This is a genomic window from Mesorhizobium sp. LNHC229A00 (assembly GCF_000502415.1).
Taxonomy (GTDB): Bacteria; Pseudomonadota; Alphaproteobacteria; order Rhizobiales; family Rhizobiaceae; genus Mesorhizobium.
Map to the genome: position 1 here is coordinate 221,608 of NZ_AYWQ01000009.1, position 55,720 is coordinate 277,327.

Below are 55,720 nucleotides of genomic sequence, written 5' to 3' on the forward strand. Positions count from 1 at the left end.
GCGGCGGTCAGCGCACCTGGTCGAGCAGGCGCTTGCATTCCAGGAGGTCAAACAGCGCCTCCTGCAGCAGCGCGCGGTTGTCACGCGAGAGCTTCGACGCGTCCGGCGCAACCGGACCTTCCTCGTCGCCCTTGCCCAGGCCGAAAAAGCGGCGGCTGGGCTTGACCCTTGGCTGGCCAACCAGTTCGTCATCTCCGCCGCGCGGCTGGGCTGCCGGCGTCAGCGGCACCTGATCGGCCTGCTTGCGCTGCGAGATCGCCTCGACGGCGGCCATGTCGCCATTGCCGATGGCGACCAGGAAATGATTGCCGTTTTCGCGCAGCAGCTTTTGCACGCCCTTGATGGTGTAGCCCTGGTCATAGAGCATATGGCGGATGCCCTTGATCAGTTCCACATCCTGCGGCCGGTAGTAGCGGCGGCCGCCGCCACGCTTCATCGGCTTGATCTGGTTGAAGCGCGTCTCCCAGAAACGCAGCACATGCTGTGGCAGGTCGAGATCTTCAGCGACCTCGCTGATGGTGCGGAAGGCGTCAGGGCTCTTGTCCATGGGCGAAATCCTCACGCTGGCGTGTAGCCCGGAACGGCGCTCAGACGAGATCCCGCTCAACAATGAGAAGAGCTTGTTCCGCAGGTGCGGAATCGATCATAAGCCAGAACACCCATCCGGCCATGCTGCCGAATCGGGCCTTATTTCAGCGGTTTGTGAAGCAATATTCAAGTCCGCCGTTGTCGCGGAGCCGGTTTTCAACCGTGCAATGGAGGCTATTTGCCGCCCTTGGCCTTGCTGTTCTGGTGAGAACGCAGGATGCGGTTCTTCAGGACGTTGGACGATTTGAAAGTCATCACCCGGCGTGGCAAGATCGGTACTTCTTCGCCGGTCTTGGGATTGCGTCCGATCCGCTCATTCTTGGAACGGACATGGAATGTCGCGAAGGACGACAGCTTCACCGTCTCGCCGCGCACGATCGCTTCGCAGATTTCGTCCAGCACCGCCTCGACGAGTTCGGCGGATTCAGTGCGCGACAGACCGACCTTTCGGTAGACGGCCTCGGCAAGGTCGGCGCGCGTAAGTGTCTTTCCCCCCATGCGACCGCCCCATCAGCTCAAACATAAAATCGGCACAACAACGGCAGAGCCTAAGTAATTGATCCGGCAAGGTCAAGGACCGAAACCGGACCGTTCTGCACTTACCAGCGAACCAGAATGGCGCCCCAGGTGAACCCGCCGCCCATCGCCTCCAGGAGCACCAGGTCTCCCTTCTTGATGCGGCCGTCGGCGACGGCCACCGACAGCGCCAGCGGTACGGAAGCAGCCGAGGTGTTACCGTGCAAATCGACGGTCACCACCACCTTTTGCTCAGCTATCCCGAGCTTTTTGGCTGAAGCGTCAATAATGCGTTTATTGGCCTGATGAGGCACGAACCAGTCGAGATCGTCGGCGGCAATACCGGCGGCCGAGAAGGTCGCCTCGATGACATCGGTGATCATGCCGACCGCGTGTTTGAAGACCTCGCGGCCTTCCATGCGCAGATGACCGACCGTGCCGGTCGTCGATGGTCCGCCGTCGACGAAAAGCTTTTCCTTGTGCGAGCCGTCGGAACGCAGGCTGGCCGCCAGGACGCCACGGTCGGCGATCGTGCCGGCCCCATCACCCGCTTCCAGAACGACCGCACCGGCGCCATCGCCGAACAGCACGCAAGTCGAGCGATCGCTCCAGTCGAGGATGCGCGAGAACGTCTCCGAGCCGATCACCAGCACGCGCTTTGCAAGGCCACCGCGGATGTAGAGATCGGCTGTCGTCATCGCATAGACGAAGCCCGAGCATACCGCCTGCATGTCGAACGCAAAACCGTGCCGCATACCGAGCCGGTTCTGGATCTCGACCGCGGTAGCCGGGAACGTGTTGTTGGGCGTCGAGGTCGCCAGCACAACCAGATCGATATCGTCCGGAGTCAATCCGGCATCGGCAAGGGCGGCACGCGCCGCGGCCTCGCCCAGGGAAGCCGTCGTCTCGTCATCAGCCGCGATATGGCGCTGGCGGATGCCGGTGCGCTGAGCGATCCACTCATCGGAGGTCTCGACCATACCTTCAAAATCGGCATTCTTCATGATGCGGCGGGGCAGCGCGGCGCCCGTGCCGCGCACAACTGATCTGATCAAAATTCTTTCCTATTCCTTTGCGTCGGTAACGACGTCGGATTTCCTTGATGTCAGGGCATGCGGGTTGCGCGCATGAAACAGGTCGAGATCGGCCTCGATGCGATCAAGCAGATTGTTGCGCACCATGTCATAGCCGAGTTCGATCGCCGCGGCGAAACCGTCCGAGTCGGCACCGCCATGGCTTTTGACGACGATGCCGTTCAGCCCAAGGAAGACGCCGCCATTGGAGCGGCCGACATCCATCTTTTCGCGCAGGCGGTCGAAGGCGCCCTTGGCGAAGATATAGCCGATCTTGGCCATCAGGGTGCGGCTCATCGCGGCGCGCAGATAGCCAGCTATCTGGCGCGCGGTGCCTTCCGCCGTCTTGAGAGCAATATTGCCGGCAAAGCCTTCCGTCACCACCACGTCGACCGTGCCCTTGCCAATATCGTCGCCTTCGACAAAGCCATGGTAATTCATCGAGGCCATATTGGCTTCGCGCAACATGCGTCCCGCCTCCTTGACCTCTTCCTGGCCCTTGATCTCCTCCACGCCGACGTTGAGCAGGCCTACCGTGGGTCGGGCGATGCCGAATACGGAACGCGCCATACCGGTGCCAAGAATGGCAAAATCGATGAGCTGGTGCGCGTCGGCGCCGATGGTGGCGCCGACGTCCAAAACCACGCTTTCGCCACGCAATGTCGGCCATAAGGCCGCGATCGCCGGGCGATCGATGGTCGCCATGGTGCGCAGGCAGAATTTAGACATCGCCATCAGCGCGCCGGTATTGCCGGCGGAGATGCATGCATCCGCGGCGCCCGACTTCACCGCCTCGACCGCCTTCCACATCGACGATTTCCAGCGGCCATGGCGCAGCGCCTGGCTCGGCTTGTCATCCATCCTGACCGCGATCTCGCAGTGGAAGAACTCGCTGACCTCGGCCAATTTGGGGAATTTGGTGAGTTCCGGGCGCACCAATTCCTCACGTCCGTAGATGACGAAGCGGATGTCGGGACGGCGGGTCGCGACCGTCATGAGCGCCGGAATGACCACGGCTGGTCCGTGATCGCCGCCCATGGCATCGATGGAAATCCTGATCACGCGGTATTAATCTCACGGTTAGGCGGCAAGTCGTTTCAGTGATCGCAAAGGTTCGGCGAAAATAGCGGTTTTAGGCTGTCGCACAACCGACTTTTCCGTCGCGAGCAAGGTTTTCAGGATTTTCGCAGCAAGGATCGCAGTTTTTGCTGAAATTCATTCTCGGCCGGTCCGGTGTCGTCATCGGTGCCAATCGAGGCGCCGGGCTTGCGCGGATAGGGATCGATGGCCAAGCCGAAGAACTGTTCGGCAAGTGCCCCGACATCAATGGTGTCGCCCGAAAATGTCTCGGGACTGTCGGGTCCGTCGGCATCGAGCAGGATTTCGCCGCCGCCTTCGAATCCCTGCCGTCCGAGTTTGGAGTCCTCGGGCAAGAGCAGCGCCTCGAACGGCTCTTCAACATGCGCTTCGATGGGGTCTAGCGTGACGATGCAGGCCTGCGTAATGTCCGCCTCGACACGGCCACTGACCTTCACGCCGTTGCGCTTCCATGACGCAACCAGCAGTTCGGCGCGATAGGCTTCGACCGACAGCAGCCCATGGGCCTCGGCAAGGGCCGCGCGCTGCGCGGCATCGGCCTCGATCACAACCGGCAGCCCTTTGTGCGGCAGACGCGCGACATTGGCGAAAAAGGATACCGGACTTTGCATACCCGCGTCTTTCATCGATCAGCCTCCGTTGGCTACAGGAAACGCCACAGTGCCGGCAACGATCGATTCGGTCGGCTGCGCACTCAGTTGCCGGCTGGCCTCGGCGACATACCCGGCCAAACGTGACGCTTCCGGCCAGCCGCCGGCGTCGGGACGGACATTGCGGGCAAGTGCCGCGGTCAGACCGTCATGGTCGCTTCGTTCCAGCGCATCATCATAGGCGGCGGTGCGGCCATAGAACATCTTCGCCAGCTTCTTCATGCGTTTTGGCACACCCACGTCACCAATGCCCAGTTCCCGCAGCGAATGATCGACGTCGAGAAAGAATTCGTCGATCAGCACCTGCGCGATCTCTTGCGCCACGCCGTCCTCGCCGCGCAAGCGGTGCTGGACCAGGAACATGTGCAACGAAAGCATCTCGAAACGGCCAAGCGGCGTGTCCGGCACATTCCAGTGGGAATAAAAAACAGTCTGCCGCGCCGCCGCCACGATTTGTGCGTAAAGCGCGTCGGTGATGGCGCGGTTGGCGTGGCGTTCGCGGCCAAAAAGGCGCTGGAACATGGGGATGGTCTCCGGGGACCGTTTGTTGAATGGCCTTGTTGCATCGGCAAGCAAGCTGGTTTACCGGTTTTGCGGCCCAGCGCAAGTTGCGGCGATATAATGGAGAATTGTTGTTGCGCGCGCTGAATTTCAAGTCGAGTTTCAATTCCAGGGCTGCCGGCGTGATCTCGCTGCTGGCTATCGTTGCGGCGCTGTCGGCATGCCACACCAACAAGATGATCGGCGACCTCAATCCGAGCGAGACGTTCACGCAGGGCTATGTCCTCGATCAGCAGGCGATCGATTCGGTGCCGGTCGGTTCCAGCCGCGAGCAGGTGCTCCTGGCGCTCGGCACGCCGTCGACCACGGCGACTTTCGACAATGAGGCGTTTTACTATATTTCGCAGACGCGCAAGCGCTATGTCGCATTCGACAAGCCGAGGCTGGTCGACCAGAAAGTGCTGGCGGTCTATTTCGGCCCGGACAGCCGCGTCACCCAGATCGCCAATTACGGTTTGAAGGACGGCAAGATCTTCGACTTCATTTCGCGCACCACGCCGACCGGCGGCAAGGACCAGAACTTCCTCAGCCAGATCATCAACGGCGCCAGCAAGCTGGCGCCCGGCATTCCCGGCGGCGGCACCCCCTGATCGCTAGAATCCTGCTTCCCTGACTTTGGGGAACAGAAATGTCTCAGGCGACCAAAAGCCCGTGGGAGCGATCCCACGGGTTTTTGTTTAACGGGGCCCGGCTTGCCAGTGATGGGGCAAACCCATATCAAACCGCCAGGCTGGGGAACTTGGACATGAGCAGTGACGACCATGCGATGCCGGATGGCTGGATGGCGACCGGGACACCCGACCGGCAGACGGTGACATCAGACTGGCTTGCCATTGATCCGCCGTCGATCGATGGCGTCACAATCAAGGAAATCAGGCCGGTCGCTACATCCAACGGCTATCTGACCGAGGTTTTTCGGGATGAGTGGGGACTTGATCCATCGCCTGTCGGCCAGGTGTTTCAACGCACGATGTATCCAGGCGCGGTAACCGGCTGGCACGCGCACAAGGTGACGCTGGATCGGCTCTTCTGTTGTGCCGGCAGCGTCCGCATATCGCTCTATGACGGCCGAAAGGCTTCGCCCAGTTTCGGCACGGTGTGGCACAAGATACTCGGCGCGTTGCGGCCGGCGATCGTCATAATCCCGCCAGGCGTGTGGCACGGCGTGACGGCGCTCGGGCCGGAGATCGCCCTGCTGCTCAATCTCGTCGACAAGGCCTATGCCTACGACGCGCCCGACCATTGGCGCCTGCCACCGGACACCGAACAAATCCCTTACAAGCTGGTGTAGCGTGGAAGGATCGCGCCGGTCGGATGCAGCAGGGCAGCGCGTGCCGCTCGTCTCGGTGGTGATTGCCACCCACAATCGTCCCGCGGCCTTGCGGCAAACCCTGTTCAGCGTCTTGCGCCAGACGCTGCAGGATTTTGAAATTCTGGTGATCGGCGACGACTGTCGCCCTGAGACACCGGCGATCATCGCCGAATTCGCCGATCCGCGCATCTTCTATATAGACCTGCCCGTCAATTTCGGCGAGCAATCCGGCCCCAACAATATCGGTTTTGCCAGGGCGCGCGGCCGGCTTGTCGCCGTGCTCAATCACGACGACCTTTGGTTTCCGGATCATCTGGCGGCAACCACGGGATGGATCGATGCGACCGGTGCGGATGTCGTCATCGCTCGCGGCGCCATCATCGAACCGGTGCGGACGAGGGGCGATGCTCTCAAGACCTCGATTTACGGAATGGGCAAAGACGGTTTTTACGATCCCGTCGTCACGGCCGGATACGGATCGGCACAGGTGGTCAGGCGGGCGTCGTTGGACTGGCTCGGCCCCTGGCGGCCTGCCGGCAAATGCTCTTGCGAAAGTTCGCAGGACTGGCTCTTCCGGGCTTGGCGAAAGGGAGCCGTGATCGCGACCATGCCGCATCTGACGGTGCTGAGCATCTTCTCCGGCCAGCGNCCGGGCTTGGCGAAAGGGAGCCGTGATCGCGACCATGCCGCATCTGACGGTGCTGAGCATCTTCTCCGGCCAGCGGAGCGGCAGTTATCTCGAAGACACGGCGATGGAGCAGGAGGAACTCATCGATCGCATGCGCATACCGGACGACCTGCGTGTCAAGGTTCTTGCCGCGGCGGTGGTGCCGTCTCGCCTGAAGAAATCCAGCTATCTGAAACGCAGGGTTTGGGCTGTATGCGGCATTCATCCGAGATCCGTCGAGTTTCGCCGCAAATACCAACGCGGTGCTTTTGTCTCCATGCTGCGAAAGGTACGCGGCCTGCCGCCCATGCCTGAACGGGAGCCGAGCGTGGATGATCTGTTGGCTAAGTACCGCAGAGGCAGCAAGCGGGAAGAAACCGGAGAATAGCGGCGTCGCGCACGCGGCGTCCAAATGCCGGACCAAGCGACCAGTCAGCTGACATGAAAAACCCGCGGGGATCGCTCCCCGCGGGTTTTTTTCAACCGCTTCCGCTCAGCCGTGCGCGAGCACGGCCAGCAACAGGAGCGCCACGATGTTGGTGATCTTGATCGCCGGGTTGACCGCCGGGCCGGCAGTGTCCTTGTAGGGATCGCCGACGGTGTCGCCGGTCACCGAAGCCTTGTGTGCTTCGGAGCCCTTGAGGTGCTTGACGCCGTCCTTGTCGGTGAACCCGTCCTCGAACGACTTCTTGGCGTTGTCCCAGGCGCCGCCGCCCGAGGTCATCGAGATGGCGACGAACAGGCCATTGACGATGACGCCGAGCAGCGAGGCGCCGAGCGCCGCGAAGGCGGACGCCTTCGAGCCCGAGATCAGTAGCACGCCGAAATAGACGACGAGCGGCGCCAGCACAGGCAGCAGCGACGGGATGATCATTTCCCGGATCGCCGCCTTGGTCAGAAGGTCGACCGCACGCGCATAGTTCGGCTTCGAGGTGCCGGCCATGATGCCCGGATCCTCGCGGAACTGCTTGCGCACCTCCTCGACGATGGCGCCCGCGGCGCGGCCGACCGCCGTCATGGCGATGCCGCCGAACAGGTACGGGATCAGGCCACCGAAGATCAGGCCCGCGACGACGTAAGGGTTGGAGAGATCGAAGGAGATTTCGCCCATGCCCTGGAAGTAGGGATATTTGTCGCCATTGGCGGCGAAGAACTTCAGGTCGTTCGAGTAGGCCGCGAACAGCACCAGCGCGCCGAGGCCAGCCGAACCGATGGCGTAGCCCTTGGTCACCGCCTTGGTGGTGTTGCCGACCGCGTCGAGCGCGTCGGTGGAGTGGCGCACTTCCTTGGGAAGGCCCGCCATTTCGGCAATGCCGCCGGCATTGTCGGTGACCGGGCCGAAGGCGTCGAGCGCCACGATCATGCCGGCGAGGCCGAGCATGGTGGTGACGGCGATCGCCGTGCCGAACAAGCCGCCGAGCTGGTAGGTGGCGATGATGCCGCCGACGATGACGATTGCCGGCAGTGCCGTCGATTCCAACGAGACCGCCAGGCCCTGGATGACGTTGGTGCCGTGCCCGGTCACCGACGCCTGGGCGATGGAGTTGACCGGGCGCTTGTTGGTGCCGGTGTAGTACTCGGTTATCACCACGATCAACCCGGTCACCACCAGGCCGATCAGGCCGCAGATGAACAGGTTCTTGCCGGTGATCGTCATGCCGGCGACGGTGCCGACCTCGCCCCAGCCGAGGGTGGCCGAGGTGGCGACGCCGAGGCCGACGATCGACAGCAGGCCGGTCACGATCAGGCCCTTGTAGAGCGCGCCCATGATCGAGCCGTTGGAGCCGAGCTTGACGAAGAAGGTGCCGACGATCGAGGTCAGGATGCAGGCGCCGCAGATGGCGAGCGGGTACAGCATCGCCGCACCGAGGACAGCGGTGCCGCCGAAGAAAATGGCGGCGAGAACCATGGTGGCGACAACCGTCACCGCATAGGTTTCGAACAGGTCGGCGGCCATGCCGGCGCAGTCGCCGACATTATCGCCGACATTGTCGGCGATGGTGGCCGGGTTGCGCGGATCATCCTCCGGGATACCGGCTTCGACCTTGCCGACCAGATCGCCGCCGACATCGGCGCCCTTGGTGAAGATGCCGCCGCCGAGACGGGCGAAGATCGAGATCAGCGAGGCGCCGAAGCCGAGCGAGACCAACGAGTCGATGACGATACGATCGTTGGGCTGAAGACCCATGAAATGGGTCAGGATGAGATAATAGATGGAAACGCCCAGCAGAGCGAGGCCGGCCACCAGCATGCCGGTGATGGCGCCCGACTTGAAAGCGATGTCGAGGCCGGCGGCGAGGCTGTTGGAAGCCGCTTGCGCGGTGCGTACATTGGCCCGCACCGAAACATGCATGCCGATGAAGCCGGCGGCACCCGAGAGAACGGCGCCGATCAGGAAGCCGATGGCGGCGGTGATCGACAGCAGCCACCAGGCGAGCACGAGCACGACCACTCCGACTATGGCGATGGTGGTGTATTGGCGCGCCAGATAGGCCTGGGCGCCTTCGCGGATGGCGGCGGAGATTTCCTGCATGCGTGCATTGCCCTGATCGGCCGCGAGGACCGAACGTGTCGCCCAGATGGCGTATAGGATTGAAAGCAGGCCGCAGGCGATGACGGCGGAAATAATGGTCATTGCCGAATTTTCCTCGATTGTTGGCCCAAAAGAACCCCTCCCTGGGCCGTTGAGACAAAGACCGGATTCCGCGCGCGGAATCCGCCTCTTCGCATCGGTGTATGCGAAACAGGGCCGCGAACGTCAAGATATTGTTCGGTTTTTGCCCGGCTTTCGCCCAAAAGACAAAAACCGGGACGACAGAGCCGACAAGGCCTTCGATTTAGATCGATTGAATCAAGGCAAGGCATCCGGGGCAGACCGCCGGTCTCCCCGAGGGTCATTCCGCTTCGCGGCCCATCCGGCGCGCCGTGTATCGCTCGACCGCCGACAGTCCGTCATAGATCAGCACGGCAAGCGCCGCCACGATCAGGCCCCCCTGCAGGATGAAGGCGAGATTGTTGGATAGCAGGCCGGCGATGATCACTTCGCCGAGCGTCTTGGCGGCCACCGTCGAGCCGATTGTGGCCGTGGCCAGGCTGATCACCACGGAGAGCCTTATGCCGCCAAGGATGATCGGTGCACTGAGCGGCAACTCGACCTTGGTGAGCCTTTGCCAGCCGGTCATGCCGGCGCCACGTGCCGCCTCGACGACATTGGCCGGCAGGGTCGTCAACCCGGTGAGTGCGTTCTCGAAGATTGGCAACAGTCCGTAGAGAAACAGCGCGATCAGCGTCGGCTTCTCGCCGAAGCCGACAGCCGGCACGGCGAGCGCCAGCACCGCCACCGGCGGGAAGGTCTGGCCGATGTTGACCAGGCTGCGCGACAACGGCAGAAATTCGACGCCAGCCGGCCGGGTGACGAGGATGGCGAGCGCCACCGCGACGATGGTGGCGGCGACGGTCGCGATCAACACGGTCCGCAGATGCAGCAGCGTCAGCGTCAGCAGGCTACCCTGGTTGTAGATTACGGGTGCGTTGTTTTCGGTCAGCGGCTTCAACAACGGCTCGAACCAAGCCGGACTGGTGATGAAGGCAACAAGCAACACCACCAAGGCAAGCCTGAGCAGCAGCGGCAGCCAGGCCTTCATGCCGGCCTCGCCGCGCGCTTGACCAGTCCGTCCACGGTGACGCGGCCGATCGGCTTGCCGTCGGCACCCTTCACCGGCAGCGCGGGCTTGCCGGACCAGAGAAGTTCCGCGAGCGCGTCACGCTGGCTGGCGTCGCCGGGGATCGCCTCGCCTTCGGCACCGCCCTGCTCCACCGCATCGCGTACCCGCCCCAGCGACAGCAGCCTGAACGGCCTTTCGCTGGCGCCGACCAGGGTCTCGACAAAGCTGCTAGCCGGGTTCGCCAGGATCTCCGCCGGCCTTGCATATTGCACGAGCTTGCCGGCATCCATCACCGCGATCTTGTCACCCATATGCACGGCCTCCTCCATGTCATGAGTGACGAGGATGATGGTGGTGCCGAAGCGCTTCTGGATTGCCAGCAGATCCTCTTGCGCCTTGGTGCGGATGATCGGGTCGAGTGCGCCGAACGGCTCGTCCATCAACAGCACATTGGGTTCGGCGGCGAGCGCGCGGGCAACGCCGACGCGCTGCTGCTGGCCCCCGGACAGTTCGTGCGGGTAGCGCGGGCCAAATTCCTGCGGGTCGAGCTGGTAGAGCGTCATCAGTTCGTCGACGCGGGACTTGATGCGCGCCTTGTCCCAGCCAAGCAGCACCGGAACGGTGGCGATGTTCTGCGCCACCGTGCGATGCGGAAACAGGCCGTGGCCCTGGATGGCGTAGCCGATGCTGCGGCGCAGTTCGTAACCGGGTACCGATCGATTGTCGGCACCGTCGAGCTTGATGACGCCGGCGGTTGGTTCGACCAGCCGGTTGATCATGCGCAGCAGCGTCGTCTTGCCGGAGCCCGAAGTACCGACAATGACGCAGACCGTGCGCGGCTCGATGACCATCGAGACGTCGTCCACGACAGTGGTCGCGTCATAGCGCTTGGTGATGCCTTCGATTTCGATCATGCCGTTTCAACCCTGCGCTTGGTGGCGGTCATTTCGATCACAGCGTCGAGGATGATGGCGGCGGCAAAAGCGAGTGCCACGGTTGGCACGGCGCCAAGCAGCACCAGGTCCATCGCCGTCTGGCCGACACCCTGGAAGACGAACACGCCGAAACCGCCGCCGCCGATCAGCGCGGCGATGGTGGCAAGACCGATATTCTGCACCAGGACAATGCGAATGCCGGTGAGGATCACCGGAAAGGCCAGCGGAAACTCCACACCGAACAGGCGCTGGCGGTCCGTCATACCCATGCCCCGCGCCGCGTCATTTGCGGCGCGCGGCACGCCGGCAAGGCCGACCACGGTGTTGGCCACCACCGGCAGCAGCGAATAGAGGAACAGGGCGACGAAGGCGGGCGCCGTGCCGATGCCCCTGATGCCTAGCGCGGCGGCCCCCGGGACCTGGGCCGCGACCCAGCCAAGCGGCGCGATGAGCAGCCCGAACAGCGCGATCGAGGGAATGGTCTGGATGATGTTCAAGACGTTGAGGACGCCGGCCCGCAGGCTCTCGACNTGAAGGCGAAGATAAGAATCCAGAAGCCGGATGCCGGCGAGACCCGGGCAAAGGTATTGCCGGCCGGAGTGAGAAATGTGCCGGCGACGCCGATGAGCAGCGCCAGCGCGACAAGCGCCACGACGCTCGCTGCAAGGCGCAAGACGAGCGGCGTTTTGAGGAGCGCGATGATTGCCACCACGACAATGATCGCGAGCAGCAACGGCCCTATCGCCTGCGGCAGCGCCTCGAGGATAGAGCGTGCCTGGCCGGGAACGATGCGGTTGGCGCGGAAGGTGGCGAATGGCGCGAGAAACGCGGCGTAAGCCGCGAGTGCAGCGATGACCACGCCGAGCTTATCGAAACGCGGGGTCATAAGGCGCCTCGCACTGACGTCACTTATCGACGCGTAGCTATTTCAAAAACCCGTTCTTCTTCAAAAAGTCCTCGGCGACGCCCTTGACCGGCTCGCCGCCGACCTGCACGCGGCCGTTCAGTTCCTGGAGCGTGACGAGATCGAGCTTGGCGAAGACCGGCTTCAGCAACGTTTCGATCTCCGGGTGCTCCTTCAGCACGGATTCGCGGATGATCGGCGCCGGCCGATAGACCGGCTGCACGCCCTTGTCGTCAGTCAACACCACGAGGCCCGATGGCGCGATGCCCCCATCGGTGCCATAGACCATGGCAGCATTGGCGCCGCTGGTCTGGTTGGCGGCGGCCGCGATGGTCGCTGCCGTATCGCCGCCCGATAGCGTGATCAGCTGGTCCGGCTTCAACGTGAAGCCATAGGTAGTCTGGAAGGCCGGAAGGGCTGCCGCCGAATTGACGAACTCGGCGGAGGCCGCCAGGACCACCTTGCCGCCGCCGGCAACATATTTGCCGAAGTCCGACAGCGTGACGAGCTTGTTCTCATCCGTCACTTCCTTGCGCAGGGCGATCGCCCAGGTGTTGTTGGCCGGCGCCGGTGACAGCCAGACGATCTTGTTGGCGTCGTAGTCGAGCTTCTTGGCCGTCTCATAGGCCTTGGCGGCATCCTTCCACACGGGGTCATCGGCCTTTTCGAAAAAGAAGGCGGCGTTGCCGGTGTATTCGGGATAGATGTCGATCTCGCCGGCGGTGATCGCCTTGCGCACCACAGGCGTGCCGCCGAGTTGGATGCGGTCCGTGGTCTTGATGTTGTTGGCGTTGAGGACGAGCTGGATAATGTTGCCGAGCACGCCACCCTCGGTGTCGATCTTCGAGGAGACGACGACCTGAGCGCTAGCGGAAGCCGTTGTGATGGCGAACGCCATCGCCGCGCTGGCCAGAACCTTGACTGAAAACATCGTGAAAACCCCTTGCTATGAACCGTAATGCGGTGGCCGCATATGAGCATGGCTTCAACGGCCAGTCGGGGCACACGGTTTCATATGAAGGGGGACCCGCGCAATATTTTTGTTCCGGACGCGCCGATTTGGGCTTCGCCGCAAGAGCGGGCTGGCGATTGGCCGCTATCGGGTGGATAATGCCGTGCGGGTGGCGGCAAACACGGAGAGCGTGTCATGGCCATACACAAGGTCGGTTATCTCATCGGCAGCCTTGCCCAGGCATCCATCAACCGCAAGCTCGCGAAGGCGCTCGTTCAACTTGCCCCTCCCGAGCTCGAAATGACGGAAATCGGCTTCAAGGATCTGCCTCTCTACAGCTACGACTACGACGCCAATTTCCCGCCGGCCGCCCAGGCTTTCAAAAAGGCGATCGCCTCCGTCCAGGCCGTGCTGTTCGTCACCCCGGAGTATAACCGCTCGATTCCCGGCGGACTTAAGAACGCGATCGACTGGGCCAGCCGCCCCTACGGCAAAAATTCATTCGCGCGCAAACCGTCGGCCGTCATTGGAACATCGCCGGGCGCCATCGCGACCGCTGTCGCCCAACAAAGCCTGCGCAGCGTGCTGAGTTTCTGCAACTCACCGCAGATGAATGCACCCGAAGCCTATATCCAGTTCACGCCGGGACTGATCACGGATGACGGCGAGGTGACGGTTGAATCCACTGAGGATTTCCTGCGCAATTACATGGCTGAGTTCCACATGTTCATAGCGCGGGTGCTTCAGGTTCTGCCGCCGGACGCATAGCTTCAAATTCGCGTCAAGCCGGTCGCAAGCTTGTGATCTTAAGCGCGCCGAGTGCCACGAAGCAAAGTGCGGCGACCGGAAAGATCATCCAGTTGAGCATCATCCAGCCCCAGGCATTATAGACCATGCCCGACATCAGCGACGCACAGGCGACGGAGCCGAACAGGACGAAGTCGTGGAAGCCCTGCACCTTACCTTTTTCGGAAGGGTGGTAGCTGGCCGCCACCATGGCGGTGGCGCCGATGAAGCTGAAATTCCAGCCGAGGCCGAGCAGGATCAGCGCCGTCCAGAACTGCCACAGCGCCAGGCCCGACAAGGCAACGACGGCACAGCCGATCAGCAACAACAGGCCGATGGCGACAATGCGCTCGGCACCGAAGCGATGGATCAGCGAGCCAGTGAAGAAACTTGGCCCGAACATCGCCATGACGTGCCAGGAGATGCCCAGCGTCGCATCGTTCTCCGACAGGCCGCAGCCCACCATGGCGAGCGGCGCGCCGGTCATGACGAAACTCATCAGCGCGTAGCTGCCGACGGCGCAGAAGAGCGCCGCGACGAAACGCGGCTTGGTGACGATTTCGGAAAGGGGTCGGGCATCGCCGTCGACAACGTCCACCTTGCTCGCGGTCCTCGACGGCAAACGAAGGAACGACAGGATGACGGCGCCGACAGCCGCCAGCGGCAGGATCGAGGCGAATGAACCGGCAAACATGACGGGTGCGAACAATTCGCGCGTGAAGATGACGATCTGCGGCCCGAGGATGGCGGTGATGATGCCACCGGCGAGCACGAAGGAGATGGCGCGGGCCTTGAACGCCGGCGGCGCGTTGTCGGCCGCGGCAAAACGGAACTGCTGGACGAAGGCCCCGCCGACACCGATGACGAGCAGCGCGAACGCGAACAGCCAGAAGCTGCCGTGGAACAAAGCCAGGGTGGCGACCAGCCCGCCGAGCGCGGTGATCACGGTTCCGGTCATGAAACCGCCACGCTGCCCCAGCCAGCGGATAATGGCGGCCGCGGGCAAGGCGCCGAGCGCCACACCGAGATTGAAGCCGGTGATAGGCGCGGTCGCCAGGGATTTGTCGGCGCCGAGCAGATATTGCCCGGCTAGCGCGCCCATGGAAATCGCGATGGGAGCCGCCGAGCCGATGATCGCCTGCGAGGCGGCGAGGATCAGCGCGGTGCGCCGCGCCTCCTTGCCCGCCTCGACCGCGATGGCGGTCACGAAGCGTCCTTGCCGCGTCCCTCGCCACGCACCCGGCGTGACACGCGGTCGAGCACGGCATTGACCAGCTTCGGCTCGTCTTCCTCGTAGAAGGCCTTGGCGATGTCGACATATTCGGTGACGATGACCGCGACAGGAACGTCCTCGCGCTTCATCAGTTCGTAGACGCCCGCGCGCAGGATGGCACGCAGCGTCGAATCGAGGCGCGACAGCGGCCAGTCGTCGGTCAGCGCCTGGCGAATAATCGGGTCGATGGTCTTCTGGTTCTCGACGACGCCGGCCAGGATGGCGCGAAACCACTGCGCGTCCGCCTCGCGATAGAGCGCGCCGTCGACTTCCTTGCCGAGACGGAACGCCTCGTACTCGGCGGTGATCTCGAACACGCCGCTGCCGGCGACATCCATTTGGTAGAGCGCCTGCACGGCGGCCAGACGGGCAGCGCCGCGCTTGTTGGCGTGGCGCACCGCGGGCTGTCCGGGCGAAGCGGGTTCGCTCACGATTGCGCTCCCAATTGTTCCTTCAGCGCGATCATGGTCAGCGCCGCACGCGCGGCAAAGCCACCCTTGTCGCCTTCGGAGCGCTTGGCCCGCGTCCACGCCTGCGCATCGTTCTCGGTGGTCAGGATACCGTTGCCGATGCAGACCGAGTCCTGCACGGACAGGTCCATGAGCGCACGGCTGGATTCATTAGCGACGATATCGAAATGATAGGTATCGCCACGGATAATCGTGCCGAGGGCGACGAAACCGTCATAGCCCGTCCCGCCTTCAGCCATGCCGTCGAGCGCGAAGGTGATCACCGCGGGAATTTCAAGCGAACCGGGAACAGTGACGACGTCGAAAGTCGCGCCCGCTTCGTCGAGCGCGCTTGTCGCCCCATCGAGCAGTGCGTCGGCGAGATCGTCGTGAAAGCGCGCCTCGATGACGAGAAGGTGAGCCTTCTTCTTGGGACGAATGAACGCCTTGCCGTGTTGGGATGTGCCAGCCATAGATGTCTCCGGGGTCGCCGGTGACTTAGGCCGAAGCCGGTTTGATCGCAAGCGGAAGATTGGCTGGGGGCGAAGTCCGCTTATCGCTCTTCTCGGGTCTGCCACGGACGGAGCAGTGAAATCGTAGTGTTCTCTATCTCGTAGCGGACCTCGCAGTTGCCGACCAAAATGCGGCGGACTTCACGCGGCTCGAACTCTTCCAGCTTCTTCCCGATACGCGGATCTTCGTTTAGCCGTGCTCCAGCGGCAACCAGCGACCGCACCACACTGGCGGCGGCCTGATTGTTTGCTGATGCAAGAAAGTCATGAAGCCCGACCAGGTCGGCCAAAGCCCTACTGGTCCACTTAGCTCCACCAGCGTGGCGCAGGGAGCGGCTTTTCACTACCAAGGCTCTCTGCCCGGGCCTGAACGGCCTGGCGGTCTATAACCCGACCAGCGTCGACATCGGCCAGCGCTTCAAGCGTGAGCCGTGGACGTTCCTCCTCCAAAACAACCCAAGCGGAAAGTGCCTGTTTAACGATCCACCCGCGCGGACGCTCAGTCGAGCAGCCAGTTGGTCCACTTTCCTCGCAAGCGGCAGTGGAACATGAGCAGTGATAACCTTTGTTTCCGTCAGGGCCTCGCAATCAAGTAATAATGCCGATTAAGACCGAGGCTATGCCTGTCCCTCTTTCGCCGCCTCCGCCAGCCGGGCGGCGTAGCGGGCCATGGTATCGATCTCAAGATTGACACGGTCGCCTGCCTTGCGCTCGCCCCAGGTGGTGACGGTCAGCGAATGATGGATCAACAGCACGTCGAAGCGGGTGCCCGTAACGCTGTTGACGGTGAGCGAGGTGCCATCGAGCGCAACGGAGCCTTTCGGCGCAATGAATTTCGCCAGATCGCGCGGCGCTTCCAGTGTGAAGCGCACCGCATCGCCCTCATCCCTGCGTTCAACGATCTCGGCGGTGCCGTCGACATGGCCCGAAACGATGTGGCCGCCAAGCTCGTCGCCGAGCTTCAGCGCCCGTTCCAGATTGATCCTGGTGCCGGCCTTCCAACCCGCCGCCGTGGTCAGCCTGAGCGCCTCCTCCCAGGCCTCGACCTCGAACCAGCGCGCGTTCGAGCCGCTGTCGGGCAAAGCCGTGACCGTCAGGCAGACGCCACCGCAGGAAATCGAGGCGCCGATAGCGATGGTCTCGGGATCATAGGCAGTGTCGATGCGCAGTCCCACCCCTTCCCGCAGCGGCTTGATGGCGGCCACGGTGCCGATATCGGTGACAATCCCGGTAAACATCGATCGCTATCCCTGAAAATCCCTGATCCATTCGGCGTAACCGTCTTCGCCGAACCGCATCTCGCGCAGCTTGCGAAAACCCACCGGGATATGGTCAGCGTCGACAGGCGATGCAATGCCGTCTTGGCCGATCGCTTCCGGTCCCTGGAACAGCACGATGCGGTCGACCAGCCCGTCGGCCAGAAAGGCGCTCGCCACCTTGGCGCCGCCCTCGACCAGCACGCTTGCCATGCCAAGCGCCGCCAAATCCTCGAGCAGCTCCGGCAATGCGACGCCGCCCTCGTGCGTCTCCGTACCGATGAAGCGCACGCCGGCGCGCTCGAGCGCGGCCCGCCGCCGCGGATCGGCCTCAAGGCAAGCCGCCAGATAAAGAGGTACTCGATCGACGCCCGACACCAGCTTCGAGCCCTCCGGCAGCCTGATCTGGCGGTCGAGCACGATGCGTGCCGGCGAGCGGTTCTCCAGTCCGGGCAAACGCACCGTAAGCGCCGGATCATCTTCCAGCGCCGTGCCGATGCCGACCAGGATGGCGTCCGCCTCGGCGCGCATGAGGTAGACTTCGCGGCGCGCCATGTCGCCTGTTATCGCGACCTGGCCGGCGCCTTCCCTGCCAATCTTGCCGTCGCTGGAAAGCGCAAGCTTCAGAATTACTTCCGGGCGCTTTCTCAAAGAGCGAATCAAGTAGCCCGCCATCTGTTCGGCAGCTTCCGTGGCGAGGACCTTTTCGACCACTTCTACACCGGCCTCGCGCAGGATGGCGTAACCCTTGCCAGAGACCCGCGGATCGGGATCGCTGGCCGCACCCACGACACGCGCAATGCCGGCACTGACCAGTGCGTTGGCGCAAGGCGGCGTGCGGCCGTGATGGGCGCAAGGCTCCAAAGTGACATAGGCGGTGGCTCCACGCGCGAGTTCGCCGGCCTCGGCAAGCGCCTCGGTCTCGGCGTGCGGCCGGCCGCCGACGGCGGTGACGCCGGTACCGACGATCATCGGCCCGGTCCCACCATCGCGCACGATCAGCGTGCCGACGGACGGGTTGGTCGAGGTGCGTCCGGCATTCTTGCGCGACAGCCGCAAGGCCGCGGCCACGAAACGGCGGTCAAAGGTCGCTTGTTCTGCCTCGCTGAGTTGCGGTGCTGCCATGCTCAGCCGGCGTCCTCTTCGCTCTTTTCCTCGTCCCCCTTCAGTTCGCCGAGCAACTCGTGGAAATCCTTGGCCTCNGCGTCCTCTTCGCTCTTTTCCTCGTCCCCCTTCAGTTCGCCGAGCAACTCGTGGAAATCCTTGGCCTCACGGAAATTGCGATAGACCGAGGCGAAGCGCACATAGGCGACATCGTCGAGCGATTTCAGCGCATCCATGACCAGCCGGCCGACCTCGCCCGAGGCCACTTCCGTTTCGCCGGAGCTTTCCAGTTGGCGCACGATCCCGGTCACCGCGCGATCGATGCGCTCGGGATCGACATTGCGCTTGCGCACCGCGATCTCGACCGAGCGCAACAGCTTGTCGCGGTCGAACGGCACTTTTCGTCCCGATTTCTTGACCACGACGAGGTCGCGCAACTGCACGCGCTCGAACGTCGTGAAACGGCCGCCGCAATCGGGGCAGACACGCCGCCGGCGGATCGCCGCGCCATCCTCGGCGGGGCGCGAATCCTTCACCTGCGTATCTTCGGACTGGCAATAGGGACAGCGCATGGAGAGCCTTGGGTTCGCGAATCTGGTGGGGTGAAAGGCTTAGAGCCTTTCCGGTGCGGATAGAAGCAGTTCCGCTTTTTCCACTGCCTGCCGCACCTCAGAGATAGCGAGGCGCGAGGAAGATTGCCAGCGCGGCAAGCTTGCTCCGGCCAGGCCGTTAAGGTGCCACGTCCTTGGTTGGGAAGCCACAAGATGTGCCGAGGGTGCGATAGGCCTTCGTGAAACCGTCCATCGGAATGCTGGCGACAGCCTGCTTGCCGAAGGTGACGTCGAGCGATGTGACTTTTCGCATGGCCCGCAGCAGCGCGAGACTTGTCTTGGCCTGATTGTCGATCGTCCAGCTCGGACGGCCATTGACGGCATCGCTGGAGTAAACCGTCGCGGAAACCTTGATGCCGGGATCGCCGAAAATGGCAGAGATCTTCTTGTCGGTCGGCAGGGTCCGGTTGTCGATGGTGAGCATGACGGCCGGATAGGCGTCAGGCGGCAGCGCGTCGCCGGTCGAGATCGACAATGTCAGCGTGCCCGAATTGCCACTCGCATCGAAGAACGCCGTCGAGGCCGCGCAGGTCTTGTGTGCGTCCTGGCCGGTGTCGAGCGTATCGACCATGGTCGTCCACCGGCCGAAAGTGCTGGTGGCAGGCATGTCCGCAGCGGGCTGCGTCTGGGCCAAAACGGGGCCGCAGGCGGCCAGCCAACCTAAAGCGCCGAGAGAAGCAAGACAAAAATTTCGCATCATCAATTCTCCGGGTCGATGCGTCACCCAATCAGGGGTGACGCGATGCCGGTGGATAAAAGATGACGCTTCGCGCCCGGTCAACCGCGATAAGGGATCGCCCGAGATAAGGGATCAACCGAGATAGGGATAGAGGGGGAATCGACCGGTCAATGCGACGACCTTGGCCTTGACCGCCGCCTCGACCGCCGCATTGCCTTCGTCGGAATTGGCAACCTTGAGCCCATCCAGCACCTCGGCGATCAGTTTGCCGATCTCGCGGAACTCGGCCTGGCCGAAACCGCGCGTGGTGCCGGCGGGCGTGCCGAGCCGCACGCCAGAGGTAACGAAGGGCTTTTCCGGGTCGAAGGGGATGCCGTTCTTGTTGCAGGTGATGTTGGCGCGGCCAAGGGCCGCCTCGGCGCGCTTGCCGGTGGCGTTCTTGGGCCTGAGGTCAACCAGCATCAGGTGGTTGTCGGTGCCGCCGGAGACGATGTCGAGGCCTGTTTCCTTGAGGCTGGAGGCAAGCGCCTTGGCGTTCGCGGCGACGCTTTCGGCATAGACCTTGAAGCTCGGCTTCAACGCTTCGCCGAAGGCCACCGCCTTGGCGGCGATGACATGCATCAGCGGTCCGCCCTGCAGGCCAGGGAACACCGCCGAGTTCATCTTCTTGGCAATATCCTCGTCATTGCACAGGATCATGCCGCCGCGCGGGCCGCGCAGCGATTTGTGCGTGGTGGTCGTCACCACATGGGCGTGCGGCAAGGGCGAGGGATGCACACCGCCGGCAACGAGGCCCGCGATGTGGGCCATGTCGACCATCAGATAGGCGCCGACGGCGTCGGCGATCTCGCGAAAACGCTTCCAGTCCCAGATACGCGAATAGGCTGTGCCGCCGGCCAGGATCAGCTTCGGCTTGGTCTCGTGCGCGGTCTTCTCGATGGCGTCCATGTCGAGCAGGTGGTCGTCCTTGCGCACGCCGTAGGAGACAACCTTGAACCACTTGCCGCTCATGTTGACCGGCGAGCCATGGGTGAGATGGCCGCCGGAATTGAGGTCGAGCCCCATGAAAGTGTCGCCGGGCTGCAGCAGCGCCAGGAACACCGCCTGGTTCATCTGGCTGCCGGAATTCGGCTGGACGTTGGCGAAGTTGCATCCGAACAGTTTTTTGGCCCGCTCGATGGCCAGTTCCTCGGCCACGTCGACGAACTGGCAGCCGCCATAGTAGCGCTTGCCCGGATAGCCCTCGGCATATTTGTTTGTCATGATCGACCCCTGGGCCTCGAGCACGGCGCGCGAGACGATGTTTTCGGAGGCGATCAGTTCGATCTCGTGGCGCTGGCGACCGAGCTCGTTGCGGATGGAGCCGAAGATCTCCGGATCGGCATCTTCCAAAGTGGTTTCGAAGAAGGATTCGAATTTGTTGGACGCCGCCGCTGCTGTTGCCATGGCCTGAGTTCCCCTAGGGTTGGAAGGGCAAATTCGTGCACGCCGTCGTCCCGAACCACTCAACGGCCTTGGACGACATGCATTGCGTTCGCCGGGCCATTAACACAGTTGTTTTGGGCTCGCCACGTTTGCAGCGCGAAATTTGCTGGCCGGTTTGCGCCAACGGGTCGCGGCCGTTCGCTATTTCCTGTCCCGCCGCTGCTTCAATAAGGCCTCGGTCAAGGTGATTTCAGAAAACAGCGCGCGCATCGTGTGATCGTTGATCTCCTGGCTGCGGAACATGGCGCGCAGCGCTGCACGCTCCGCCTCGATGCCGGCCGCCCTGAGTTCCAGCTCCAACCTGCCGGCTTCGCGGGCTTCGGCGCGGGCCTCGTCGGCTTCGTCCGAAGCCGCGATGCGTCTACGGTAACCTGCCACGATGCTGTCGGCGACGGCCAGGCGGGCCTGGACCGCCTCGCCCTCGCCCGCCTCGTTGGCGATGCTCTCGATCTTGGCGATCGCCGCATTGGCGGCGCCGACGCGCGCCCGGCGCTCTTCCGCCGCTGCCGGATCCTTGCCCGGCTCGACCAGCCCCCGCGCTATCCTGGGCAAGGCAAGGCTGGCGATCAGAAGCGAGCAGATGATGACGCCAGCGGCAAGGAAGATCACCACATCACGTTCCGGAAAGGGAGAGCCGTCCTGCAAAGCGAGCGGCAATGACAGGATGCCCGCCAATGTGATTGCGCCGCGCACGCCGGCCACGGAGCCGGCAAGCCGGACGCGAAATCCGAACGGCTCGGCCTCGCGTTTGCCGATGCGCGCCGCGATCGCCTGGGCGATGTCCCCGACCCAGATCCACAGGAAGCGCAGCCCGATCAGGCAGAGCGTCAGGATCAGCACCGTCGCCACCGGCTCGATCAGCCAATGACGGCTGGACAGTTCCGGTGGGACCTTGCGGATGATGTCGGGAAGCTGCAGGCCGAGCAGAATGAACAGAGCGCCATTGAAAACGAAGGTGAGCGTCGCCCAAAGCGACAGGGTCTGCATGCGCGCCGACACGCCAAGGAAGCGGTACATGCCGGAAGCCCCGGTCAGCAGGCCGGCGGTGACGGCCGCCAGGATACCCGAGGCACCGACATGCTCGGCGCCGAGATAGGCGACGAAAGGCAGCAGGATCATGACGAGAACCTGCGCTTCGGCGGGCACGCCGCCGATGCGGTTGAGCAGTTGCAGCGCCTTGGCGGCGATGAACAGCGCCGCGATACCGGCCAGGATGCCAGCGGCGACGGCGTAGAGGAAGCTGAGCGAGGCTCCCGCGAAGGAGAAGCTGCCGGTCAATGCCGCCGCCACCGCAAAGCGGAACATGACCAGGCCCGACGCGTCGTTGAGCAGCGACTCGCCCTCCAATATGTGCATCAACCGGGACGGAACCACATTCCTGTCGACGATGGCGGATACAGCCACGGCGTCGGTCGGCGACAGAACGGCGGCCAGCGCGAATGCGACGACGAGCGGAATGCTCGGCACCAGCCAATGCAAGGCATAGCCGAAGCCGACAATGGTGAAGAAGACCAGCCCGATGGCGAGATCGAGTATAGGTCCGCGCAAAGCGACGAGTTCGCGTTTGGGCGCCGCGAAGGCGTCGCCGAACAGAAGCGGCGGGATGAACACCAGCAGGAAAAGTTCCGGATCTATCTCGACATGGAGGCCCTTGGCGGGCCAAGCAAGGGCCGCGCCGATGGCGATCTGCAGCACCGGCAGCGGCACTCGAACCAGGCGGACGAGCGCGCCCGACAGCGCCACGAAGACCAGCACGACGAGAATGAAGATGGCGACGTCCATGGCACGATCCCGGCTGTTTGCCGACCATCGCCAATCGCCTGAGCTTCGTCCAGCCGGTCGAATGAGTGGATCTGACGACATCCGCAACAAAAAAGCCGCCCTGAGAGCGGCTTTTTAAAAAAAATATCAGGTCGTTACAGTGAAGACGTGATCTGCAGCTCGCTGTTGCCGTCGAGCGCATAGACGTCGTCGCGGAACTGGACGACGCCGGGTCCTGTCGACCAGGCAGAGAGATAGAGGAAATGCACCGGCACCGGGTTGGTGACCTGGATCGGCGTGTTCTGGCCGGTCTTGATGGCCGCCTCGAAATGCTGGCGATCCCAGCCGGGCGTGTCGCGCAGGATCCAGGTGACGAGATCGCGCACGTTCTGGACACGCACGCAGCCCGAGGAATCGAAGCGCATCATCTTGCCGAACAGGCTCTGCTGCGGCGTGTCGTGCATGTAGACGCCGTCCGGGCTCGGGAAATTGATTTTGACCGACGCCATGGCGTTTTCCGAACCGGGATCCTGACGAAAACGGTACTTGGCGGCATCGTCGGTCGACCAGTCCACATTCATCGGATCGACTTCGCTGCCATCAGGCGCGAACAGGCGGATATGGCTGTTCTTGAGATAGTCGGGATTCTTCCGCATCAACGGAATGATGTCCTTGCGCACGATCGAGACCGGTGCGTTCCAGTACGGATTGACGATGATCTCGTTGATCTTGGAATTGACGATCGGCGTCTGGCGATCGATCTTGCCGACGATCGCGGTATGGCGAAGCACTACGCGGTCGTTCTCGACCGCTTCGACCTGCGCCGCCGGAATGTCGACCAGAACATAACGGCTGCCCAACGTACCGGCCTTTTCCTTCAGCCGCTGCAGATTGGTCTGCAACTGGCCGAGCCGGATCTGTGCCGAAACGTTCATCGCGGCATAGGTGTATTTGCCCATCGAGCCGTCAGCCGGCAGGCCGTGGCGCAACTGGAAGCGCTTGACCGCCGAGTCGACATAGGAATCGAAAGCCGTCGAAATGCCGGCGCTCTGCGACAGGTCGCCCGCAACCATCAGGCGCTTGCGCAGCGGCACCACGTCCGGATCGTCGACGCCGAGTTGCAGCCTCTTCGTCGCGGGAACGTCTGTCCAACCGCCCTGCCCGACAATGTTCTGATACTGCGCGACCGCCTGCTCGGTGAAGGCGACAGTCTGGGGACTGAAGATGGGCAGCGTCGAGGCCACCTTGCCGCCTTCGCTGGCGCGTGCATCGAACTGATCGTCCCAGTTGCCGCGGGCCGAGGATTTCAGGATATCTCCGATCACGTCCTGCGCATTCGCACGCCCAGCCACCACGGCGGCAGCGAGCGCGGAGGCTCCGGAAAGGAAAAAGCGGCGGCTGGTTCTCATGGACGTTCCAGACATTCTTGTAGCGGTTCGATCACTTGCTGCATCGACCATCGCGCGATCTCGCCCGCACTCTAAAATCGGCAATCTTAACAATTAGCCAACCATGGTCCGTATCACATTGGCGACCAAGGCAAGGGGCGCGACACGGTTGCGGGTGGACGCATGGTCTTCACCACAGCATCACTTCCGCTCTCGGTTCCACTGGAATATGGCGGCAACGTGGCCTTGGCCGGTAATTTGCTTCGGCCGGACGCAAGAAAGAAAAGACCGGTGCTTTTCGGCACCGGCCCTGACTGGAGGTCGCTGTTTCGGCCACGCTTCTGCGGCGCGGCTCCGTTTCCTGGATGGTCTTACATCCGGTAGGCAATCGTGTCGTTCCAGAAGCGGTCGAGCCGCTGCAGAGCGCGGTTCATCTGCTTGAACTCGTCGGTGTTGATGCCGCCGACCTGTTCGATCGAGCCGACATGGCGCTCATAGAGACCGGCAACCACGTCCGCCACTTCATTGCCTTTCGGCGTCAGCGAGACACGGACCGAACGGCGGTCGATGCGCGAGCGCTGGTGGTTGATGAAGCCGAGATCGACCAGCTTCTTCAGATTGTAGGAGACGTTCGAGCCGAGATAATAGCCACGCGAGCGCAGTTCGCCGGCGGTCAGCTCGGAATTGCCGATGTTGAAGAGCAGCAGCGCCTGGATGGCGTTGATGTCGGAGCGGCCGTTGCGGTCAAATTCGTCCTTGATGACATCAAGCAGACGGCGGTGCAAACGCTCGACCAGCTGCAGCGATTCCATGTACAGGGAACGGATAGCCTCGCGGCGATCGTCGGAAACGTTGGCGGTCTTCGCCGCCGGACGCGAATTGATCATTGTCTTTGCCTCTCGTTTGTCGCCTTGGTGATTTTTTGTTTTTCACCTTGATCGCGACACTATCGAATACTCATAAAATTCGACTTAAACGCTAGGGCTAACAAGAGCTTACCGGTAAGAGGTTTCGCAAGACGCTTAACGAACGGTCACCCGGGCAAGGATGATTAACCTAAAGATTTAGGCAATGATCGCCGCGCCGGATTGAGGCAGTCGACAGGTCGTCAATGGGTATAAAGGCTTACAGCACGTCGCCTCTGATTTTATGCATGTCGTTATCCCGGAACCGAGGACACTTCCGGGCGACATGCATTAGTGCCGTGCCGGCCGTTTCTGCAGGTAGATGACGACGCGAAAGACGATATAGAGCAGCGCCACGCAGGCATGCGAGACGATGATCAGGGGACGATGGCCGAAAAGCTCGGGAAAGCCGGCATACATGACCGTCTCCGTGACCGCGCAGATGAACCAGATCACCGGGCCCCAGGACGCCAGCATCCACAACCCTGCCGCGGCGAAGGGAAAGAACACCGCGAGCATCACCGCCGCGACCTGCCAATGCACCGGCATAAGGTCGAACCGCCACAGCGAGCCCGGATAGAAGCCGATCAGCTTGATCCAGTAGAGGATGCCGAACAGCAGGCAGTAGCCCGCGATAACACGCTGGAACCAGGCGAAGATCACCTCGACGGTCGAGGGCTGCAGGACGACGCGTCTCGATGTCACCTCGCTCACAACTCGAGTTCCCGATCGCCGAGCGAGGCAAAATAGGCCTCGACATCCGCCTCGCCGACCGCATCGATCGCTGCCGGCCGCCATTGCGGCTTCGAGCCCTTGTCGATGATGGCGGCGCGGATGCCTTCGTAGAAGTCGTGGCCGGCCAGCATCCGGTTCAGGATGCGGAACTCCATCCTCATGCAGTCGTCCATCGACAAGGTCTGCCCGGCGCTGATCTGTCGCCAGGCGACGCGAAGACTGGTCGGCGAGCGCGTGCGGATCGTTGCCAGCGTCCCGGCGGCGAATTCGTCCATGCCCGCGCGGTCCAGGGTGTCGATGAGATCCGGCAGCGACGGTTGGGCAAAATGGCGGGAGATCGCCTCCAGGATCGGCCTGTCGGTCTCCCGCTTGGCCGGAACAAAGAAACCGCGCAGCACCGATTCCGGATCGCCCGTCAGCGCCAGCCGATCGAGGAAGCTTAGCTGGTCTTCGGCCTTGATGGTGTGGGTGGCCAGCCCCGACCACAGCGCATCGCCATAACGAATGCGGTTCCCGGTCAGCGCCAGGTACATGCCGAAGGAACCGCCAAGGTCGGGCAGCAGATGACTGGCGCCGACATCCGGGAAAAAGCCGATGCCGACCTCCGGCATGGCGAACTGGGCATTCTCGGTCATCACCCGGTGCGAACCGTGGAAGGAAATGCCGACCCCGCCGCCCATGACCATACCGTCGATGAGCGCCACATAGGGCTTCTTGAAACGCGCGATGTAGGCGTTGAGGCGATACTCGTCTGCGAAAAACTCTACCGGTGGGTTTCCAGCCCGACCGGCTTCGTAGATGTGCAGGATATCGCCCCCGGCCGAAAACGCCCTGCCCTCGGCCTTGACCACGACGACATCCACACCCTCGTCGCGCTCCCAAGACCGCAGGGCCTTGCCTAGCGCCTTGATCATGCGATGGGTGACGGCGTTGAGCGCCTGCGGCCGCGTCAGCGTGACGACCCCCGCCCTGCCCAACCTTTCGAAGCGAATTTCGTCGCCTCCACCAAAATCCATCGCCAGAGAATCCTTGTTCCCACGCCTGCGGGACTGAAGTGCTAAAGGCGGCACATGGGTGCGTCAATGGCTGCAGCCTGGCCGCCTCGATCTTGGCGGCTAGCGGTGGCCGATGCTATTGGTGGACGTTACGAGAGGCCGAGAGCAGGATAGTTAGCCATGCCGCCGTTTTTGCGCCTTGCCTTTGTTCTGAGTTGCCTATCGGTGTTGATGGCAACCAATGTCGCCGCGGGGGCAACCGACCTCGGCGACCTTTACCACTCGCAGACCATTGTCACCGGCCAGGGTGAAGAAAACCGTCAACTCGGCTTTAGGACTTGCCTCGACAAGGTGCTCGTCCGTGTTTCGGGCGATCAGCGGCTGCTTGCCAGACGCGAAATGGACGCGCTGCGCGACAAGGCCGGCAGCTTTGTCGACTCGTTCCGCTACCATGACCGGATGGAGGGCATTCCGATCCATGACGAGCAAGGCACGCATGACCGGCCGCATGATCTCACCTGCTTCTACAAACCTGATGTGATCGACAGGCTGCTGGCGTCGCTCGGCAGCAGGCCCTGGCTGGGCGAGCGGCCGACACTCACCGTCTTCCTCACGACCGAACAAGGCGCGCGGCATTTCGTTCTGAGCGCCGAGGAAGGGCGCGGCGAGACGATGCGCGAATCCTTCGTCAATGCCACCGGGCCGATGCTGATGCATGTCGCGTTTCCGAAAGCCGCGCAACTTGCCGGCTTGGGTGAAGGAGCGCTACGCGCGACGGACATGGCAAGGCTGGATCGGATGGCCAAGCAAACCGGCGGCGACCGAGCGCTCGCCGGCAGCATCGTATGGAGCGACGAGGAACTGGGCTGGATCGCCGATTGGCGACTGGCCGATCACGGCAAGACCTATCGCTGGCAGGTGCGCGGTGTCAGCTTCGACGAGGCGTTCCGTGTGGCAATAGGAGGCGCGGCACAGGTCCTTTCGGGCAATGGGCAGCCCTGACCCAATAGGCGTGGTGGGACAGCGTTGTGGCAGCTTTCGGCACTGGCACAAACGTGTCGCATTGGTCAGCACCAAGGGCTCGTGGTAAAAGCAGCGGATCCGGAGTTTTGGCCATGAACAAATTCACCCCAGCAAAAGCTGCCGGCGCGCGCAGCGTCGATGACGTCACCGGTAGCCGCCGCCTGCGCCGCATGCGCAAGGCCGACTGGTCGCGCCGGCTCGTGCAGGAGAACAGGCTTTCGGTGGACGACCTGATCTGGCCGATATTCGTTGTCGAGGGCAGGAATGTCCGAGAGCCGATTGCCGCCATGCCCGGCGTCTTCCGGCTTTCGGTCGATCTTGCCGTCAAGGAGGCCGAACGGGCGGCCAAGCTCGGCATCCCGGCTCTTGCCACCTTTCCCAACGTCGATCTCGGCCTGCGAGACCAGACGGGGTCCCACATCCTCGACCCGGAAAACATCATCAACCGCGCCACGCGTGCCATCAAGGACGCGGTACCCGAGATCGGCATCATCACCGACGCCGCACTCGACCCGTTCACCAGCCATGGCCATGACGGCATCCTGCGCGATGGCATCATCGTCAATGACGAGACCGTCGAACAGGTCGCGGCGGCGGCCGTCATCCAGGCGGCGGCCGGCGCCGACATCATCGCGCCGTCCGACATGATGGACGGCCGTATCGGCGGCATCCGCGACGCGCTCGACGCCAACGGTTTCCAGGACGTGGCGATCATGTCCTACGCCACCAAATTCGCCTCGGCCTTCTACGGCCCCTATCGCGAGGCGGTCGGCACCGCCGGCCTGCTCAAGGGCGACAAGAAGACCTATTATATCGACCACGCCAATTCGGACGAGGCGGTGCGCGAGGCCGAGCAGGACATCGCCGAGGGCGCCGACATGCTGATGGTCAAGCCCGGCCTGCCCTATCTCGATATCATTCGCCGGCTGAAGGACGAATTCCAGATGCCGACCTTCGCCTACCAGGTCTCGGGCGAATATTCGATGATCAAGGCGGCTGATTCCAATGGCTGGATCGATGGCGAGAAGGCGATGCTGGAATCGTTGCTCGCCTTCAAGCGCGCCGGCTGTGACGGCATCCTGACCTATTTCGCACCCGAAGTGGCTGTGATGCTGAAGGGGTAGCCCGACTTCCCGGGCAAGGCACTTCAGTAGATGTCACCACTTCCTTCGATTGGTCGGCTGTTCCATCGAAAACCCGCTGACAAAAACTGGCAGCTGCAGCTATGATCGAAGCACGGCCGGAGGCGGCCCGCACCTCGGCCAAGCGGTATGGCGAACGCCTCCTGAGGATGCTTCTTGACCCGTTTCACCGTCGGGCGACGGTGTCGGCAAGGCGGGCACTGACGAAGGCTTCGCCGCAACCCGAGGAAACGGTCATGCTTGCCTATTGCCATGCCAAGACGATGGCGAAAGCCATGCGGCAGGCGCTGGCCGCCCGCGACCTGACGATCAGCCACAGCGAGGACCTTGGAATCGTCGCGCGCCAACTGACCGGGCAATGAGGCGGTGGCCGTAGCTTGGCGGCAAGATTCGGAAACACCTTTCCCGCCTCGAAAAACCGCTTGCAATTCAAAATCAGTTTGCTAGAAAACCGCTTGCAAAATACAACTGGCTCTCAAGAAGGAGGTCCTCATGTCCAAACTTCGCGTCAACGCTTTCAGCCTGTCGCTTGACGGCTATGGCGCCGGTCCCGATCAGAGCCTTGAAAATCCGCTCGGAGTCGGCGGACCGGCCCTGCACAAATGGGCTTTCAGCACCCGCACCTTCCGCAAGATGTTTGGCGAGGAAGGCGGCGAGACAGGCGTCGACGAAGACTTTGCGGCGCGCAGCTTCGAGAATGTCGGCGCCTGGATCCTCGGCCGCAACATGTTCGGGCCGATCCGCGGCGAATGGCCTGACGACAGCTGGAAGGGCTGGTGGGGCGACAACCCGCCCTATCACGTCCCGACCTTCGTGCTGACGCATTACAAGCGCGATCCCATCGTGATGGAAGGCGGCACGACCTTTTATTTCGCAACCGACGGCATTCATTCGGCTCTCGAACAGGCCAAAGCGGCCGCGTCAGGCAAGGACGTGCGAGTCGGCGGCGGCGTCTCCACCGTCCGGCAGTATCTGCAGGAAAAGCTGATCGACGAGATGCACCTGGCGATCTCGCCGGTGCTGCTTGGCAGAGGCGAGAACCTTTTTGCGGGGCTGGATATGGTGAAGCTTGGCTATCAATGCACCGAGCAAGTGGCGACGGCGCTTGCCACGCATGTGGTGATCAAGCGGGCGTAAGGTGGCGAAACCCTCGACGAACGCCCGTTTCTCCCTGTCACTATACGGGGAGAAATGTCCGGCAGGACAATGAGGGGCGGCGCTAGCGCTAGAAGATTGCGCTGTCGAGCATGTCAGATGGCAATGTGTCAGCAGAAGAACATAGCGCGCGCGGGGTTGATCCGGGCTCAATTATCAAAGCCAGCGCCGCCCCTCATCCGCCTGCCGGCACCTTCTCCCCGTAGTGACGGGGAGAAGGACAAAACTCTCGCTCAATACTTCTCCGGCACGTAAAGTTCGCGCGGCAGCACCTGGCGCTCGTATTCCGGGTTGAAGACGCGCTCCGGCAGCGTGATCTCCTCGTGTGGCACCTCTTCATACGGCAGCTGCTTGAGCAAATGGTCGATGCAGTTCAGCCGCGCGCGCTTCTTGTCGTTACCCTCGACGATGAACCAGGGCGCCTCGGGAATGTTGGTGCGGGCGAAGGTCTCCTCCTTGGCCTTGGTGTACTGTTCCCAGCGCACCCGCGACTGCAGGTCCATCGGCGACAGCTTCCACTGTTTCATCGGGTCGTGGATACGCATCAGGAAGCGCATTTGTTGTTCCTCGTCGGTGATCGAGAACCAGTATTTGACCACGGTGATGCCCGAGCGCACCAGCATGCGCTCGAACTCCGGCACGTCATGGAAGAACTCCTCGACCTGCTCGGGGTTGGCAAAACCCATTACCCGTTCGACGCCGGAGCGGTTGTACCAGGAGCGGTCGAGCAAAACGATCTCGCCGCCTGCGGGCAAATGCGGGACATAGCGCTGGAAATACCATTGCGACTTCTCGCGTTCGGTCGGAGCCGGAAGCGCCACGACGCGGCAGATACGCGGATTGAGCCGCTGTGTGATGCGCTTGATGACGCCGCCCTTGCCGGCGGAGTCGCGGCCCTCGAATATCACCACCAGTTTCTTCTTGTGGTAGGCGACCCAGGATTGCAGCTTGATCAATTCGGACTGGAGGCTGATCAGGTCGCGAAAATACCGCATGCGATCGATCGAAGGCGGATGCGAGTTCTTGTAGATCTTGGCGATCTCCATAGAGAGGGCCGGCTCCGACATTTCGAGCTCATAGTCCTCGTCGAGCGTGTCGGCGAGCTCGGCCTCAAGCCAGTCCTTGGCAGGGGAATTCTGTTTCAGCTCGGTCATATCAACTGCTCCGCTTGCAAGCCCTCTCGGTTACCACTGGCGCCCCAATTGCTGGCCAGCGGCCTGAATGGAAACACCTGAGCCGACTTCAATATAGGCCGGCGGTGACGGTTTTATTGCAGCCCGAGCGCAATTTCCGACGTTGCAAATTCCGCAATGTACGATCGATCGACCGTAGTCGCATGGCGACAAGCCGGCCGAATTGTCCTACAAATGCGGTCGCATTCCAGGCCTGCCTTGGCGGCACGCCTCTTCAATAAAATCGTGAGGATCTGACATGGAATACCGCACCCTTGGCCGTTCCGGCCTGAAGGTTTCGACACTGACGCTTGGCACCATGACATTCGGCGGCGCCGGGCCCTTCGCGGCGGTCGGCAACAGCGATCTCGCCGAAGCCAAGCGGATGATCGACATGTGCATCGATGCCGGCATCAACCTCATCGACACCGCCAACGTCTATTCCAACGGCCTCTCCGAAGAGATCATTGGCGAAGCGCTCGGCGGCAAGCGCAAGAACGATGTGCTGATCGCGTCAAAGGCGCGGATGCGGATCGGCAAGGGCCCGAACGACGAGGGCCTGTCGCGCCACCATCTGATCCGTGAATGCGAGAGCAGTCTGAAGCGCTTGAAGACCGATGTCATCGACATCTATTTCGTCCACCAATGGGACGGCCTCACCCCGCTCGAGGAGACCGTTGCCGCGCTCGACAGTTTGGTCAGCCAGGGCAAGGTGCGCTACATCGGCTGCTCCAACTATTCCGGCTGGCAGGTGATGAAGGCGCTTTCCATCAGCGACGGCCGTCACCAGCAACGCTTCGTCACCCAGCAGATCCACTATACGCTGGAAGCACGCGAGGCCGAGTACGAGCTCTTGCCGATCTCGGTCGATCAGGGGCTGGGCGTTCTGGTCTGGAGCCCGCTCGCCGGCGGCCTGCTGTCGGGCAAATACCGCCGTGACAGCCCGACCGCTCGCCAGCTTGCCGGCTGGTCCGAGCCGCCGATCCGCGACGAGGACCGGCTGTGGCGGATTGTCGATGTGCTGGTCGACATCGGCAAGGATCGTGGTGTCTCGGCGGCGCAGGTGGCGCTCGCCTGGCTGCTCGGCCGCCCTGCCGTCTCCTCGCTGGTGATCGGCGCCCGCAATGACGTTCAGCTCAAGGACAACCTTGCGGCGGCGGCCCTGAAGCTCGGCACCGAAGAACGCCAGCGCCTCGACGCGGTCAGCCGGCCGCCCCTGCTCTACCCCTACTGGCACCAGCAACTAACAGCGAAGGATCGCTTCGGCCCCGCCGATCTGGTTCTCGACCGCAGCGATATCTGATCGGCATCAGGCCGAGAGCAAGAGCTAGCCGCCGATAAACCGCCAGAGTTCGGGATCGGGTTCGATCTGGCCGCCGAGCACGAAATATTTGTAGAGGACGAGCAAGGAGATCGAATGCTCGTCCCGTTCATTGGAGAATTTGCGGCAATAGGCATTGGCTGCGGCTATGATGCGCTCCGCCGCGGCCGGGTGCGCTTCGAAATAGCGCACTTTTGCGCCGAGATCGGCAAAATCGGGGTCGAGCGGCGCATAGTGGACACCGGACTCGAGCTGGCTCTCGCCGAACCATGTTTCGTAGGTCGGCGGCGGCATCAGACAGAGCGAGTTGGAATTCATGATCCATTTGAGGTTGGTCGCCACGTCATTGCCCTCCAGCGAGACGATGTAGCGATAGCGCAGGTGCTGGCTGATGCTGAGGAAGGGCTTGCTGTACTTAGCCGGTGCGCTGCGCTTGTGCGAACCGGCATCGCAGAACGGCAGGTCGCGCGCGACATCCAGGAACCGTGTTCTGATCGGATTGTTGAGGTCGCCGCGCCAGACCACGGCAGGGCGCTTGTCGGCGAAGGCGACGGTATCGACGGGCATGTGGAAGTGGCGGAATTTGTTGAACTTCATGACGACGGCATTGCTGTTGTCGGCGCGGATCGGCCGGTCCTTGACGAGGGTCGGCAGCTTGGGCACGCCGATGACATCGCCGAACTTCAGGTCGATGAGCAATGATGGATCGAAATAGCGGGCAAATTCCTTCAGGTCGTAATAGTACATGCTCGGTTCAAACGGTATCTTGTCGATGCGCACCGCATCCGGGCCCGGCGTAAAAGCGTCCTGCAGCTTGTTGTAGTGATTCAGACGCCGGCGCACGGCCTCGTCCGAGAGTCTGGCCTGCTGCAGGCGGCTGGCCAATCGCCGCCGGAAGATCGCCTGCGGCGCGATATCGCGCATGACGTTCCGCGCATAGTAGAAGACCTTTGCCGTCGTTCGTTGGAGGGTGGCCATGGGTTCTTTTGATCAAAGATAAACGCGTTCAAACAAATGACGGTCGGGATGGTTCCCGCAGCATGATTGCCGTATCATCCAGCCACGCATTCCGATAGCACCCCAATGCATGGCTAGCTGCCTCGACCGTCGCCGCAACTAGCCCGTTATGTAGCGCCACACCTCGGCATCCGGTTTGATCTGGCCCGACAGAACGAAGTATTTGTAGAGCACCAGCAGGGAGATCGCCTGCTCGGTCTGTTCGTCGTCGAATGTCCGGCAATAGGCGTTCGCGGCCGCGATGATGCGCTCCGCCTCCGCCGGTTTCCGCTCGAAATAGGCGACGTGGTCCTCAAGGTTCGAGAAATCCGCCGCGAGCGGCACATAGTGGACGTTGGCTTCGAGCTGCCGCTCCGCAAACCATGTCTCATAGGTCGGCGGCGGCATCATGCAGAGCGACTTCGAATTCATGATCCATTTGAGATTGGTCGCCACGTCGTTGCCCTCGAGCGAGACGATGTAGCGATAGCGCTGGTGCTGGCTGATGCTGAGAAAAGGCCTGGCGTATTCGGGCGGTGCGTTCGGCTTGTGCGAACCGGCATCGCAGAACGGCAAGTCGTGCACGGCGTTCAGAAATCTTGTCCTGATCGGATTGTTGAGATCACCACGCCAGACAACGGACGGCAGCTTGTTGGCGAACGAGATGGCGTCAGCCGGCATCTGGAAATGACGAAACTTGTCGAGTTTCATGATGATCGCGTTCTCGTCGTCAGCACAGATTGGCCGGTCCTTAACGATCGAAGGCACCTTAGGGACATTCCTGACGTCGCCGAATTCCAGGTCGATGAGCAGGCCGGGATCGAAGTAGCGGGCGAATTCCTTCAGGTCGTAATAGTACATGGTTGGCGTGAAGGGCAGTTTGCCGATGCGCACGGCATGGGCGCTTGGCGCGAAACCATCCTGCAACTTGTTGTAGTAATTCAGCCTGCGGCGTGCCGCCTCACCGGAAAGCCTGGCCCTTTCGAGACGGCCAGCCAGCCTGGCACGAAACAGCGCTTGCGGAGCGATATCGCGCGCGACGTTTCTCGAATAATAGAAAACTCTTGCTGCGGTCCGTGAAATTGTGGCCATCGGTCACTTGATCAAAACAAACGGGCTTCTCAATTCATTGGCGCCCGCATGTCCTACATCATTGTGGCGCCGATCTGGCAAGTGCCCGCATCTCTTGGATGCCAGCAGCCACGCATTGTCGCTTCGGCTGTTGTGTTTGACGGCTAATGCTCCTAGGCAGGCTCAGGGCCGCAAGGCAGTCACAAAAGGAGCCGACATGGCGCGAGCACCAAACTACGATCAGGAACGCAAGGAGCGCGACCGCCAGAAAGCGGCCAAGAAGGCTGAAAAGCTGGCGGCCAAGGTTGCCGCGCGCGAACGTACGAAGCCGGAAACCGAGACTGAGACCGAAACGAAGGATTAACGGCATCCGGCCCGCTAATGCGGGCCGAGCCTCAATCCAAATTGTCAGCCCAAACCGCGAGCTAATATCAGGCTGGCNGCATCCGGCCCGCTAATGCGGGCCGAGCCTCAATCCAAATTGTCAGCCCAAACCGCGAGCTAATATCAGGCTGGCGCCTTGTCGCTGATGAAGACATCCACTTCCCGCGCCGCGGCGATGAAAGCGCGCCTGGCATTCATCGCCGGCTTGTCGCCGGCGAGCGCGTCGTGACAGGCCTGCAGCGCCGCACGATGCTTGGGGCTGCGCTTGCCGGGCCAGTTGTTGAGGAGGTAATCGGAAGCCTCCCTTGCCGAACGCAAGAGTTGAGTGCTTCCCGCCGTGACGGATTTGACGGTCACGGGTGTTTCAAACCGGTTGTTTTCCATCGCCGCTCTTACGCCATCGGCTTCCTTGAAGCGAGGCCGAAAGTGCGCTTCACGTCAGACCCGTCTGTTTTTCCGGCCAGTGTGCCGCAGCGCATGGACCGCACTAAGCGGCGACAACGGCAAATCCCCTGGCGCGAAGGCCACGTCGGTCGTTCGCAAGCGACCTCACCAGCCGGTCACGGCTGCCGACGATGTGGGCCGACAGCAGCCGCGCGGCTTCATCGGCCTGACCGAGGCGTGTCGCGGCAAGGATGGCGCGATGTTCGACCCAGGCACGGCCAAGGGCCGTTTCGTCACGCACTTCCAGCCAGCGGGCGCGTGACAGGCGCGTCATCGCGTCACGAACCGCCCGGAACAGGAATTCGTTGCCGGAGAGCCGCGCCAGCTCGATGTGAAAATCCATGCCGACACGGTGCCACTCCTCGCGCGGCGTATCTTCGTCGCAGGAATCGAGCATCGCCTCTATGACATCGATGGCGCTCTTGTCGGCTTGCCCGCACGTCAGCCGCAATGCCGCGATCTCGACCGCCTCGCGATAGACCGCGACCTGCTCGAGTTCGGCCAGGTTGATGGGCGAAACGGTCCAGCCGCGCCCGTCCCTGCCGACCAGCCCCTCGGTTTCCAGCCGCAGCAGCGCCGCCCTGACAGGTGTGCGCGAGGCGCCGAATTGGCTTTCGATCCAGCGCTCGGTCAGTCGCTCTCCCGGCCCGATCTCGAGCGCCAGGATCATCTCGCGAAGCTGCCGTTCGACATTCTGCATCTGCGACATCGCGCGTCCTTTCCGAAGCCGCATTGACAGCGGCCGGCGTGAAGTTCATGACGGAGACCAGTTTGGTATCCCAAAATGGTATCCGCAACAAGCGCTGATACCGGGCAGGCAGGGCATGACGCAGGAAGACACGCAGCAAAGCGGCTACAACTTCCACTGGCGGCGCAATCTCGCCGTCTGTTTCGCGGGCTCGTTCAGCACGCTCATCGCCATGACCCTGCTGCTGCCATTCCTGCCGCTTTATGTCGAACAACTCGGCGCACAGGGCCACGCGGCAATCGTGCAGTGGTCCGGCATCGCCTATGGCGCCACCTTCTTCGCCGCGGCCACAGTCGCGCCGCTATGGGGGCGCCTGGGCGACCGCTACGGGCGCAAGGTGATGCTGGTGCGCGCCTCCTTCGGCATGGCGATCTGCATGTCGCTGACGGGCATGGTCGAGACGGTCTGGCAACTGGTTCTGTTGCGCCTGCTGATCGGCTTCGCGGGCGGCTATTCCTCCGGTTCAACCATACTGGTGGCCATGCAGACGCCGAAGGAGCGTTCCGGCTGGGCGCTTGGTGTGCTGTCGGCGGGCATTACAGCGGGCTCGCTGGTCGGTCCCCTGTTGGGCGGCGTGCTGCCGCCGGTGATCGGCATTCGCGCCACCTTCCTCTTGTCAGGCGGCGTGATCTTCCTCGCCTTCCTGGCAACGACCTTCCTCATCAAGGAGAGTCCGCGCCCGAAGCCAGCCAAACCCGCGTCGGCGGCAAAGCCGAAAAGCGGCTGGTCGCAGATCCCGGACAAGCGCCCGGTCGTGGCCATGCTGACCACCGGTATGCTGCTCGCCTTCGCCACAATGTCGATCGAGCCGATCATCACCGTCTATGTGCAACAGCTCGTCGAGGACCAGAGCAGGGTGACGCTCGTCGCCGGCGTTGTGATGTCGGCCGCCGCGCTGGGCACGATCCTCTCGGCGTCCTGGCTCGGCAAGCTCGCGGACCGGATCGGGCACTGGAACGTTGTCGTGGGAGCGCTGGCGGTTTCGGCGCTGCTGCTTATCCCGCAGGCTTTTGTCACCAACAGCTTGCAGCTCATCGGCCTGCGTTTCCTGATGGGCCTGGCGCTGGGCGGGCTCCTGCCCTGCATCACCAGTGTCATCAGGCACAACATCCCCGACGGCGTTGGCGGCAACGTGCTTGGCCTGGCGATCTCGGCGCAGTATGTCGGACAGGTCGCGGGGCCGTTGGCCGGCGGTTTTGTGGGCGGCCATTTCGCCATGCCGGCGGTGTTTCTCGGCACGTCGGTGCTGATGGCGCTCGGGGCCGCCTACAACTGGATCGTCCAGTCGCGGCGGACGCGGCATATGGCACTGGAAGCGCGCAAGCCCTGACGCTTGCTTAAGATAGAAGGAGCACGCCGGCCATGAACCGCGATCCAAATGGCAGTCGCCTTCTCGTGCTTGCCGGCGGCCTCGTCGGCGCGGCGGGGGTGGCGCTTTCGGCGGCCGCCGCCCACCCCGGCGGCGCCCTCACCGGCACCGCCGCNTTTCGGCGGCCGCCGCCCACCGCGGCGGCGCCCTCACCGGCACCGCCGCGTCGTTCCTGCTGATGCATGCGCCGGTCTTCCTCGCCATCGGCCTTATAGGCACAAACCGCTGGCTGCGCATCGCAAGCCTCGTTCTGCTCGCCGGACTGCTCCTCTTCGCGGGCGATCTTCTCGCCCGCGATTTCTGGGGCTCAAGGCTGTTTCCGATGTCGGCGCCGATCGGCGGCACCCTGCTCATCGCAGGCTGGCTGGCGATAGCGATCTCGGCCGTGGCACGTCCACGGCCCTGAAATGATTGCTTGAGGTCAGTCCCGGCGGCGTGCCGGGCGACCCCAAAGGGCACGGCCGTCAACAGCAGGTTTCAGCCGGCGTCGCGCTTCCGGTCGCTCGATGGCCGGTCCGATGCCCCAGTAGTTGCGGTAGATATCTTCGAACAGATGCTTGATGGGATGCATAGCTCATCCTCCTTGTCTTGAATCGATCCAATCGTCGGGCACGAAAAGAGCCGGTTGATCAGCTCCGCCTGCGCAGCACCAAGAAGCGAAGATCGCGAATCCATGGGCCCGTCTCACCACGATGCTTGGCCTTGTTGGTGGCTGACCCGATATTCCAGTCGTTGCGATAGATGTCGGCGAACAGGTAGTTAACGGGATGCACGGCGCTCCTCCCTCTTGGCTATTCAGCAGACCCAAGCCGCCACTTGGATCGATTCAAATATAAGATTGAAACCAGCGCAGGTCAAGCAAAAATTGAATCGATCCAACGAAAATACTAGATGCGGCGGAAGAACGTGCTACATGGATGTCAGGAGGCACGCACAAATGGCGTCACTCACCGCAGGCAATCGACGACCCGTACGGCTGGCCGACATCGCCAAGGCCGCCGGTGTTTCGCACGGCACCGCGTCCAATGTATTCAGCCGCCCCGAGATCGTGCGCGAGGAAGTCCGCGAACGGGTTCGCGCCGCGGCCGAGGCCATGGGTTATGGCGGGCCCGATCCAAAGGGCAGGCTGCTCCGGGCCGGCAAGGTCAACGCCATTGGCGTGGCNACCGCCGAGCCCCTCTCCTATTTCTTCGACGATCCGTTTGCGCGGGTCATGATGGCGGGCATCTCGCAAGCTTGCGATGCGACCGGAGCTGGCATTTCCCTGGTCTCGGCCGCCAATAACGAGCAGCTTGCCTGGAACATCCAGAGTGCGCTGGTCGACGGCTTCATCGTCTTTTGCATCGAAGGTGGCTCGCGCCTGGTGGAGTTGGCACGTGAGCGCAAGCTGCCCTTCGTCGCGCTCGACCTCGACTCCGAGGACGGCTCGGTCGCCGCGATCGGTGTCGACAATATCGCCGGCGCCGGCGTGGCGGCCCGCCATCTCACGGATCTCGGCCATCGCCGCTTCGCCGTCATGGCCCTGCCCTTCGCCGACAACAGGACGGGCCTTGTTTCGGCCGAACAGGTTCGGGCGGCGACCTATGCAGGGACGCGCGACCGCCTCACCGGGTATTTCCGGGAGCTTTCGCGGGTTGGCGTCGATATATCCAAAGTGCCTGTCTATGAGACCGCCAACGACGTGGCGAGCACGAAGGCGGGGCTCGAGATCATCTTCGCCTCCGACACGCCGCCCACCGCCATCCTGGCCATGTCGGACAGAATAGCCCTGGTGGCGCTCGATTGGCTGAGCGCACGCGGGCTGAGCGTGCCTGACGACGTTTCCATCGTCGGGTTCGACGGTGTTCCGGAAGCAGCGGTATCCGAGCCGCCATTGACCACGATCGCCCAGCCGATTGCCGAGATGGGCCGCCTTGCCGTCAGGGCGATCCTGGAAAGCAACGGGCCGGTCAGCCGGCATCAACTGCCGGTAGAACTGATCGTGCGAGCCTCGTCGGCTTCGCCACGCGACTGAACCGCCTACCGATTGGCTCTTGCCATGGCAGTCCCCAAAGGCGCACGAACCGGCGCGGGAACCGTTTGAGCCGTGCGGGCCTTGCCCGAACCGCCGATGGTCGACAGCCATTCGAGATAGAAGGCGAGCGCGAACTGCATGGCAATGCCGGCCGATATCAGCAGGCTGTCATAGACGAGCCCGCCCGGATTGATCAGCTTCACCACCTGCGCGACCATGGCTATCACCGTGCCGGCGATGAAGACCGGCAGCGATCTTTTGCCCAGTATGGCCAGCGGATGGTCGGGGCTGGTGCGGAACAGGTTTGACAGCGTCGGCAGGGCGACGACGAGGTAGCTGACCGCCAGGATGTGCAACAGCCGCGGCAACGACAGGAAGGTCTTGTCGAAGCCGCCGATCACCACCGGCAGGTTGAACCACGTTATCTGTCCCCAGAGCGGGCTATGCACCCACACCAGCGCGGCCAGCACATACACCGCCGCCGCGCCGACCAGCCAACGGTTGACCGGAATGACGCCGCCGCGCCTGACATGCAGCATGGCGGCAAGGCCGATGTTGAACAGGAACTGCCAGGACAGCGGGTTGAGGAACCAGAAACCCGGCTCCGGATAATTGGGCGGGGCGATCTCCCAAATTCCGGCAACCAGCCACAGCGTGCCGGACGCGACAAGCGCCGCGACGGGCCTGGAGCTGACGAACAGGACGAAGGCCGGCGCCATCAAAAGCAGCGCTGCATAGACCGGCAGGATGTTGTTATAGCCGAGTTGGTGGCCGAGCGTGACGATGCCGATCAGCACCTGCGGCGTGTTCTTCATCAAGGGCTCGATGTTGATGAGCGTCAGCAGTTCCGGCCGCCTGGCAAACACCGCCACGGCGCAGAACAGGGCCATCACCACCATTGTCGTGACGATATGGGCGACGTAGAGCACGCCCGCCCGCCGCCACATTTTCAAGGTCGCCAGAAGCCGGCCGCCAGGCCGGAACTTGGTGCCGTAGGCGAGCGCGACCGAAATGCCTGATATCAGCACGAACGCCTCGGCCGCATCCGAAAAACCGAAATTCTTGTACGTCAGCGTCTCGAAAGCGGTACCCGGCACATGGTCGACGAAGATGGTGAGCAGTGCCAGTGCGCGCAGTACATCGATACGCGTGTCGCGGACCAAGATGCGCAAATCGCGATCTGGCGAAACAGGGGTAGTCATCGACAAAAGGCCTCAAAGCTGGTTGTTCATGTCCAGCAATGCGACCCCCGACGCACCGCTTCGATTCCTCCCACAAGGAGTGTATCGGCGCAAAAACGGGCCGGAATGAGCCTGGTTCAATCAACTTTCGCGGAGCATGAAAATATTGCGTTTTGAAGCCGGCAAATTGAGTAAAGCCTTATATATTCAACGGGATGCATTATGACTGGCGCCAGTGGCGAAAATGGCCCTCTGATGCTGGATCTAACGTTTCCCTATCGGCTCCTCGGTGCCGGCAAAAACGGCCGTGCATGCCTGTTCCTGCTGCATGGATCGGGTGTCGACGAGACAAGCATGGTGCCGCTGGCGAGGCGCATCGCGCCCGATGCCGCCCTGATCGCGGTACGCGGCCGTATCCCCCAGGAAGACGGTTTTCGCTGGTTCGAGCGAATCACGCCGACGCGCTTCGACCAGCAAAGCATCCGTGTCGAAACCGCTGCCTTCGTGGAATTCGCAAGCGAAGTCGCCACCCGCCATGGGCTTGATCTCGCTCACGCGACATTCCTTGGCTATTCGAATGGCGCTAATCTGGTTTCGAGCCTGATGCTGCTCCATCCCGGCATTGTCCGAAGCGCGGCGCTGCTGAGGCCAATGCCGGTGCTCGACAAGGTGCCTTCAACGGACCTCATGGGCACACGGACGCTGATCATTGCCGGGGCGGAGGACGAGACCTACGGGCCTTTCGCGCCGCCCCTGGTGACATTGCTCAGCCGGCACGGTACCGAGATCGCCGCCCGGATCGTTCCATCAGGCCATGAAATCGGCGACCCGGACGCAGTGATCGTCGAGCGTTGGCTGGCGGAATCGGCGGCGGCGGCGCAGGGAGGCTGACCGCCTTTGCGGACCGCTCGCTGCCCAATCAGCGTTCGGCCACCATTCGAGCTTTTGCCCCGGCGATCAGCAGGGCAAGCCCGCTTTCAAACAGCGCCTCGTGTCCGCCGGCACTGTAGTGCACCAAGGCTTCGCGCAAAAGCGGATGATCATGCGCCGCCGCATCCAGTGCTTCGCCACGCCCCGGACCTGACGGATATTCGGCTTGCTCCTGACGCAGCCGACTGTGTAGCGGCCGACCGTCATCAGCAATTCCATGGCTGGACTCGCAGCCATGCCCTCGCCCACCAGAAATTCCAGCAGCCGCTCGAAGTGGCAAACAGAATGAAGAGAGTGTACGGCTCCCCCGAACTTGCATCAGACAGTGCCTATCCCCGCCCCATCCTGTTCCAGGCGTCGAGGCCGGCGATCTTGTAGGCCTCGGCCAGGGTTGGATAGTTGAAGGTGTTGTTGACGAAGAAGTCGACCGTGCCGCCGAGATTGATCACCGCCTGGCCGATATGAATGAGTTCTGTGGCGCCCTCGCCGACAATGTGCGCGCCGAGCAGGCGCCGCGTCTCGATGGAGAACAACAGCTTCAGGAAGCCGGTGTCGACGCCCATGATGTGGCCGCGCGACGTCTCACGGAAGCGCGCGACGCCAACCTCATAGGCGCCGCCGCTTTGGCGCACCTGCTCCTCGGACTGGCCGACCGTCGAGATCTCCGGCACCGCATAGATGCCGTAGGGGAAGGTCTCCGGCGGTGGCGGAAGCGACACGCCAAAGGCATGGCAGGCTGCCACCCTGCCCTGCTCCATCGAGGTGGAGGCGAGGCTCGGAAAGCCGATGACATCGCCGGCGGCATAAATATTCGGCACGCTGGTCTGAAACGTCCGCGGATCGACCTTGATGCGGCCCCGCGAGTCGGCTTCGATACCAATCAGGTCGAGGCCGAGGCTGCCGATATTGCCGGTGCGGCCGGCGGCGTAAAGCACGACCTCGGAGCGGATAGTGCGGCCATCGGCCAGTTCCACTTCGGCGGCATCCGGCTTGGAGCGGATTTCCTTGACCGCGCTGCCCAGTCTTATCGTCATGCCGCGGTCGCGCATCTGGTGGATGAAATCGTCGACGATCTCCCGGTCGACGAAATCGAGGATGGAGTTGCGCGGCTCGACCAGCGTCACCGGTACGTCGAGCGCGGAAAAGATCGTGGCGTATTCGACGCCGATCACCCCGGCGCCGATCACCGTCAGCGTGCGTGGCAGGCGGTCGAGTTCAAGCATTTCGTCGCTGTCGAAGACCCGGGTCTTGTCGAAGGGCACGTCGGCCGGCCGATGCGGCCTGGTGCCGACGGCGATCAGTGCATTGGCGAAACCGATTTCGCTGTAGTCGCCACTGTCCGACGTCAGGCTGACCTTGTTGGGGCCGAGAAATTTCACCGCCGCGCGCGCGCTTTTGACCTTGTTGCGCATGAACTGGTGCTGCAGCACCTCGACCTCGTGATCGAGCGTCTTGTGCAGACGCTCGATCAGGTCGCCGACGGAGATATCCTGCTTGACCCGATAGCCGCGTCCATAGAAGCCGCGCTCGCGCCAGCCGGAGAGATTGAGCACCGTTTCGCGCAACGTTTTCGAGGGGATGGTGCCGGTGTGCACCGAGACGCCGCCAAGACGCCGGCCCCGGTCGACCACCAGCACCGATTTGCCGAGTTTGGCCGATTGCACGGCGGCGCGGCGGCCGGAAGGGCCGCTGCCGATGACCAGCATGTCGTAGTCCATATTGCCCCGTCCCCTCGGCGTCTTGTTGCGCCGCAGCAAACTAACGCCATCCGTGCTACAAATTCAACCGCTTCGGACCCTCACGCCGTCGTGTGCCGCTTGGCGCCGCGACGAAACGGTCCGATCTTGATTCCACCATGAGCCTTCACCATTTCTGGTGCGGTGGGGCTCAGGCTAAGCAGGCCCCTGTTACGAGGAGATGACATGAACGCTCGCGTTTTCGACGGCGAAATCATCAACACCCGGCTCGACGATGCCAGGGCTTATGAAGGCGTGCGCACAAGGCGGATCCTGGCCTTCGTGCTCGACTATCTCATCGTCGGCCTGCTGACCATTCCGTTCGCCATCCTGGTGTTCTTCCTCGGGCTTTTGACCCTCGGCCTGGGCTGGATGCTGTTCGGCGTCCTGGTGCCGGCGGTCGCCATCCTCTACATCTGGAACACGTTGGGCAGCGCCGACCAGGCCACCACGGGTATGAAGATGATGGGCATCCGCCTTGACCGTCTCGACGGCACCCGCATCGACGGGCTGACCGCGGTGGTCCACTCAGTACTGTTTTGGGCCGGCAACGTCATCCTGTCGCCGCTGGTCCTGCTGGTGACCCTGTTCTCGGATCGCAAGCGCACGCTGCACGATCTTTTGCTCGGCACTGTCGTCAGCCGCACCGGCCGCTGATATCGCTCTCAAGCAGAGCCGCAGCCCCCCTTGAGCGCAAATGTGAAGGTGTTGAGTTGCCCGCACCTTCACAATCCTGTTGAATTTTTCGCCGCCGGAGCCAAAGGTAGAGAGATTCGAAGGAGTGTTTCCAAGGCTCGATGACGCAGCACCCGACCCAGTCGCCGCAGTTCTTCCTCACCGCGCCGTCGCCGTGCCCTTATCTCGATGGCCAATTCGAGCGCAAGGTGTTCACGCATCTGGTCGGCGACAAGGCCTCGGAGATGAATGACCTGCTCACGCAAGGCGGCTTCCGGCGCTCGCAGAACATCGCCTACAGGCCGGCCTGCGAGACCTGCCGCGCCTGTGTGTCGGTGCGTATCCTGGCCCATGAGTTTACCCCCAGCCGCAACATGAAGCGCGTGCTGCAGCACAATTCCGACCTCGTCGGCGCCATGCACAATGCCGAGCCCTCGACCGAACAGTATTCGTTGTTTCGCGGCTATCTCGATGCCCGCCACCGCCGCGGCGGCATGTCCGACATGACGGTGCTCGACTACGCCATGATGGTCGAGGATACCCATGTCGACACCAAGGTGATCGAATACCGGCGGCGCGGACCCGACACCTTCATCACCGGCAAAGGCCAGGGTGAACTCGTCGCGGTGGCGCTCACCGACAAGATGGCCGACGGCCTGTCGATGGTCTATTCCTATTTCAATCCGGATTTCGAAAGCCGCTCGCTCGGCACGTTCATGATCCTCGACCATATCGCCCGTGCCAAGGCGATGGGGCTGCCCCATGTCTACCTTGGCTACTGGGTCAATGGTTCGCGCAAGATGAATTATAAGATGCGCTTCATGCCGCAGGAGCATCTCGGCCCAAAAGGCTGGGAGCGCTATACGAACGAAGCGGTCTGACGCCGAGTTTTCCCCCGATCCACGCTTAAACTGTTTCAAGGCAGGGGATGCTGGTCTTTCAGCCGCTCGGCTGGAGAGAGTGCGCGCTTGCGCCGATCGGCCGCCTGCAATGCAATTGCGAAAGTTCCTGCATGTCCACTCACCATGATCACCAGAAGGGCCTTCTGATAACCGCCATCGGCGGACTGATACTGACCGTCGACATACCGTTGATTCGCCTTGCGGATGGCGGCGCGTGGACCATCCTTTTGCTGCGAACCGGAACCACCTTCATCGCGGCGATGATCATCTGGTCGGTCTGGCGCGCGCTGAGCCGGAATGTCCCGCCGCTTATCCCCGGCTGGTCTGGGCTGATCGTGGCGATATGCTATGGGCTGACCTCGATCACCTTCGTTACTGCGGTCTTCCACACCTCGACCGCCGACCTGGTGTTCATCCTAGCCTTCAACACCGTATTCGCCGCACTCTTGTCCTGGATATTCCTACGGGAAAGGCCGGGGGCGGTGACGATCGCGGCCATGCTGGTCATGATCCTCGGCGTGCTGGTCATCGTCGGCGGTTCGGTTGGCAGCGGCAAGCTGTTCGGTGATTTCATGGCACTGTGCTCGGCTTTCTTCATCGCGGTGGCCATCACCATCTCGCGAGCCAGCGGCAAGGATATGGGATTCACCTCGCTGATCGGCGTCCTTCTGCCGCTTGGGCTGGCAGCCTTCATGGTGAGCGGCGAAGGCTTTCACGTGAACGCGCCATGCTGGATCATCTTCAACGGCGCCGTCATCATGCCGATCTCGTTCTTCTGCCTCGCCGCTGGGCCGAAATACATTTCTGGACCGGAAGTGGCGATGTTCTACCTGCTCGAAACCGTGCTGGCGCCGATCTGGGTGTGGATGATCTTTGCCGAGACGCCGACCCGCAACAGCCTGATCGGCGGCGGCATCCTGATCGTCACGCTGGTCGCCCATTCGCTCTGGCAGTTGCATGATGGGCGCAAACGCCGCGGCGACCTCGCGGTGCACCATCCGGCTTAGAGGTCGAGATCAGGCGCTGGCTTTCTTGACCACGCTGGGCTCGGGCAAGACCTCGATTTGTGGACCGGCTTCGATTTCATTCGGCGGCACGATCTCGTCGGCCAGTTCCACCTCGCGCAGCCACTCGCGCCAGATCGCGACCAGCAGCGCCATCAGCACCGGGCCGATGAACAGGCCGAGAAAACCCATGGTCTTGACGCCGCCGATCAGGCCGAAAAAGGTCGGCAGGAAGGGCAGTTTTATCGGGCCGCCGACGAGCTTGGGGCGCAACGTCTTGTCGACGATGAACAACTCGACCGTTCCCCAGATGAACAGCGCCAGGCCGGCCATCGGCGAGCCGCTGGCGGCGAGATAGATCGAGACCAGTGTGAAGGACAATGGCGCACCGCCGGGGATGAGCGCCATCACGCCGGTCAGCGCGCCGAGCGTCACCGGCGACGGCACACCAGCCAGCCAGTACGCGATGCCCAGCACCAGTCCCTCGCCGATGGCGATTACAGTCATGCCGGTCACGGTCGAGGAAATGGTCGCCGGCACGACGCGCGAGATCCGCTCCCAGCGGGTGGGCAGAATGCGCTCGCCGAGGCGATCGATCTGGCCGGCGAAATTCTCGCCGTCGCGATAGGCGAAAAACAGGGCGATCATCATGAACAGCAGCGTTAGAAAGAGGCTGAAAGCGCTGCCGCCGGCGGCGAGCGCGCCTCGGTAGATGCTCCCTATATTGGCGCCGCTGACTAGCTGGATCAGTTCGCCGATCCCGCCGGGATGGCCGAGATTGGTCGTCCACTGCTCGTTCAGCCATTCACCCACCACAGGCAGGGTGGCGATCCAGTGCGGCGTCACCGCACCGTGGCGGTTGGTCTCTATCGCCCAGCCGACCCATTCGCGCACCTCGTTGATGGCATAAGTGCCGGCAAGCGCGATCGGTATGACCAGGAAGGCGAGGATGAACAGGATGGCAAATGTGGCGGCGATGGTTCGATTGCCGCCAACGCCGACCAGCAGTCGTCGGTAAAGCGGCCAGCTGGCAAAGGCGATGACGAGGGCAGCCAGCACCGGGAACAGGAAGCCGTGGAAGAAATAGACGCCGGCGGCAACGATCAGCACCAGCAGCCAGCGCGCCGCCGACAGCGGCGGTATGACGGCCGAACGGAGCGGTGTGGACAGCCCGAAGAGGCGCTGCTGCCGTTCCGGTTTCTGGATCTTTGCTTCCTTCAAACGCCCTGCTCTCCCCGGCTCATCCGGTCAGTTATGCACCGATATAGTGCAGCAATCGTGACGATAGTCCAAATGTGATGGTGGAGCTGCCAATCTCCCCCCTCGTGGGGAATGTCCGGCAGGACAGAGGGGGGCGCGACCTCTGATCTGATCTTAGGGACCGAGAATTGCGAGAGGCGTAGCTAGCTTGATGCGCCGGCGGGATAGCGCGCCCCTCTGGCCTGCCGGCCACCTTCCCCCACGAGGGGGATCGGCGGCTTCTACCCGAACTTCCCGGTCCTGGGGAATCCCTTGGGCACCATCCGTCCCGCCGACGCCCGGGCGCCGATCCATTCGGCCAATTCCTCGCGCGACCGGGTGAAGGTACGGTCGGCCGAATCCTGCCAGGAGAGACCTGTCTCAAGTGTAAAAGGCTTGAGATCGAGCAGGCCGCCGTCCTTGTATTTCTGCAGCCGCACGCCCTTGCCGCGACCCATCTCCGGAATTTCCGAGAGCGCGAACACCAGCATCTTGCGGTTCTCGCCGACGATGGCCAGGTGATTGCCGGTGACCGGCACGCAGCGCTTGGCCTCGTCCGGCGCCTTGACGTTCATCACCTGCTTGCCCTTGCGGGTGTTGGCGACCACCTCTTCCTCCGGAACGATGAAGCCGTTGGCGTCGAAAGAGGCGAGCAGCAGCTTGCGCTTGGGATCGTGAACGAAGGCGGTGACGATGTCCTGGTCATTGTCCATGTCGACGATGATGCGGATCGGCTCGCCATGGCCGCGGCCGCCCGGCAGCCGATCGGCGCCGATCGTGTAAAACTTGCCGCCGGTGGTAAAGACCAGAACCTTGTCTGTCGTCTGAGCATGGAAGGCGAGCTTGAGGCTGTCGCCCTCCTTGAAGGTCAGCGTCGAAAAATCGGCCAGATGGCCCTTCATCGCCCGCAGCCAGCCTTTTTCCGAAACCACCACGGTGACCGGCTCGCGCTCGATCATGGCGTGCGCGATATCGGTCAGGTCGTGCTCGGGCGCGTCGGCGAACTGCGTGCGGCGCTTGCCAATCTCGGTCTCCGGACCGAACTTGTCGCGAACCTGAGTGACTTCCCACTTGATGGTCGACCATTGCTTGGCATCGGACGCCAGCAGTGCCTCGATCTGCTTCTTCTCGGCGGTCAGGCCGTCGAATTCCTTGCGGATCTCGAATTCCTCCAGCTTGCGCAAGGCGCGCAGCCGCATGTTGAGGATCGCTTCGGCCTGGGTGTCGGTGAGCGACCAGCGGGCCATCATGACCTGCTTGGGCTCATCCTCCTCGCGGATGATCCTGATCACCTCGTCGATGTTGAGATAGGCGATCAGGTAGCCGGCAAGGATTTCCAGCCGCCTCTCGATCTCGCCGAGGCGAAATTTCGAGCGACGGATGAGGACGTCGCGGCGGTGGTCCAGCCATTCCTGCAGCACGCCCTTCAGCGACAGCACGTTGGGCACCTTGCCTCGCGACAGCACGTTCATGTTGAGCGGGAAACGGCTTTCGAGCTCGGTCAGCTTGAACAGCGATTCCATCAGGATGCCTGGGTCGACCGAACGGCTCTTCGGCACCAGGACGACGCGGATGTCCTCGGCGCTTTCGTCCCTGATATCCTCGAGCAGCGGCAGCTTGCGGGCCATCAACAGCTCGGCGATCTTCTCGATCAGCCGCGCCTTCTGCACCCCATAGGGAATTTCGGTGACGACAATGCTCCAGGTGCCCCTGCCCTGGTCTTCCTGGTTCCATTTCGACCGCACGCGGAACCCGCCGCGGCCGGTCTCGTAGGCTTCGAGGATCGAGGCACGGCTGTCGACGATGATGCCGCCGGTCGGAAAATCCGGGCCCTGGACGAAATCCATCAGCTTCGCCACCGGCGCATCGCGATGCTCGATCAGATGCAGCGCCGCGTCGCAGAGCTCGGCGGCATTGTGCGGCGGGATCGAGGTGGCCATGCCAACCGCGATGCCGGACGAGCCGTTGGCCAAGAGATTGGGGAAGGCACCGGGGAGCACGACCGGCTCCTCGTCTTCTTCATTGTAGGTCGGCCGATAGTCGACCGCGTCTTCGGTGATGCCGGCAAGCAGGTCGGTCGCCACGTCGGTCATGCGCGCTTCGGTGTAGCGCATGGCGGCGGCGTTATCGCCGTCGATGTTGCCGAAATTGCCCTGGCCGTCGACCAGGGGATATCGCATCGAAAAATCCTGCGCCAGCCGCACCAGCGCATCATAGATGGACTGGTCGCCATGCGGGTGGAACTTGCCCATCACCTCGCCGACGATACGAGCGCATTTGGCGAACCCCTGGTCCGGGTTGAGGCGCAGCAGGCGCATGGCGTGCATGATGCGGCGATGGACCGGCTTCAGTCCGTCGCGCACATCCGGGAGCGCCCGGTGCATGATGGTCGACAACGCATAGGCGAGATAGCGCTCTTCCAGCGCCTTCTTCAGGTCGACTGGTTCGATATGATCGCCACCGCCATTGTCAGGCGGCAAAAGCCTTTTTCCCATGGGCTGGACCTAGCCGAGCGGGTGATTCGCGGCAAGAGGCGCGCACCGGACCAGTCGATTTGCGCGCAGTTCTGCAACAGAAAACCGCAAGGTCGAGCTTGCCGGCCAACATCAATCTGTTACATGCCGCATCTATTGCGAAGCACGCTGGCGGCCCGACCTTCATGCCAAATTCACTGCGTTCTCCAATAGCGTTCGGATCGGGTTTGCCTTTCAGCGCGATTTTCGACCATTGTGCCGGGACACGCCTTTTTCCCGTCCAGTTCGTCACGGAATGGTGATGGCGCAAAGAATTGAAAAATAATTTCAGGACACTCTCAGGGACCTTGCGATGACAATCAACCGCTCAACTCTCCGGAAATTCGCACTTTCGACCTTCTTGCTCACGCTGCCGCTGAATGCGGCCCTTGCCCAGGACGCGGCGGTCGCGGACCGGCTGAAGGCAGCACTCTCCGCACAGGGCGTCGACATCTCCTGGACCGGCGTGACCGGCGACAACACCAGCATGGTGCTGCAGGGCGTGTCGGTGAAACCGGCCGCGGAAAAGGAAGCGCTGACGATCGGCGACGTCAAGCTCGAGAACATCACCGAGGCCAATGGCGGCTATGATATCGCCACCGTGTCGACCTCGGCCTTCGAACACAGCAAGGACGGCGTCACCCTCGATCTCAGCCCCTTCGTTATCCACGACATGACTGTGCCGGCCGACGGCTCCACCAGCCCGCTTGGCTCGCTGATGATGTACAAATCCGCTGAACTCTCGAACATGACAGTCAAGGTCGCCGACAAGACCGCCTTTTCGATGGATGGGCTCGCCATCCAGATCACGCCGCCCGCCGACGGCAAGCCGATGGAATTCACCGCCAACACGGAGAAGTTCACGGCCGATCTGTCGCTGGTCGAGGATCCCAAATCCAAGGAGGTCATCAACGCGCTCGGCTACCAGAACATCTCGGGCAATCTTGAAATGGCCGGCACCTGGCAGCCGTCGGACGGCAAGATGGAACTGTCGAAATACGACATCTCCGTCGAGAATGCCGGCACGCTCGGCATGACCTTCGACCTCGGCGGCTACACGATCGACTTCATCAAGTCGCTGCAGGAAATGCAGAAGAAGATGGCCGCACAGCCGGAAGGCGCCGACAATTCGGCGCAAGGCATGGCCATGCTCGGCCTGTTGCAGCAGCTTTCGTTCAACAGCGCATCGATCCGCTTCGACGACGATTCGCTGACCGGCAAGGTGCTGGACTATGTCGGCAAGCAGCAGGGCATGTCAGCCAAGGACATCGCCAATCAGGCCAAGGCAATCGTGCCGTTCGGCATGTCGCAGCTCAACAATCCCGAGCTGACGGCTCAGGTTACGGCGGCTGTCAGCAAATATCTCGACGATCCGAAGAGCCTCGAAATCTCGGCCGAGCCGCCGGCATCGGTGCCGTTCGCACTGATCATGGCGGGTGCCATGTCCAATCCGCTCGACCTGCCGAAGACGCTCGGCGTCAGCGTCAAGGCGAACGAGGACTGATCGAAGACAACTCCCTTCTCCCCGTCCCTATACGGGGAGAAGGTGCCGGCAGGCGGATGAGGGGCAGCGCTGACGCCTGCAAGTTTGAAATTGAATGCCGAACCGCCTAAATGTCAGAAGGCGTCAGTTGTCGCGGCTGGTCGCCAAACGCCTGCATCCGCGCTGCCGCTCATTGTCCTGCCGGACATTTCTCCCCGTAGAGTGACGGGGAGAAAAGGGCAGTTGCGACGCTGCAATCAGTCCTTCTTGGTCGGCGCGACACGCAGCGCCAGTTCGCGAAGCTGCTGCGGCGAGGCTTCCGACGGCGCGTTCATCAGCAGGTCGTAAGCCTGCTGGTTCATGGGGAACATGGTGATTTCGCGCAGGTTCTTGGCGCCGACCAGCAGCATGACGACGCGGTCGACGCCGGCGGCCATGCCGCCATGCGGCGGCGCGCCATACTGGAAGGCACGGTAGAGGCCGCCAAAGCGTTCCTCGACCGTGGAACGGTCGAGCCCAACCGTCTCGAACGCCTTGACCATGGTTTCGGGCAAATGGTTGCGGATACCGCCACTGGCGATCTCGAAACCGTTGCACACCATGTCGTACTGGAAGGCCTTGATGCCGAGCAGATCCTCGCCGTTCAGCGCATCGATGCCACCCTGCGGCATCGAGAACGGGTTGTGGGCGAAGTCGATCTTCTTCTCCTCCTCGTTCCATTCGAAGAACGGGAAGTCGACGATCCAGCACAGTTCGAAGCGTTCGCGGTCGACGAGGTTCAGTTCCTCGCCGGCACGGGTGCGCGCCGCGCCGGCGAACGAAACGAACTTCTTGGGATCACCGGCGACGAAAAAAGCGGCGTCGCCGTCGGCAAGGCCGAGCTGCAGGCGGATCGCCTCGGTGCGCTCCTCGCCGATGTTCTTGGCGAGCGGGCCGGCGCCTTCGAGCTTGTCGCCTTCCTTGCGCCAGAAGATGTAGCCCAGCCCCGGCTGGCCCTCGCCTTGCGCCCAGCTATTCATGCGGTCGCAAAAGGCGCGGCTGCCGCCGGTCTTTGCCGGAATGCCCCAGACCTCGGCCTTCGGATCGTTGGCCAGGATGTTGGCGAACACCTTGAAGCCGGAATCGCGAAAATGGTCGGAGACGGCCTGCATCTCGATCGGGTTGCGCAAGTCCGGCTTGTCGGAGCCGTATTTGCGCATGGCGACATCATAGGGGATACGCTGGAATTTCTGCGTCACCGGCTTGCCGTTGGCGAAGGTCTCGAAGACGCCGCGCATCACCGGTTCCATGGTCGACAGCACGTCGTCCTGCTCGACGAAACTCATTTCGAGGTCGAGCTGGTAGAACTCGCCGGGCAGGCGGTCGGCGCGCGGGTCCTCGTCACGGAAGCAGGGCGCGATCTGGAAATAGCGGTCGAAGCCAGACACCATGATCAGCTGCTTGTATTGCTGCGGCGCCTGCGGCAGCGCGTAGAAGGTGCCGGGATGGATGCGCGACGGCACCAGGAAGTCGCGCGCGCCTTCCGGCGACGAGGCGGTCAGGATCGGCGTCGAGAATTCGGTGAAGCCGACCTCGCCCATGCGCTTGCGCATCTCGGCGATGATTTTCGTGCGCGCCACGATGTTCTTGTGCAGTGTCTCGCGGCGCAGATCCAGGAAGCGGTATTTCAGCCTGATGTCCTCGGGATAATCGGGCTCGCCGAACACCGGCAGCGGCAATTCCTTGGCCGCCGACAACACTTCGATCTCACGAGCGAAGATTTCGATCTCACCGGTCGGCAGGTTGGCGTTGACCGTCTCGGGCAAGCGCGCCTTGACCTCGCCATCGACGCGGATCACCCACTCGCCGCGCAAGGTCTCGGCGACCTTGAAGGCAGGCGAATCGGGATCGGCAACGATCTGGGTCAGGCCGTAATGGTCGCGAAGGTCGATGAACAGTAGGCCGCCATGGTCGCGTACGCGATGCACCCAACCCGACAGGCGAACGGAATTGCCAACGTCGCTCTTTCGCAACTGGGCACAGGTATGGCTGCGGTAACGGTGCATGGTCATGGATATAAGTCCGGGGTGCTGGATGGTAGGCCGAAGCATTGCGGCCCGGCCTCAAAATTTGCGCGAAAAGCGCATGGGAGGCATGGTTTGTCAAGGCAAAGGGACGGAGGGGCTATCTCTCAGCTTGGAACCTCGGCTTCAATTTATGGCCGGTCATATGGCGGAACGGTGAACCGCCTGTCGCGTTAGCGCATGATGGACTGAGAGGAGGCAAACATGTTTTCCTGGAAGGGCACTTGGCGCAATCAATACGGTTCGGTTGTAATTATCGACGACGATAGTGAGGGTTTGATCCGCGGTGTCTTCAAGACAGCGTTGCCCGACAGCAGCTTTTCCGGAATGGAAGTGCCTCTTCACGGGGCCGCTCATGGAGATGTGATCGGCTTTACTTCCGCGGCGTCAGGAAAGACAGGGCCGGCGGCTGTGAGCTATACCGGCATTTTTCGAGACGGCAAGATCGAGATGTTGTGGCACACGGTGGCTGGACTGGCTCTTTCAGCCGAGGCCGAGGGTGAGCCCGCAAAGCTGACCACGGTTGGAACATGGCGCGCCTTCGGGACCAGCCTAGACACTTTTGAGCGCGTCGATTGATACGCTGATCGATTAACCGGCGCTGCCGGTCGCCATCGACGTCTGTTTCATCCGCCGAGCTGATTCGACCCGAGGCATCGCTGCCTTTTCATTGGCAAATGCCGCTGGCATCGACGGAGACGATGGTCCAAAAAGGATCAACGATGAGCGGCTGTATTTCTTCATGTCCTCCATCCGTCCCCTGATCCCGCTTCTTCTCGCCGCAGGCATCCTCCTCGGCGGCAATGGGCTGCAGAGCACGCTGATCGCGCTGCGTGGCGCGCAGGAAGGGTTTTCGGCTTCCGACATCGGCCTGATGGGCACCTTCTATTTCGCCGGTTTCCTGCTCGGCTGCCTGGCCATCACCCGCATCATGAAGGCGGTCGGCCATATCAGGGCGTTTTCGGCGCTGGCGGCGATCGCCTCCGTCGGCACCTTGCTGCTCGTGCTGGTTCTCGATCCGGTGATGTGGTGCGCGGTGCGCTTTGCCGGCGGCTTCTGTTTCGCCGGATTGTTCACCATCGTCGAAAGCTGGCTGAATTCCGGCGTCACCAACCACGACCGCGCCCGCGTGCTGGCGATCTACCGGATGGTCGATACCGGATCGGTGACATCAGCCCAGTTCCTGATTCCCGTCTTCGGCGCCGGTGGCTTCACCATCTTCGCCATCATGTCGATCATGATCACGCTGTCGTTGGTGCCGGTTTCGCTCGGCGACCGCTCCAACCCGACGCCGCCGGAAGAGGTCAAGCTCGATCTGGCCCGCGTCTGGCGGATTTCGCCGCTGGGCTGCTTTGGCTGCATCGCCGTGGGCGTCACCAACAGTGCCTTTCGCACCTTGTCGCCGGTCTATGCGGAGCAGATCGGCATGTCGGTCGGCGACGTCGTCACCTTCGTCAGCGTCGGCATTTTCGGCGGAGCCATCATCCAGTATCCGCTTGGTTACCTTTCCGACCGCTGGGATCGGCGCCGGGTGCTGTTGATGACGACCTGCTGCGCGATGCTTTCGGCACTGGCGCTGGTGTTCATCGCCGGCAGCAACCCGCTGCTCAACTTCATCATCATCTTTATCTTCGGTTGTTTCGCCATGCCGCTGTATTCGCTGTCGGCGGCACATTCCAACGACCGCGCGGATGCCGGCGAGTTCGTGCTGATCAACGCCGCCCTGATGCTGTTCTATTCCTTCGGCGCTATTGGGGGCCCTTTCGCGGCGTCGACCGCGATGCAGTATTTCGGGCCAAGCGCGCTGTTCGTCTTCAGCGCCGTGGTCTACGCGATCTTCATTGCCGTCATCCTCTACCGCATGCAGGCACGCTCAGGAGTACCGGCAGGCAAGCGCAGCCGCTTCACGGCGCTGTTGCGCACGTCGACCATTTTCGCGCGGCTGGCGAGGAGAAATAGTGATCAAGACAGTCCGGAAGGGCCGTGACGGGGGCACCACAGCTTGACGAAAGCCTTCCCGGCTGAAATCTAGGAAGACCCTACTCCTGCCAAAAGCGATTTGATGCACGTCATCACCACCCAGAAAGAACTCGAGACCGTTCTCGCCGCTTTCGAAAAGTCGGATTTCGTCACCGTCGACACCGAATTCATCCGCGAAACGACCTTCTGGCCAATCCTGTGCCTGATCCAGATGGCCGCGCCCGGCGTGACCGCGCTGATCGATCCGCTGTCGCCTGATATCGACTTGGCTCCCTTCTTCAGGCTGATGGCCAACGAGGCGGTGGTCAAAGTCTT

At 62.5% G+C, this 55,720-nt stretch carries 56 protein-coding genes and 4 pseudogenes (1 of these 60 cut by a window edge); 21 read left to right on the plus strand and 39 right to left on the minus strand.

Annotated elements, in window-relative coordinates:
- Positions 1-7: 7 nt before the first annotated feature.
- The 6 genes from X742_RS150480 to X742_RS150455 all read right to left on the minus strand — a co-directional run bounded on the left by X742_RS150480 (position 8) and on the right by X742_RS150455 (position 4,447).
- On the minus strand, positions 8-547 hold the full coding sequence (locus X742_RS150480) for a MerR family transcriptional regulator (protein WP_015318228.1): 540 nt from the start codon (positions 545-547) through the stop codon (positions 8-10).
- 215 nt (positions 548-762) lie between these two features.
- Positions 763-1,086 (minus strand): integration host factor subunit alpha, encoded by a 324-nt coding sequence (locus X742_RS150475; RefSeq protein WP_010915609.1) that lies wholly within the window; start codon positions 1,084-1,086, stop codon positions 763-765.
- Positions 1,087-1,187: 101 nt separating this feature from the next.
- Positions 1,188-2,159, minus strand: a complete 972-nt coding sequence (locus X742_RS150470) for a beta-ketoacyl-ACP synthase III (RefSeq protein ID WP_023773253.1) — start codon at positions 2,157-2,159, stop codon at positions 1,188-1,190.
- A gap of 9 nt (positions 2,160-2,168) precedes the next feature.
- Positions 2,169-3,239, minus strand: coding sequence for a phosphate acyltransferase PlsX (plsX, locus tag X742_RS150465; RefSeq protein ID WP_023773254.1), 1,071 nt, complete (start codon positions 3,237-3,239; stop codon positions 2,169-2,171).
- A 113-nt stretch (positions 3,240-3,352) separates the two neighbouring features.
- Positions 3,353-3,901, minus strand: a complete 549-nt coding sequence (locus X742_RS150460; protein ID WP_023773255.1) for a DUF177 domain-containing protein — start codon at positions 3,899-3,901, stop codon at positions 3,353-3,355.
- Between the two features lie 3 nt (positions 3,902-3,904).
- Positions 3,905-4,447, minus strand: coding sequence for a ubiquinol-cytochrome C chaperone family protein (locus X742_RS150455; protein WP_023773256.1), 543 nt, complete (start codon positions 4,445-4,447; stop codon positions 3,905-3,907).
- 113 nt (positions 4,448-4,560) lie between these two features.
- On the opposite strand from X742_RS150455, the gene X742_RS150450 reads away from it, so the two are divergent.
- The 3 genes from X742_RS150450 (at position 4,561) to X742_RS01000000170290 (ending at position 6,780) form a co-directional block, all read left to right on the plus strand.
- Positions 4,561-5,076: an outer membrane protein assembly factor BamE gene (locus X742_RS150450; protein ID WP_023773257.1), complete on the plus strand. Its 516-nt coding sequence runs from the start codon at positions 4,561-4,563 to the stop codon at positions 5,074-5,076.
- Between the two features lie 155 nt (positions 5,077-5,231).
- Complete coding sequence (locus X742_RS150445; protein ID WP_051407651.1) at positions 5,232-5,777, plus strand: dTDP-4-dehydrorhamnose 3,5-epimerase family protein; 546 nt, start codon at positions 5,232-5,234, stop codon at positions 5,775-5,777.
- Between the two features lie 40 nt (positions 5,778-5,817).
- Complete coding sequence (locus X742_RS01000000170290; protein WP_245275570.1) at positions 5,818-6,780, plus strand: glycosyltransferase family 2 protein; 963 nt, start codon at positions 5,818-5,820, stop codon at positions 6,778-6,780.
- Between the two features lie 178 nt (positions 6,781-6,958).
- On the opposite strand, the gene X742_RS150440 is transcribed toward X742_RS01000000170290, so the two are convergent.
- From X742_RS150440 to X742_RS150425, 5 genes and pseudogenes are all read right to left on the minus strand, one after another.
- Positions 6,959-9,100, minus strand: coding sequence for a sodium-translocating pyrophosphatase (locus X742_RS150440; RefSeq protein ID WP_023773259.1), 2,142 nt, complete (start codon positions 9,098-9,100; stop codon positions 6,959-6,961).
- Between the two features lie 259 nt (positions 9,101-9,359).
- On the minus strand, positions 9,360-10,109 hold the full coding sequence (locus X742_RS150435; protein ID WP_023773260.1) for an ABC transporter permease: 750 nt from the start codon (positions 10,107-10,109) through the stop codon (positions 9,360-9,362).
- Positions 10,106-11,044, minus strand: coding sequence for an ABC transporter ATP-binding protein (locus tag X742_RS150430; RefSeq protein WP_023773261.1), 939 nt, complete (start codon positions 11,042-11,044; stop codon positions 10,106-10,108). Before X742_RS150430 ends, X742_RS150435 begins: the two co-directional genes overlap by 4 nt.
- A pseudogene (locus X742_RS01000000170295) lies at positions 11,041-11,951 on the minus strand (ABC transporter permease). Before X742_RS01000000170295 ends, X742_RS150430 begins: the two are co-directional and overlap by 4 nt.
- 37 nt (positions 11,952-11,988) lie before the next feature.
- On the minus strand, positions 11,989-12,867 hold the full coding sequence (locus tag X742_RS150425) for an ABC transporter substrate-binding protein (protein ID WP_245275573.1): 879 nt from the start codon (positions 12,865-12,867) through the stop codon (positions 11,989-11,991).
- Positions 12,868-13,116: 249 nt separating this feature from the next.
- Here X742_RS150425 and X742_RS150420 point away from each other — a divergent pair, with 249 nt between their 5' ends.
- Positions 13,117-13,689, plus strand: coding sequence for an NADPH-dependent FMN reductase (locus tag X742_RS150420; RefSeq protein ID WP_023773263.1), 573 nt, complete (start codon positions 13,117-13,119; stop codon positions 13,687-13,689).
- A 13-nt stretch (positions 13,690-13,702) separates the two neighbouring features.
- Here the strand turns inward: X742_RS150420 and X742_RS150415 are convergent, their stop codons facing one another.
- The 15 genes and pseudogenes from X742_RS150415 to X742_RS150350 all read right to left on the minus strand — a co-directional run bounded on the left by X742_RS150415 (position 13,703) and on the right by X742_RS150350 (position 26,881).
- The gene (locus X742_RS150415; RefSeq protein WP_023773264.1) at positions 13,703-14,914 is read right to left on the minus strand and encodes an MFS transporter; all 1,212 of its coding nucleotides are present in this window, start codon (positions 14,912-14,914) and stop codon (positions 13,703-13,705) included.
- A complete protein-coding gene (gene nusB / locus X742_RS150410) occupies positions 14,911-15,411 on the minus strand; it encodes a transcription antitermination factor NusB (protein ID WP_023773265.1) in 501 nt (166 codons plus the stop codon). The genes X742_RS150415 and nusB overlap by 4 nt, the downstream gene beginning before the upstream one ends.
- Positions 15,408-15,902 (minus strand): 6,7-dimethyl-8-ribityllumazine synthase, encoded by a 495-nt coding sequence (gene ribH / locus X742_RS150405; RefSeq protein ID WP_023773266.1) that lies wholly within the window; start codon positions 15,900-15,902, stop codon positions 15,408-15,410. The genes nusB and ribH overlap by 4 nt, the downstream gene beginning before the upstream one ends.
- Positions 15,903-15,982: 80 nt before the next feature.
- Complete coding sequence (locus tag X742_RS150400; RefSeq protein ID WP_031248100.1) at positions 15,983-16,270, minus strand: type II toxin-antitoxin system RelE/ParE family toxin; 288 nt, start codon at positions 16,268-16,270, stop codon at positions 15,983-15,985.
- Positions 16,248-16,519: pseudogene (locus X742_RS1000000172630) on the minus strand (ribbon-helix-helix domain-containing protein). The gene X742_RS150400 and the pseudogene X742_RS1000000172630 overlap by 23 nt, the downstream one beginning before the upstream one ends.
- Before the next feature lie 39 nt (positions 16,520-16,558).
- Complete coding sequence (locus X742_RS150395) at positions 16,559-17,179, minus strand: riboflavin synthase (protein WP_023773268.1); 621 nt, start codon at positions 17,177-17,179, stop codon at positions 16,559-16,561.
- A 6-nt stretch (positions 17,180-17,185) separates the two neighbouring features.
- Positions 17,186-18,322, minus strand: a complete 1,137-nt coding sequence (gene ribD, locus X742_RS150390; protein WP_023773269.1) for a bifunctional diaminohydroxyphosphoribosylaminopyrimidine deaminase/5-amino-6-(5-phosphoribosylamino)uracil reductase RibD — start codon at positions 18,320-18,322, stop codon at positions 17,186-17,188.
- A 78-nt stretch (positions 18,323-18,400) separates the two neighbouring features.
- Positions 18,401-18,873: pseudogene (gene nrdR, locus X742_RS150385) on the minus strand (transcriptional regulator NrdR); the annotation flags it as partial.
- 157 nt (positions 18,874-19,030) lie between these two features.
- Positions 19,031-19,609 carry a hypothetical protein gene (locus X742_RS150380; RefSeq protein WP_023773271.1) on the minus strand — a complete coding sequence of 193 codons (579 nt, stop codon included), beginning with the start codon at positions 19,607-19,609 and terminating at the stop codon, positions 19,031-19,033.
- 114 nt (positions 19,610-19,723) lie between these two features.
- The gene (glyA, locus tag X742_RS150375) at positions 19,724-21,037 is read right to left on the minus strand and encodes a serine hydroxymethyltransferase (protein WP_023773272.1); all 1,314 of its coding nucleotides are present in this window, start codon (positions 21,035-21,037) and stop codon (positions 19,724-19,726) included.
- A gap of 180 nt (positions 21,038-21,217) precedes the next feature.
- Complete coding sequence (locus X742_RS150370) at positions 21,218-22,858, minus strand: Na+/H+ antiporter (protein WP_023773273.1); 1,641 nt, start codon at positions 22,856-22,858, stop codon at positions 21,218-21,220.
- Positions 22,859-22,992: 134 nt separating this feature from the next.
- Positions 22,993-24,246 carry a L,D-transpeptidase family protein gene (locus tag X742_RS150365; protein WP_023773274.1) on the minus strand — a complete coding sequence of 418 codons (1,254 nt, stop codon included), beginning with the start codon at positions 24,244-24,246 and terminating at the stop codon, positions 22,993-22,995.
- 350 nt (positions 24,247-24,596) lie between these two features.
- A complete protein-coding gene (locus X742_RS150360) occupies positions 24,597-25,112 on the minus strand; it encodes a winged helix DNA-binding protein (RefSeq protein ID WP_013896002.1) in 516 nt (171 codons plus the stop codon).
- Positions 25,113-25,421: 309 nt separating this feature from the next.
- On the minus strand, positions 25,422-25,844 hold the full coding sequence (locus X742_RS150355) for a DUF6163 family protein (RefSeq protein ID WP_023773275.1): 423 nt from the start codon (positions 25,842-25,844) through the stop codon (positions 25,422-25,424).
- The gene (locus X742_RS150350) at positions 25,841-26,881 is read right to left on the minus strand and encodes an enoyl-CoA hydratase/isomerase family protein (RefSeq protein ID WP_023773276.1); all 1,041 of its coding nucleotides are present in this window, start codon (positions 26,879-26,881) and stop codon (positions 25,841-25,843) included. Before X742_RS150350 ends, X742_RS150355 begins: the two co-directional genes overlap by 4 nt.
- 159 nt (positions 26,882-27,040) lie before the next feature.
- On the opposite strand from X742_RS150350, the gene X742_RS150345 reads away from it, so the two are divergent.
- From X742_RS150345 to X742_RS150330, 4 genes are all read left to right on the plus strand, one after another.
- Entirely contained in the window at positions 27,041-27,862 is an 822-nt protein-coding gene (locus tag X742_RS150345) for a DUF2066 domain-containing protein (RefSeq protein ID WP_023773277.1), read from the plus strand.
- A 113-nt stretch (positions 27,863-27,975) separates the two neighbouring features.
- A complete protein-coding gene (hemB, locus tag X742_RS150340; RefSeq protein WP_023773278.1) occupies positions 27,976-29,007 on the plus strand; it encodes a porphobilinogen synthase in 1,032 nt (343 codons plus the stop codon).
- Between the two features lie 101 nt (positions 29,008-29,108).
- Positions 29,109-29,387: a hypothetical protein gene (locus X742_RS150335; protein ID WP_023773279.1), complete on the plus strand. Its 279-nt coding sequence runs from the start codon at positions 29,109-29,111 to the stop codon at positions 29,385-29,387.
- A gap of 130 nt (positions 29,388-29,517) precedes the next feature.
- The gene (locus X742_RS150330) at positions 29,518-30,162 is read left to right on the plus strand and encodes a dihydrofolate reductase family protein (protein ID WP_023773280.1); all 645 of its coding nucleotides are present in this window, start codon (positions 29,518-29,520) and stop codon (positions 30,160-30,162) included.
- Positions 30,163-30,413: 251 nt separating this feature from the next.
- On the opposite strand, the gene ppk2 is transcribed toward X742_RS150330, so the two are convergent.
- Positions 30,414-31,334 (minus strand): polyphosphate kinase 2, encoded by a 921-nt coding sequence (gene ppk2, locus X742_RS150325; RefSeq protein WP_023773281.1) that lies wholly within the window; start codon positions 31,332-31,334, stop codon positions 30,414-30,416.
- Positions 31,335-31,611: 277 nt separating this feature from the next.
- Between ppk2 and X742_RS150320 the strand changes: the two genes are divergently transcribed.
- Positions 31,612-32,655 carry an aldo/keto reductase gene (locus tag X742_RS150320; RefSeq protein WP_023773282.1) on the plus strand — a complete coding sequence of 348 codons (1,044 nt, stop codon included), beginning with the start codon at positions 31,612-31,614 and terminating at the stop codon, positions 32,653-32,655.
- A 24-nt stretch (positions 32,656-32,679) separates the two neighbouring features.
- On the opposite strand, the gene X742_RS150315 is transcribed toward X742_RS150320, so the two are convergent.
- Positions 32,680-33,651, minus strand: a complete 972-nt coding sequence (locus tag X742_RS150315; RefSeq protein WP_023773283.1) for a glycosyl transferase family 90 — start codon at positions 33,649-33,651, stop codon at positions 32,680-32,682.
- Between the two features lie 138 nt (positions 33,652-33,789).
- Entirely contained in the window at positions 33,790-34,761 is a 972-nt protein-coding gene (locus tag X742_RS150310) for a glycosyl transferase family 90 (RefSeq protein WP_023773284.1), read from the minus strand.
- 196 nt (positions 34,762-34,957) lie between these two features.
- Between X742_RS150310 and X742_RS1000000172635 the strand changes: the two genes are divergently transcribed.
- Entirely contained in the window at positions 34,958-35,104 is a 147-nt protein-coding gene (locus X742_RS1000000172635; RefSeq protein ID WP_015318263.1) for a hypothetical protein, read from the plus strand.
- A 143-nt stretch (positions 35,105-35,247) separates the two neighbouring features.
- On the opposite strand, the gene X742_RS150305 is transcribed toward X742_RS1000000172635, so the two are convergent.
- Both X742_RS150305 and X742_RS150300 read right to left on the minus strand, forming a co-directional pair.
- Positions 35,248-35,508, minus strand: coding sequence for a DUF982 domain-containing protein (locus X742_RS150305; RefSeq protein ID WP_015318264.1), 261 nt, complete (start codon positions 35,506-35,508; stop codon positions 35,248-35,250).
- A 103-nt stretch (positions 35,509-35,611) separates the two neighbouring features.
- Positions 35,612-36,277 carry a GntR family transcriptional regulator gene (locus X742_RS150300; RefSeq protein WP_023773285.1) on the minus strand — a complete coding sequence of 222 codons (666 nt, stop codon included), beginning with the start codon at positions 36,275-36,277 and terminating at the stop codon, positions 35,612-35,614.
- A 115-nt stretch (positions 36,278-36,392) separates the two neighbouring features.
- Between X742_RS150300 and X742_RS150295 the strand changes: the two genes are divergently transcribed.
- Both X742_RS150295 and X742_RS01000000170300 read left to right on the plus strand, forming a co-directional pair.
- Entirely contained in the window at positions 36,393-37,646 is a 1,254-nt protein-coding gene (locus X742_RS150295) for an MFS transporter (RefSeq protein ID WP_023773286.1), read from the plus strand.
- Positions 37,647-37,678: 32 nt separating this feature from the next.
- A pseudogene (locus X742_RS01000000170300) lies at positions 37,679-38,091 on the plus strand (DUF423 domain-containing protein).
- Positions 38,092-38,106: 15 nt separating this feature from the next.
- Here the strand turns inward: X742_RS01000000170300 and X742_RS1000000174835 are convergent.
- Together X742_RS1000000174835 and X742_RS1000000174840 are read right to left on the minus strand one after the other, a co-directional pair.
- Positions 38,107-38,256 (minus strand): hypothetical protein, encoded by a 150-nt coding sequence (locus X742_RS1000000174835; protein ID WP_023773287.1) that lies wholly within the window; start codon positions 38,254-38,256, stop codon positions 38,107-38,109.
- Between the two features lie 58 nt (positions 38,257-38,314).
- Entirely contained in the window at positions 38,315-38,458 is a 144-nt protein-coding gene (locus X742_RS1000000174840) for a hypothetical protein (RefSeq protein WP_023773288.1), read from the minus strand.
- A 164-nt stretch (positions 38,459-38,622) separates the two neighbouring features.
- On the opposite strand from X742_RS1000000174840, the gene X742_RS150290 reads away from it, so the two are divergent.
- Entirely contained in the window at positions 38,623-39,699 is a 1,077-nt protein-coding gene (locus tag X742_RS150290) for a substrate-binding domain-containing protein (protein WP_023773289.1), read from the plus strand.
- 5 nt (positions 39,700-39,704) lie between these two features.
- Here X742_RS150290 and X742_RS150285 read toward each other — a convergent pair whose 3' ends face one another.
- Complete coding sequence (locus X742_RS150285; protein ID WP_023773290.1) at positions 39,705-40,901, minus strand: OpgC family protein; 1,197 nt, start codon at positions 40,899-40,901, stop codon at positions 39,705-39,707.
- A 201-nt stretch (positions 40,902-41,102) separates the two neighbouring features.
- On the opposite strand from X742_RS150285, the gene X742_RS150280 reads away from it, so the two are divergent.
- Positions 41,103-41,771 (plus strand): alpha/beta hydrolase, encoded by a 669-nt coding sequence (locus tag X742_RS150280; protein ID WP_023773291.1) that lies wholly within the window; start codon positions 41,103-41,105, stop codon positions 41,769-41,771.
- A 368-nt stretch (positions 41,772-42,139) separates the two neighbouring features.
- Here X742_RS150280 and sthA read toward each other — a convergent pair whose 3' ends face one another.
- Positions 42,140-43,528 carry a Si-specific NAD(P)(+) transhydrogenase gene (gene sthA, locus X742_RS150275; protein WP_023773293.1) on the minus strand — a complete coding sequence of 463 codons (1,389 nt, stop codon included), beginning with the start codon at positions 43,526-43,528 and terminating at the stop codon, positions 42,140-42,142.
- 204 nt (positions 43,529-43,732) lie between these two features.
- On the opposite strand from sthA, the gene X742_RS150270 reads away from it, so the two are divergent.
- The 3 genes from X742_RS150270 (at position 43,733) to X742_RS150260 (ending at position 46,130) form a co-directional block, all read left to right on the plus strand.
- The gene (locus X742_RS150270; RefSeq protein ID WP_023773294.1) at positions 43,733-44,203 is read left to right on the plus strand and encodes an RDD family protein; all 471 of its coding nucleotides are present in this window, start codon (positions 43,733-43,735) and stop codon (positions 44,201-44,203) included.
- 140 nt (positions 44,204-44,343) lie between these two features.
- Positions 44,344-45,102: an arginyltransferase gene (locus X742_RS150265; protein ID WP_023773295.1), complete on the plus strand. Its 759-nt coding sequence runs from the start codon at positions 44,344-44,346 to the stop codon at positions 45,100-45,102.
- Positions 45,103-45,233: 131 nt separating this feature from the next.
- Positions 45,234-46,130: a DMT family transporter gene (locus X742_RS150260; protein ID WP_023773296.1), complete on the plus strand. Its 897-nt coding sequence runs from the start codon at positions 45,234-45,236 to the stop codon at positions 46,128-46,130.
- A 9-nt stretch (positions 46,131-46,139) separates the two neighbouring features.
- On the opposite strand, the gene X742_RS150255 is transcribed toward X742_RS150260, so the two are convergent.
- Positions 46,140-47,348: an AI-2E family transporter gene (locus X742_RS150255; protein WP_023773297.1), complete on the minus strand. Its 1,209-nt coding sequence runs from the start codon at positions 47,346-47,348 to the stop codon at positions 46,140-46,142.
- 260 nt (positions 47,349-47,608) lie between these two features.
- Positions 47,609-49,861, minus strand: a complete 2,253-nt coding sequence (parC, locus tag X742_RS150250; RefSeq protein WP_023773298.1) for a DNA topoisomerase IV subunit A — start codon at positions 49,859-49,861, stop codon at positions 47,609-47,611.
- Between the two features lie 331 nt (positions 49,862-50,192).
- On the opposite strand from parC, the gene X742_RS150245 reads away from it, so the two are divergent.
- A complete protein-coding gene (locus X742_RS150245) occupies positions 50,193-51,383 on the plus strand; it encodes a hypothetical protein (RefSeq protein WP_023773299.1) in 1,191 nt (396 codons plus the stop codon).
- A 236-nt stretch (positions 51,384-51,619) separates the two neighbouring features.
- Here X742_RS150245 and aspS read toward each other — a convergent pair whose 3' ends face one another.
- Entirely contained in the window at positions 51,620-53,407 is a 1,788-nt protein-coding gene (aspS, locus tag X742_RS150240; RefSeq protein ID WP_023773300.1) for an aspartate--tRNA ligase, read from the minus strand.
- Between the two features lie 222 nt (positions 53,408-53,629).
- On the opposite strand from aspS, the gene X742_RS150235 reads away from it, so the two are divergent.
- Positions 53,630-54,004, plus strand: coding sequence for an avidin/streptavidin family protein (locus X742_RS150235; protein WP_023773301.1), 375 nt, complete (start codon positions 53,630-53,632; stop codon positions 54,002-54,004).
- A 12-nt stretch (positions 54,005-54,016) separates the two neighbouring features.
- Here X742_RS150235 and X742_RS1000000174075 read toward each other — a convergent pair whose 3' ends face one another.
- A complete protein-coding gene (locus tag X742_RS1000000174075; RefSeq protein ID WP_156939401.1) occupies positions 54,017-54,169 on the minus strand; it encodes a hypothetical protein in 153 nt (50 codons plus the stop codon).
- On the opposite strand from X742_RS1000000174075, the gene X742_RS150230 reads away from it, so the two are divergent.
- Both X742_RS150230 and rnd read left to right on the plus strand, forming a co-directional pair.
- Positions 54,168-55,412, plus strand: coding sequence for an MFS transporter (locus X742_RS150230; protein WP_023773302.1), 1,245 nt, complete (start codon positions 54,168-54,170; stop codon positions 55,410-55,412). The genes X742_RS1000000174075 and X742_RS150230 overlap by 2 nt on opposite strands.
- Positions 55,413-55,487: 75 nt before the next feature.
- Positions 55,488-55,720: the start of a ribonuclease D gene (gene rnd / locus X742_RS150225; protein ID WP_015318283.1), read on the plus strand. It continues 919 nt past the right edge of the window; 233 of the gene's 1,152 nt are visible here — the first part of the coding sequence; the start codon lies at positions 55,488-55,490; its stop codon lies beyond the right edge, outside the window.

What these genes read in the sequence shown, in the direction of transcription:
- ppk2 (WP_023773281.1), bottom strand. Translation starts at nt 31,334, where the DNA reads ATGACCGAGCTGAAACAGAATTCCCCTGCCAAGGACTGGCTTGAGGCC.
- parC (WP_023773298.1), bottom strand. Translation starts at nt 49,861, where the DNA reads ATGGGAAAAAGGCTTTTGCCGCCTGACAATGGCGGTGGCGATCATATC.
- X742_RS150295 (WP_023773286.1), top strand. Translation starts at nt 36,393, where the DNA reads ATGACGCAGGAAGACACGCAGCAAAGCGGCTACAACTTCCACTGGCGG.
- X742_RS150350 (WP_023773276.1), bottom strand. Translation starts at nt 26,881, where the DNA reads ATGGATTTTGGTGGAGGCGACGAAATTCGCTTCGAAAGGTTGGGCAGG.
- ribD (WP_023773269.1), bottom strand. Translation starts at nt 18,322, where the DNA reads ATGGCAGCACCGCAACTCAGCGAGGCAGAACAAGCGACCTTTGACCGC.
- X742_RS1000000174075 (WP_156939401.1), bottom strand. Translation starts at nt 54,169, where the DNA reads ATGAAGAAATACAGCCGCTCATCGTTGATCCTTTTTGGACCATCGTCT.
- X742_RS150265 (WP_023773295.1), top strand. Translation starts at nt 44,344, where the DNA reads ATGACGCAGCACCCGACCCAGTCGCCGCAGTTCTTCCTCACCGCGCCG.
- X742_RS150315 (WP_023773283.1), bottom strand. Translation starts at nt 33,651, where the DNA reads ATGGCCACCCTCCAACGAACGACGGCAAAGGTCTTCTACTATGCGCGG.
- X742_RS150330 (WP_023773280.1), top strand. Translation starts at nt 29,518, where the DNA reads ATGTCCAAACTTCGCGTCAACGCTTTCAGCCTGTCGCTTGACGGCTAT.
- X742_RS150435 (WP_023773260.1), bottom strand. Translation starts at nt 10,109, where the DNA reads ATGAAGGCCTGGCTGCCGCTGCTGCTCAGGCTTGCCTTGGTGGTGTTG.
- X742_RS150285 (WP_023773290.1), bottom strand. Translation starts at nt 40,901, where the DNA reads ATGACTACCCCTGTTTCGCCAGATCGCGATTTGCGCATCTTGGTCCGC.
- X742_RS150300 (WP_023773285.1), bottom strand. Translation starts at nt 36,277, where the DNA reads ATGTCGCAGATGCAGAATGTCGAACGGCAGCTTCGCGAGATGATCCTG.
- X742_RS150440 (WP_023773259.1), bottom strand. Translation starts at nt 9,100, where the DNA reads ATGACCATTATTTCCGCCGTCATCGCCTGCGGCCTGCTTTCAATCCTA.
- X742_RS150480 (WP_015318228.1), bottom strand. Translation starts at nt 547, where the DNA reads ATGGACAAGAGCCCTGACGCCTTCCGCACCATCAGCGAGGTCGCTGAA.
- X742_RS150395 (WP_023773268.1), bottom strand. Translation starts at nt 17,179, where the DNA reads ATGTTTACCGGGATTGTCACCGATATCGGCACCGTGGCCGCCATCAAG.
- X742_RS150430 (WP_023773261.1), bottom strand. Translation starts at nt 11,044, where the DNA reads ATGATCGAAATCGAAGGCATCACCAAGCGCTATGACGCGACCACTGTC.
- X742_RS150310 (WP_023773284.1), bottom strand. Translation starts at nt 34,761, where the DNA reads ATGGCCACAATTTCACGGACCGCAGCAAGAGTTTTCTATTATTCGAGA.
- hemB (WP_023773278.1), top strand. Translation starts at nt 27,976, where the DNA reads ATGAACAAATTCACCCCAGCAAAAGCTGCCGGCGCGCGCAGCGTCGAT.
- X742_RS150370 (WP_023773273.1), bottom strand. Translation starts at nt 22,858, where the DNA reads ATGGACGTCGCCATCTTCATTCTCGTCGTGCTGGTCTTCGTGGCGCTG.
- X742_RS150420 (WP_023773263.1), top strand. Translation starts at nt 13,117, where the DNA reads ATGGCCATACACAAGGTCGGTTATCTCATCGGCAGCCTTGCCCAGGCA.
- X742_RS1000000172635 (WP_015318263.1), top strand. Translation starts at nt 34,958, where the DNA reads ATGGCGCGAGCACCAAACTACGATCAGGAACGCAAGGAGCGCGACCGC.
- X742_RS150380 (WP_023773271.1), bottom strand. Translation starts at nt 19,609, where the DNA reads ATGCGAAATTTTTGTCTTGCTTCTCTCGGCGCTTTAGGTTGGCTGGCC.
- X742_RS150260 (WP_023773296.1), top strand. Translation starts at nt 45,234, where the DNA reads ATGTCCACTCACCATGATCACCAGAAGGGCCTTCTGATAACCGCCATC.
- X742_RS150305 (WP_015318264.1), bottom strand. Translation starts at nt 35,508, where the DNA reads ATGGAAAACAACCGGTTTGAAACACCCGTGACCGTCAAATCCGTCACG.
- X742_RS150475 (WP_010915609.1), bottom strand. Translation starts at nt 1,086, where the DNA reads ATGGGGGGAAAGACACTTACGCGCGCCGACCTTGCCGAGGCCGTCTAC.
- X742_RS150320 (WP_023773282.1), top strand. Translation starts at nt 31,612, where the DNA reads ATGGAATACCGCACCCTTGGCCGTTCCGGCCTGAAGGTTTCGACACTG.
- X742_RS150365 (WP_023773274.1), bottom strand. Translation starts at nt 24,246, where the DNA reads ATGAGAACCAGCCGCCGCTTTTTCCTTTCCGGAGCCTCCGCGCTCGCT.
- X742_RS150360 (WP_013896002.1), bottom strand. Translation starts at nt 25,112, where the DNA reads ATGATCAATTCGCGTCCGGCGGCGAAGACCGCCAACGTTTCCGACGAT.
- X742_RS150235 (WP_023773301.1), top strand. Translation starts at nt 53,630, where the DNA reads ATGTTTTCCTGGAAGGGCACTTGGCGCAATCAATACGGTTCGGTTGTA.
- X742_RS150280 (WP_023773291.1), top strand. Translation starts at nt 41,103, where the DNA reads ATGACTGGCGCCAGTGGCGAAAATGGCCCTCTGATGCTGGATCTAACG.
- X742_RS150270 (WP_023773294.1), top strand. Translation starts at nt 43,733, where the DNA reads ATGAACGCTCGCGTTTTCGACGGCGAAATCATCAACACCCGGCTCGAC.
- X742_RS150425 (WP_245275573.1), bottom strand. Translation starts at nt 12,867, where the DNA reads ATGGCGTTCGCCATCACAACGGCTTCCGCTAGCGCTCAGGTCGTCGTC.
- X742_RS150335 (WP_023773279.1), top strand. Translation starts at nt 29,109, where the DNA reads ATGATCGAAGCACGGCCGGAGGCGGCCCGCACCTCGGCCAAGCGGTAT.
- X742_RS150460 (WP_023773255.1), bottom strand. Translation starts at nt 3,901, where the DNA reads ATGAAAGACGCGGGTATGCAAAGTCCGGTATCCTTTTTCGCCAATGTC.
- glyA (WP_023773272.1), bottom strand. Translation starts at nt 21,037, where the DNA reads ATGGCAACAGCAGCGGCGGCGTCCAACAAATTCGAATCCTTCTTCGAA.
- X742_RS150230 (WP_023773302.1), top strand. Translation starts at nt 54,168, where the DNA reads ATGTCCTCCATCCGTCCCCTGATCCCGCTTCTTCTCGCCGCAGGCATC.
- X742_RS150245 (WP_023773299.1), top strand. Translation starts at nt 50,193, where the DNA reads ATGACAATCAACCGCTCAACTCTCCGGAAATTCGCACTTTCGACCTTC.
- aspS (WP_023773300.1), bottom strand. Translation starts at nt 53,407, where the DNA reads ATGCACCGTTACCGCAGCCATACCTGTGCCCAGTTGCGAAAGAGCGAC.
- X742_RS1000000174835 (WP_023773287.1), bottom strand. Translation starts at nt 38,256, where the DNA reads ATGCATCCCATCAAGCATCTGTTCGAAGATATCTACCGCAACTACTGG.
- X742_RS150345 (WP_023773277.1), top strand. Translation starts at nt 27,041, where the DNA reads ATGCCGCCGTTTTTGCGCCTTGCCTTTGTTCTGAGTTGCCTATCGGTG.
- X742_RS150445 (WP_051407651.1), top strand. Translation starts at nt 5,232, where the DNA reads ATGAGCAGTGACGACCATGCGATGCCGGATGGCTGGATGGCGACCGGG.
- sthA (WP_023773293.1), bottom strand. Translation starts at nt 43,528, where the DNA reads ATGGACTACGACATGCTGGTCATCGGCAGCGGCCCTTCCGGCCGCCGC.
- ribH (WP_023773266.1), bottom strand. Translation starts at nt 15,902, where the DNA reads ATGGCTGGCACATCCCAACACGGCAAGGCGTTCATTCGTCCCAAGAAG.
- X742_RS150455 (WP_023773256.1), bottom strand. Translation starts at nt 4,447, where the DNA reads ATGTTCCAGCGCCTTTTTGGCCGCGAACGCCACGCCAACCGCGCCATC.